The sequence below is a fragment of the Streptomyces sp. DSM 120436 genome (assembly GCF_055778765.1).
Map to the genome: position 1 here is coordinate 280,459 of NZ_JBSKBS010000002.1, position 54,946 is coordinate 335,404.

Here is a 54,946-nt window from a genome sequence, read left to right on the forward strand (position 1 = left end):
CCCACGTGAACGGGGCGCGCGTCGTCGTCTACGTCCGCGCCCGCTGACCGCCCTCGCCCTGCCGGGCCCTCCGGCCCGTCACCGGCTTCTCCACCGCCCTCGGCTTCGGCGTGACCTTCCGGCAGAGGAGTCCCGGCCCCTGCGCCGTCGTCGAACGCGGCGGCAAGGACGGCGCCATGGCCGACAGGCCGGCCGCGTCACGCGCGGGCTCAGCCGAGACCGCGGTGGGCGGCCCACAACGTCGCGGCGCGACCGGCCGCGTCGGAGACCAGAGCCGCCAGGGCCGGCTCGTCGGGGACCGGGAACGAGACGTACGCGCCCCGGCCACCGCCGACCGGCCGGCCGTAGGCCTTCACCGCGAGGTGACCGTCCGGGAGAAGCCGGACGTTGAGCGTGGTCAGCTGGAACTCCTGGCCACGCCGCGTGTCCGTCCAGCGGAGCGCCTGCGGGATCGTGACGTTGACAGCCAGAGCGGTCACTTCGAGGTCGCTGCTCATGGACGGATGCTCTCACGCGAGCCGGACGCGGTGACAGGCCGGGCGAACGGTTCGGTCACGACGCGGTACGCGCCCCGACGACGTCGTCGGGACCGCCCGCGCGCCGAGCCGGTCGCCCCGGATCCGCCGGGCCGTGGCACGTCCGTGACGGCCGGCACCCACCCACGGTGAGCGGGGGCCGGCCGTCACGGAGTCCGGTCCGGGGACCGGCAGCCGCGCCCAGAAGTCCAGAGCGAACCCGATCGTGGCCAGGGTCGGCATCAGCCGTGCCCGGCCCGGCACCGCGGGCTCCGAGGGGGAGCCGTCCTGTTCCGACGTCACCGGCTGGACCATGTCGTCCGTCCCCTTGGTCTGTGGTGGTCACCGCGCCACCGGGAGGGAGCACCGGCAGCGGGCCCCTTGCCCGCCCTGCGGTGTCCTCGCACCGCTGTCCGCACCGGGGACTTCTCGCGGGCATGGGCCGAGGGTCCCTGCCGCCGGACGGACGGTCCCGCGGGTCCGGGCCCGGTCGTCCCTTTGCGCTCCCTTCCGCACCGGGTCGCCCGCGCGGTCACCGGGAAGCCACTGCGGGTCCGGCGTCGGCCGGGTGGGGCCTGTCGGCCCTACCCGGCCGACGCCGGCGGGGAGAGGATGGAGGGATGTTCCGCAACGACGCGTTCCGCGCACTCGGCCGGCAGGAGTGCCTCCGGCTGCTCGCCGGGGTGCCGGTCGGCCGCGTGGTCTACACCCGGCAGGCCCTGCCCGCGGTGCTCCCCGTCAACTTCTCCCTCGACACGGACGCCTCGGTGCTGCTGCGCACCTCACCGGACTCCGAACTGGTGCGGGCCGTCGACGGTGTCGTCGTCGCCTTCGAGGCGGACGAGTTCGACGTGGCGTCCCGGTCCGGCTGGAGCGTGATCGTCACCGGCAGGGCGACCGTGGTGACCGGTCCCTCCGCACAGGAACGGCTCGCGGAGACCGGCCCCGCCTCCTGGATGCCGTTGCGGGAATCGGTGATCGTACGGATCGAGTCCGAGCTGGTCACCGGGCGCGAACTGAGGGGCGTGCACGGCACGAGGTGAGAACCCCGGGCCGTCCGTCGCACGGGCTCCGCCGTCGGGCGGGGCGTGCGGGCGCCGTCGGGGCCGTGGCCGAAGCGGACGAGGACCTGCGCGCGGCCAACCTCAACTGGGAGGACGGCCTCGGCGGCGCCCCAAAGAACGCGGTCGGCGACCCCGACCTCGGCGGCGCGTGGGCCGAGAAGGTCAGGTTCGAGTTCGAGCGGACCTTCCTCTTCCACCTCCCCCGCCTGCGCGAGCACTGCCTCAACCCGGCCTGTGTGTCGGCCTGTCCGTCCGGGGCGATGTACAAGCGGGTCGAGGACGGCATCGTCCTGGTCGACCAGGACAAGTGCCGCGGCTGGCGGATGTGCGTCACGGCGTGTCCGTACAAGAAGGTGTACGTCGACCACGCCACCGGCAAGGCGGAGAAGTGCACCTTCTGCTTCCCCCGCATCGAGGCCGGACAGCCCACCGTCTGCTCCGAGACCTGCGTCGGCCGGCTGCGCTACCTCGGACTGCTGCTGTACGACGCCGACCGGGTCGGCGAGGCCGCGGCGACGCCCGACGGGAAGGAACCACACCGTCGCGGTCCGGGCGGGCTCCGTGGCGGGCGTGGCGATGGTGGCGGGGCTGGGCATGCTGTGCGCCCGCCGGCTGCCGACCCGCCGGATCCGCCTTCCGGCTCACGGTCGACGACCGGCGGCTGTTGCGCGAGCCCGCCCACCGGCCGCCCTGCGACATCAGCCCCGTCGTGAGCTGCGGCAGTGTCATGTCCAGCCCGCAGTCGTCCGGGACACGCACTGGCTGCTGCTCGCCGGCTGGTACGGGGTGATTCTGCTGCTGGTCCTGACCCGTTTCTGGACGTACTGGACCAGTTTGCTCCGAGCGACCGGTGCCGGGACCCCGGTCCTGTGGCGGTGCGGACCTCCCGCGGACCGGGGTGCGCCGGCGGGGGCGCCGTTCCGGACGCCGGCCGGGGGTGTCTGCGGCACCGCGGGGCGCCCCGCCCCGCGGTGGGGGCGGTTCAGGCGGTGAGGTCCACGCCGTACAGGGTGCGGCCGCCGACGAGTTCGCGGCCCGTGACCAGCTCGGGTTCGATGCGGACGAAGACCTCCCGCGGGGCGGGCGCCCAGGAGACCGGGCCGGTGCGGGACAGGCGCCGGTGCTCGGCGGGGTCGGTCACCACCGTGGCCGCGCCCGTGACGACCACGCTCCAGCCGGACTGCCGGGCGGCGTCGACCTGGTCCGCCTCGAAGGCGACGACCGCGCCGTCGACCGCGCGGACCAGGTCCGAGCCCGCGGCGGTGCGCAGCAGGACGGCGCCGTCGGTGTCGAGGCCGAAGTTGACCGGCAGCACGGCGGGCAGGGCCCGGCGTGTGCAGACGATGCGGCCGAGGGACACCTCGGTCAGCAGCCGCAGGCATTCCTGCCGCGGGAGTTCGCGGAAACCGTCGTTGGGGTTCATGGGCCGGCCCGTCCTTCGCCTGGTACAGCGGTACAGCGTCCCTCGATTCTGGGGCGGGCGGGGGTCCGGAGGTGAGGGCCATGGGTCCTGTTCGTGCCGGGAGAACGGCCCGGGTCACCCCCGGCGGACGGCCCGGTGAGCGCCCGAGGGTGGCGCCCCGTACGAGGCGCTGTACGTGACCCGGCCGGTCCCGCGCCGGGCTGGGGGCACGGCGCGGCGGTCGGGCGGGGTGATCGGCACGGCGGCGCGGAACACCGGTCAGGAGCGCTCGGGCGTGCCTGCTGTCGAGGCGCGCCGGGGCGACCGCCGGAGCACGCCCGTCGGGCTCCCACCGGCCTCCTACCGGCCTCCTACCGGCCTCCCGCCGGACTTCCGCCGACGAACAGCGAGGGACACCGGCGCCGGCGGGCCGGGCCGGGCCGGCCCGCGGATCGCTCACCGCCTTCGGCCCGGAGCCGGGCAGGACCGTGCGGCGGGTGCGGACCTCCGCGCCGAGCGGGCGCCGGTGCGTCACGGCACCGGTCGCGGTGGGCCGCCCGGCGTCGGCGTGGGAGGGGCGTCCGGACTCAGCGAGGGCATCTCGCCGTCGTGCGGGCGGTGTTCGGCGTCGGTGAAGGAGTACGGCGGCCAGGGTCCGAGGAAGCGGATGCGGCAGGCGGGCTGAGCGGCCTGTGTCTCGCTCAGTACGGTGCCGACGGCGTCGATGTCCTCGTGCCGGACGAGCAGGGCGGCGGACAGGACGTGTGTCTCGTCGGCCGCCCGGTGGGCGGGGCCGCGGTCCCGGAAGTCCTCCGCGACCGACAGCAGACGGCGCCGGATCCGGGCGTGCAGCGTGTCGGCGAGTTCCCCGGCCGCGTTCCGGGCCTGCTGCTCGCGCTGTTTGGCCAGCAGCCTGAGCATCCCCGGCGAGCGTCCGCCGGATTCCGCCCCACCGGTGCCCGGCCCCGGGTCGCCGGCCGTGGCGGCCTGGCGTTCCAGGGTGATCTCCACGCGCAGTTCGCACCGTCCGGCCAGTTCCTCGAGCCGGCCGGCGAGCCGGGGTTCCTGGTCGGTGATCCAGTCCGTCAGCCGCTGTTCGGCGCCGCGTCCGCCACCGGGACGGTCCCCGAACGGCGGCTCGCCGGCGACCAGGACGTTGAACGTCATCGGCAGGACGCTGCCGGTTCGTTCCCAGACGGTGGTGACCGCGCGGCTCTGCTCCGCCACCCAGCGGCGCACCTGCTCGTCACCGCCCTGGAAGGGCGCCGGCTCGGCGTCGTGCACCAGCGCGGCGACGCCGGTGCCGGCGGCGCCGACCAGTCGCAGGGGGCGGCCGTCGAGACCGGTGACGCCGTCGGCGGCGCCCGGCCGGTCGGGGACCAGCGCGTACACGTACAGGGCGGTCCCGTCGGTCATCCCTGTGCCTCCTCCGCCCAGCGCCGGGGGTTGATCAGTTTGTCCACGACGTCGTCGACCACCTCGTCCAGACCCCGGTGCAGGTCGGCCACCGAGGAGACGATGCCGTGGTCCTCCTTGATCTGCTCCATCGCCTCGTCCAGTTCCAGCAGGGCGTCCGCCAGCCGCTCGGCCTCCTCGGGGCTCAGGTCACCGCCTTCGATGCGGCGCAGGGCCTGCCGGTCCAGCGCCTCCTGGATGACCTCCACCAAGGTGACCACGAGGGAGAGCACCCCGTGCTTCAGGCTTTTCTCGTCGACGGTCAACGGCATGCCGTCTTCCCACCCTTCCTGTGCCGTGCCGAGTTCGTCATCCGGCGGCCGCCATGGGCGAGGCGGCGTTCAGCCGCTGTTCCCAGGCGCCCGGATCGTCCGCCGCGAGCCGCACCTCGCCGTCCGCGACGGTGTCGACCGCCAGGACGCTGCCCTCGCCCGCGGGGCCGTACCCGGGCAGCCGCCGTACCCCGGTGATGTCGGTCGTGGACAGCACCAGCGCCGGCCCGGAGTCCACAGGCGACTTCCAGACCAGCCGGTCGGTGGTCAGCCGTGCCTGCCCACCGCGCCACAACGGGCCCGCCCGGCGCGGTTCCCGGAACCACAGGTGCCCCTGGGCGAGCGGGGGCTCCTCGTCCGGGACGGACCCGGGCGGGAGGGCGGGCGCCAGGCGTCCGGCGCAGGCCCGGGCGAGCAGGTCGCGCAGTTCCTCGGGCTCCCGGGCGGAGAGCAGTTCCCGCCCGCCGTCGGCCGACGTCACCTCCACGCGCAGACGTTCCTCCCCGCCGACGGTCCGCTCCGGCACCAGTCGCACGGCGCGCACCGCGGTCAGCTCCGTCTGCCAGAGGATCTCGCGCGGTTCGTCGCGCAGGACGACGAGACGCTGATCGGTGAGGTGGACGGTGCCGGGCCGCCACCCCTTGTAGACGTCCCCCGTCAGCAGGTGGCCGCCGCTCATCGTGCGGATGACGCCCTCGCCCTCCCGCAGCTCGAGGGCACGGCGCGTGACGGACCGTTCGGCCCAGGCGCGGGTGGCCTCGTCCCAGTGGCGCATCATGCCGTACTCGAGCATCGTCTCCATTCCCGCGACGGCGGCCCGGATCGAGACGCCGATCAACGGGATGTCGGCCACCGCGACGATGAGGTCCAGGTGCAGGACCGCTCCCTTGTTCAGCAGGGCCTCCACCAGGTCGTCCAGGGTCACCCGCGGGTCCCGGGTGGGCCGCATCGGAGGCCGGTCAGCCATCCCGCCGCTCCGGCTCCCGCTCCGCGGAGGAGGGCGGGCCGGCTTCGGCGGCCCCGTCCCCGTCGACGGCGGCAGGACGCTCCGCACCGGCCGTCAGGGCTCCCGGGGCCCGTCCGGTGTCCTCCGCCATCCGGGCCTGGGCGCTGCGCCAGCCGCACCAGGGGCACCACTGGTTCAGCAGCTGTTCGACGGGGGCGCGCTTGCCGCAGGCCGGGCAGGTCTCCTTCTCCTCGCGGGTCTGCCGCCACGCGGCGGTCTCCGTGTCCGTGCCGGAGGGGAACTCCAGTCCGTAACGGGCGGCGGTCTCGAACGAGGCCAGCGCCGCACGCAGCCGGATGCCCAGCAGCTCCACCCCGGCCACCGAGACCATGATGTCGGCGTTGAGCACGAGCCCCTTGTCCAGCAGGGTCTCGATCACGTGCGCCAGGCTGCCCTCGCCGTCCCGGCGGGGCTGCATCGGTGCGACGCTCCCTCCCGGCAGCCCACCGGCGGTCGGGTACGGGGAAGCCCCGGACGGGCGCCCGCCGTCGCTCGGCGTCAACCTCTCGGGATAACTGGTCATTGCAAACGTTTAACCGCACTCCCGCCCTTCACACCCCCGCCGCGGGCACGGCGGGACGGGCGGCCGCTGCACCCTGGTCGGCTGAAACTGCCCGCGGACGCCCGTGCCCCGGCGATCACGGGCGGCTTCAGGGAGCCCGGGGGCAGGAGCCGAAGGCCTGCGCCGTGGAATGTCCACGCCGCTGGACAGACGCGGCAGCGATCGTGGGACCCGTGCTTCAGGACTCGCGTTTTACGCAGGTCAGTGCGCCCTTCCTCGTGGCTTCACGAGTGCGTTCGGCAGCTCGGGCGCGGGGTTTTCCGCCGTGCCGGCCGGCTGCCGGGCAGCCGGTCCCATGGAAGCGCGCGGCTAGCCCGGCCGGCCGACGGAGAGGTAGGCGTCCACGGCGACGACACCGTCGACGCCCTGGCAGAGGCCCACGGTCACCGGAACGAGACGCGGTTCCGGGACGTGTCCCCGAAGGGTGACGACCCCGTCCCGGACCTCGACGGCGACGGCGCCCCCGTCCAGGCCGAGGATGCGCCCCAGGACGTCCTGCTCGACCTCGCCGCGGATCTCGGCGTCCGGGCGGATGAAGGCGTCGAGCAGGTCGCTGCGGGTGACGATGCCGGTGAGGAGACCGTCGTCGCCGACCACCGGCAGCTGCTTGACGTGCCGCCTGCGGAGTTCCCGCGCGGCCCGGGGGATCGTCCAGTCGGCGCGGGCGGTGAAGACGGGGCTGCTCATGAGCTCGCCCGCGGTCCGTGCCCGGGCCTTGCTCCAGGCGTGCTCGTCGGTCCCGTCCTGCCCCTGCGGATCAGGGGTGCCGGTCTCGTGCCGCAGCACGTCGGACGCGGACACGACGCCGGCGAGGACGCCGTCGTCGTCGACGACCGGTGCCGCGACGATGTCGTTCGCGTCCAGCAGGGCGGCTGCCTCCTGGAGGGGTGTGGTGGGGCGGAGGGTGACGACCTCCTCGGTCATCACGTCTCCGACCGTGCGGCGGTGCAGCATGACGTCGGTCTCCTCCGCATCGCGAGGGGGGGCGGCCGCGGTCGGACCGCCCGGGCGGACCACGTGCGGTGCGTCGACCCGTACGCACCGTCTTCCCCACCCATGACAACACCGCCCTGCTCGGGCGGCCAGTGACGTCCGGGCCTGGCAGGGAGGGCCGGCGGTCCCACGGCCAGGAGTACGGCCTCGTGCACGAGAGGCTGCCGGCGCCGGGCGGCCGGTCCCTGCGCTCGCGGACGGGTGATCAACCGTCCCCCGGCCACGCACTCAGCGCCACTGAGCCGCCCGCTTCAGCCGCGGACGGCTGTCCGTATGACGCACGAGCACGCCCGCACCGGCCCGATCCGCTCCGAGTACGCCGTCGGCGGCACGACCGTCCTGGAACTGCGCGGGGACCTCGGCATCGCCGTGACACCGATCGTCACGGCACGCCTGGACGCCCTCACCGCGTACCCGCGCCCCGAGCTGGTCGTGGACCTGCGTCCTGTGTCCTTCCTGGACCGCGCCGCGCTGGGAGTGCCGTGCAGGGCACGCGCGCGGACCCGTGAGCGGCACGGCAGGCTCCGTCTCGTCTCCGACAGCGGCCGCTTACGCACCCTCGTGCGCCGCACCGGGCCGGCGGACGCCTTCGAGGTCCACGGGTCGCTGACGGACGCCCTGAGGCGCGGACTCCGCGAGGACCGGCCCGCCGTGACCGCTCTCGCCGGCCGCCCGGGCGGACACGTCAGCCGGTCCCGCTGACGGGCGGGCGGGCGGGCGCCGCCCGCCCGCCCTCACCGGGAGGCGACGGGGCCCGGACGGCGGATCGGACGCCCGCGGTCCGGGCCCCGTCGGCCGTCCCACGACCCGCCGGCGGCCTCGGACAGGCCGGCGCCGTGCACACGGATGCGCCCGTGTCCGACGCCGCCGGCGGGAACCGCCCCTCTCGCACGCCACGGACCTGTCCGGGTCCCGGGGCGGCGCGCCGGCCGCTACCGGTCCTGGTCCCGGCCGCCGCGGGCCCCGCCCCGCCCTCGCTTCACTGCGAAGACGGTGACCGGGACGCTTCCGCTCGGGCGACGGCACTCGTGAAACCGGGCGGGGCTCAGGGGCCCGTCATGGGCGTGAATTCGGGCAGGGTGAGGGCCGAATGGGCCGGTCGTCCCTCCCCGGAGGGGACGGCGTCGAGTGTGCGCAGCCTGGCGTTGCGTTCCGCCAGGGCCTGGGGCGTGGTCGGGAAGAGGGTGGCACCGCCCTTGCCGACCAGAGCCTGGTTCGTGGTCACGAAGTCACGGGTGGCGTGTTCGTAGGCAGCGAAACCCGCGGTGTGGTCCCGGTCGGCCAGGGAACCGGCGAGCATGTACGCGCCGACGAGGGCGAGGCTGGTGCCCTGTCCGGTGAGGAACGACGGCGCCCATGCGGCGTCGCCCACCAGCGCGACCCTGCCGTCGGACCAGCGGGGCATGCGGATCTGGCTGACCGCGTCGAAGAACACGTCGTCCGCGTCACGCAGGGCGGCCAGCATGCCCGGGACCTCCCATCCGGCGTCGGCGAAGGCCGTGGCGACCAGGTCACACTGGGCTTGCGGATCCGAGAACGCGTCGAACGGCAGTTGCGGCCGGGCGAAGTTCAGGAAGGCGTGCACTTCGTCGTCGCCCACGGCGTAGAGGGCCGCGGCCCTGCCCGGAGAGTTCCACATCACGGTCTCGTGGGAGAGCCCCAAGGTGTCGCGCATGGTGAACACGGCGAAGCAGTGGCCGAGGTAGTGGTGGAACTGCTCTTCGGGGCCGAACACCATGTGCCGGGTACGCGAGTGCATGCCGTCCGCGCCGAAGACCAGGTCGAAGGTACGCCGGCCGCCCCCGCGGAAGGTGACGTCCACTCCGTGACCGGACCGGTCGAGGGTGTCGATGGAATCGTTGAACACGAACTCCACGTCGTCACGGACCGCCGTGTGGAGGGCGTCGGTGAGGTCCCCGCGCCGTACCTCCAGGTCCCGCCCCTTCACACCGCCAGTGACGCTGTGCGGGTGGAGCGAGACCACCTCCCTGCCGTCCCCTTCGAGGAAGGTGAGCCGGCGCAGGTCGATGTGCGCCTCCCGCAGCCGCGGCAGGATCCCCATCCTCCGGACGACTTCCAGCGCGGTGCCGCGCACGTCGACGGGGTAGCCGCCGCTGCGCGGCGCGCCCGCCTTCTCCACCACCGTGACCGCGTATCCGTAGCGGTTCAGCCAGAACGCGAGGACGGGACCGGCGATACCGGCCCCGGATATCAGGACCTCGGGCCTCGGCGTGGTACGAGCACCCGTCAGCTGGTCGGTGAAGGTCATTCCTTGACTCCTTTGCTCATGGTCCGGACGACAAGCAGGGAGAGCACCGCGACGACGCCGGCGACGAGGAAGCCGGTGCTGAAGGCCGATTCGGCCGGGACCTCGGACCCGGAGGGGGTTCCCGAGGTGAGGAGCGTGCCGCCGAGCATCCCGCCCACGGCGGAGCCCAGCACGCGCGTCACCAGGACCAGACTGGTGGCGATGCCGGTGTCGCCCTCATCGACGGAGGAGGCGATGCTGGTCACCATGGCCGTGACGCACAGGCCGTTGGCGAGCGCGATCAGCGCCTTGCCGACGGCGACGTGCCAGACCTCGGAGTGTGCGGCCGCCAGCGCGAGCAGGGCGGCGGCCATGAGGACGGCCGCGGTGGCGACCACGGCACGGGAGCCGAAGCGCCGCTCCCCGATTCCGCCGAGCGGCCCGGCCAGCGTCGCGGCGACGGCGCCGGGCAGGAGGACGAAGCCGATCTCGGTGGCGCCGAGCCCGAAACCGTATCCGTCGCCCGACACGTCGAGCAGCTGCGGGACGAGATAGACCCCCGTCGCGGTGCCGAGGCACATCACGAACGTCACCGCACACGACTTCCAGATCACCGGCCGTGCCAGCATGCGCAGATCGACCATCGGCGCGGCCGAGCGGCGTTCAACGGCTGTCCATCCGGCCACGAAGGCGGCCAGCACCGCGATCAGGGCGACGAACACGAGTGGTTGCGAGCCTGCCTCGGGCGCCAGCGCGAACACGAGCAGGAGGGTGACCAGGATCCCGCTCAGAAGAAGCAGGCCGGGCCAGTCGAGCCCGGCGTCGTCCGGCCGGCCCGGCGGATCGGACGGCATCAGCCTGTTCACCAGCAGGGTGAATCCGATGACCGCGAAGGTCGGCACCGCGAACATCCAGTGCCGGGAGAACGCTTCCGCCACGGGCCCGGCCGCCAGCAGGCCCACCATCGAGCCGCCCACGAACATTCCGCTGACCAGTCCGATGGCGGCCTTCGACACTCCGGAGGGGAGGTGTTTGCGCACCACGATGAACGACAGGGGCAGTGCGCCCACCATCGCCCCCTGAAGAACCTGGCCGAGCAGCAGCACCGGCAGGCTGGGCGCCAGGGCGGACACCAGACCGCCGACCGACACCACGGCCATCAGCCGGATCAGGACGCGCTTCCCGCCGTAGCGGTCGCCGAGTTTGCCCGCGAACGGTGTGATGAGCGTGCCGGTGACGGCGAGCACGATGGTGAGGAGCGCCCCTTCGGACGGGCTCATGTCCAGCTCGCGTTGCAGGAGCGGGAGCGTCGGCGCCACGACCGACTCCAGGGCGCCGGTGGAGACCGCCAGCATGCCCAGGGCCGCGACGGCCGCCTTCCCCATGCGGGGCGGAGAGACCAGGGTTGTGGTCATGAGGGTCCTTTCCGTTGGTGCCGGGCGAGTAGGAGGGGTCCGGCCGCCCGGCCGTCGACGGCTCCGGCGGGGAACCGCTCTTCGGGAGGCATGGCCGGTCGGTCTGCCGCCGCGCGGTCGGCGGAGTGGGCGGACGCGTGGCCGAGGCCGCTCACGGCGAGCGCGACGAGCGCTGCCGCCACCGCGAGTCCTTCGTGCACCCGGCACAGCGCGGCGCCGGTGAGCGCTCCGGTGATGACGAGCGCGACGGCCGCCGTCCGCCGCCGGGCCCCTTGAGGGCGGTCCGCTCCCAGCCGGGAGTCCGCCGCGAGCCCGGTCGGGGTGGAGGTGACCACCACGGTGGTGACGTCCCTGACTGCCAGGTGACGGGCCGTCGCCGCCTGCACCCCGTGGCCAGGGCGCGTGGCGACGCCATCAGGGCGCGGGCGCCGGGGGTGGCCGCCCCGACGGCGGCGGGTCCGAGCACCGTGGCGGCCAGGACGAGAGCGGCACCGCCCCGGTGCGGGCCCTACGACCTGCGCCGCAGCGCTGCCCGCGCGGGCAGCGTCACCGCGAGCAGGGCCAGGCCTACGCCGACGGCCGCGAAGGAGCCGTACAGCAGCGGGGGCGCATAGGGCGCCTCGCCGGTCATGCCTCGCATCATCGGGATCAGCGTGGCCGCGGCGATCGCGGACCCGATGACCACGCCCGCCGTGGAGACCAGCAGGCTCTCCCAGCCGAGCATCGTCAGGACCTGGCGCCGGGTCGAGCCGACCAGGCGCAGGGCGCCCAGTTCGCGACGGCGGTCCAGGACCGTCATCACCAGGGTGTTGACGGCGGCGACGGCGGCGAAGCCGCCGAGGACCGCGGCCATGGTGTTGTTCATCCAGGCGCCCAGCTTCGCGTCCAGGCTCTTCTCGGTCGCGTAGCCGGAGGCGTCGGTGACCTCGCCCCATGCAGTGAGTGACTTCTCCGATCCGCCGCGTACCAGCAGCGTGCTGTCGAAGCCCGAGGTGACGTGGCCGGCGAGGGACTCCCGGTCCATGGTCACCGTGGCCAGGCCGAGGCCACGGCCGTAGACCGCGACGACCTCGGGGCGGGCCTCGGTGCCGTCCGGGAGGTAGAGGGGCAGCCGGTCGCCGACGCCGACGTCCGCCGAGTTCGCCAGGGTCTTGTCGATGGCGATACGACTCCCGCCGAGCCCGCTGAGGCTGCCTTCGCGTACGTCCAGGTCCTGCACCTTCGCGAGTTCGGCACCCGAGCCGCTGACGCCCTGCGTCACCGCGCCCCGGAGCGACTTGAACTCGCCGGAGCCGATCGGCACCAGCACCTGGGTGTTCAGCAGGCCGACGGCCGCCTCCACGCCCGGCGCTCGGGCGGCCCGCGCCGCCGCGTCCACGGGGAGCCCGGCCGGGTCCGTGACCACGTGATCTGCGGTGATAGCCGCGCGCACCTGCTTGTCGGCGGCCCGGGTCTCGCTCGTATGCATGAAGACGAGGGTCGAGGCGAAGGCCATGGCGAGCACCACCGGGGTGATCGCGGAGGCGAGGCGTCGGGCGTTGGCACGGGAGTTGGCGACCGCGAGCTGGGCGGTCGGGCCCGCGCCGCGCAGCGGGAGGCCGAAGAGCCCCGCGCACAGCCGCGCCACCAGCGGGCCGAGCAGCGCGACGGCGAGCATGAAGAGCAGGACGACGCCCAGAGCGGCCCCGGCCGCGTCGTCCCCCGAGGAGTCTGGCGGAGACGCCGGTGAGGACTCCACCGCCGACGAGGGCGCCGATGCCCAGCATCGTCCGGATCAGGCCGGGCCGCAGCCGCTCCACCGACGCCTCGGCGAGCGCCTGCCCCGGCTTGATCCTGGCGGGCCGCCGACCGGCCACCCACCCGGCGCCGAGCGCGGTGAGCAGTCCGATGCCGACGGCGGCGAGGAGAGGCAGCGCGGACACGTGCAGGTCCACGGCCTGCGGGACGGCGCCGCGGTCCTGCAACTGTCCGAACCACCAGTGCGCGAGCCCGATGCCGGGCAGGCAGCCGAGGATGCCGGCGAGCGGAGCGATGAGCAGTGACTCGGAGGCGACCGCCCGCCGGACCTGCCGCGGGGTCGCGCCGACGGCACGCAGCAGCGCGAACTCGCGGGCTCGCTGAGACACGGACAGGGCCACGGTCCCTGCCGCGGTGAAGACCGCGACGACGGCGGCGGTGCCGCCGAAGGAACCGCCGATTCCGAACAGTGTGTCCTTGGCGTGGCGCAGGCCGGGGTCCTCGACGGCGCCGCGGTCGTCGCCGACGTGCACCTGGGCGCCGGAACCGGCGAGAGCCTTCCTCACCGAGTCGGCGAGCGCGTCGGCATCGGTGCCGTCCTGCGCCAGCACGGCGATGGCGTCGGCCTTGCCGGGGTGTCCGGCCAGCACGGGCGCCTGGGAGTCGGCGAACCAGGCCAGGGGTCCGGCGCTGCGGGCGGTGTCCGCCGTTCCGGCCCGGGCGACGCCGGCGATGCGGAAGGTCTGCTGGCCTGCGGCGGTCTGCAGTACGACGGTGTCGCCGACCGCGGCCTGCGCGGCGCGGGCCGTACCCGCGTCGAGCACGACCTCCCCTCCGCGGGGCGCGGAGCCCGCGGTCAGCGCCGTACCGGTGAAGGTGTGGGACCCCCATCCGTGCGCGGTGAGCAGGTCACCAGGGAGGCGCAGTCCGCCTTCGTGCGCCACGCGCACCGGGAAGGTGAAGTCCGGGACGGCGGTGGCCGCGCCCGGTGCCTTCGCCGCCTTGGCCGCCAGCCCTGCGTCGAGCCGGGCGGTGTCCGGCAGCGGGGTGGCCTCCCTCTCCTGGTCCTCGCCGCTGCCCGTGACGACGTACTCGTACTGGTCCGCCGCCGCGACAACCGGCGCCTTCGCATACCGCTCCGCCGGCACTGACGCGCGCAGGCCGGTCTCCAGCAGAATTCCGCAGGCCGCGACGATCAGCGCGGACATCAAGAGTGCGAGGAAGGTCCCCGCGAAGGACGCGGGCTTGAAGCGGACGGCCTCACGGGCGAGTCCATTGGGGCGCCTCATGCCGCGACACCTGCCATCGCGCCCGTGCGGGAGGTGAGCACGGCCATCCGTGCCGCGATCTGTTCCGCCGTGCCCCGTTCGAGGTGGTCGGCGAAGGCGCCGTCGGCGAGGAACAGCACGCGGTCCGCCCAGGCTGCCGCGACCGGATCGTGGGTGACCATGACGGCGGTGGCGCCGAGGGTGTCCACCGCGTTCCGCAGCAGGCCGAGGACCTCGGCGGCGGTGCCGGTGTCGAGGGCGCCGGTCGGCTCGTCGGCGAAGATCACGTCCGGGCTGGTGACCAGGGCGCGGGCGACGGCCACGCGCTGCTGCTGGCCGCCGGAGAGCTCGCCGGGCCGGCGCCGGGCCTGGTCGGTGAGTCCGACCTGCGCGAGGACCTCGGCCGCCCGGCGGCGGTCCTGGCGCCGTCCGGCCAGGCGCATGGGCAGCAGGACGTTCTGTTCCACGGTCAGCGAGGGCAGCAGGTTGAACGCCTGGAAGACGAAGCCGAGGCGGCTGCGGCGCAGCTCGGTGAGCTCGTCCTCGCTCATGCCGGTGATCTCCGTACCGCCCAGGGCCACCCGCCCCGACGTGGGCCTGTCGAGCCCGGCGGCACACTGCAGGAAGGTGGATTTGCCGGACCCGGACGGACCCATGACCGCGGTGAACGTTCCCCGGGCGAGGGCCAGGTCGACCCCCGCGAGGGCGTGCACCGTCCCCGCGCCACGGCCGTACTGCCGCTGGACACCGCGCAGTTCGAGAGCGAGACCTGATGTGGTGGTGGCCGGTGCCTCCGGTCGGTCTTCCGCCTTCTGCCGCTTGGCGCTGCGTAGCCTCATGTTCCGCCCTTTCGCGATCTCTTCGTACCGACGGACCGGAGAGTGCAGGGACGGCTGCGCGTCGGGCGTCATACCCGGGAGCCAAACCGGAGGTGCTACCCCGGTAGGGGGTGGAGGGGCAGGACCGCCGGCCTACTCGCCCGGGGTGACCAGGCCGGATTCGTAGGCGAAGACGACCGCCTGGGCGCGGTCGCGCAGGTCGAGTTTGGTGAGGACGCGGCTGACGTGTGTCTTCACGGTCTGTTCCGCCAGGACCAGTGTCTGCGCGATCTCGGTGTTGGACTGGCCGCGGGCGACGAGAGTGAGGACCTCCGTCTCGCGTTCCGTCAACGCCTTCAGCCGCAGCGCGGGCTTGCCCCGGGCGGCGGGGCGCTGACGGGCGAAGTCGGCGATGAGGCGGCGCGTGACGGAGGGGGCGAGCAGTGCGTCGCCCGAGGCCACGACACGGACCGCGGCGATCAGGTCGGCCGGCGGGGCGTCCTTCAGCAGGAAGCCACTCGCGCCCGCCCGCAACGCCTCGTAGACGTAATCGTCGACGTCGAAGGTGGTGAGCATCAGCACGCGTGGCCGGTGGGTCACGCCCGGCGGTGGCGTAAGGAGGCGGCGGGCGGCTTCGAGGCCGTCCATCTCGGGCATGCGGACGTCCATCAGCACGACGTCGGGACGGGTGCGCCGGCTCAGCTCGACACCCTGCACGCCGTCGGGGGCCTCGCCCACCACGTCGATGTCGCTCTGCGCGGCCAGCAGCGCGGCGAAGCCGGCCCGCACCATGGCCTGGTCGTCGACGATGATGACGCGCGTCGTCACGTGGCATTCCTTTCCGTCAGGGGGAGTTGGGCGGCGACCCGAAACCCGCCGCCCGGCAGCGGCCCCACGTCAAGGGTGCCGCCGATGATCCGAACCCGCTCACGCATCCCGACCAGACCGTGCCCGGTCCCGCCCTCCTCCAGCGGCCCGGCAGGCGCCTGGGGCGGCGGACCGTTGACGACGAGCACGGTGAGCCGGTCCCCGTCCTGTGACACCGACACCTGGGTAGGGGCGCCGGGTGCGTGCCGCACGACGTTCGCGAGTGCCTCCTGGACGATGCGGTACGCGGACAACCCCACCGTCTCGGGCACCTCGGCGTCGCAGCCGGTGAACGTCACCGGCGTGCCCGCTCTTGCCGTCGCCTCCACGAGCTGTCCGATCCGGGTCAGGTCCGGCTGGGGCGCGAGTTCGCCGTGCGTCTCCTCGTTCCGCAGCACACCGAGGAGCCGGCGCATCTCACTCAGCGACTCACGCGCCGTCGCCGCGATCGACGTCAGTTCGTCCCGCGCGTCCGGCGGCAGCCGCTCAAGACGGTACGCCGCGGTGTCCGCCTGCACCGTGATCACGGACATGTGGTGCGCCACCACGTCATGCAACTCACGCGCGATGCGGGCGCGTTCCTCCAGCAGCGTCCGACGCTCACGCTCCGCCTCACTGATCGTCTCCTGCTCGGCCAGCCGGCGCTGCACCTCGTGACGCTCCCGGAGCGCACCGCCGAGCAAAAGCGTGACGCCACCGAGCATGGTGAGCAGAACAGTCATCGCGTCCGCGCCGTGCGGCGCGGCGAATCCCAGCCCGACGTTCACGCCCGCCGTCGCCAGCCACACCAGCAGCAGCGTTCGGCGCGGTTCACGCAGGCCCAGGGCGAGGCAGAGGCCGACGTACCCGACGATCCCCATGGGCGGGAACGGCCACAAGAGCCGCTCTTCGAAGTCCACGCCGCGCAGAACCAGCGCCCCCGCCACATCCGCCGCGAAGACCACGAACCAGGCTCGCAGCGGCCGGACGACGGCAAGCAACAGCGGCGCCGCCTGCGCAACGGCCAGCGCGCTCGCCACGGCACCGTTCAGGCCGTAATCGGCGGTGAGGACCACGATGGTCGTGGGCAGCAGGGCGACACACAGCACGAACGCCACACCCCACGGCAACAGCCGCACCCACCGGCGCGACGCCCCCGCGAGCAGCGCACGTGGACGTTCCTTCACTGAGGTCATGAGCCCCACTTTCTTGTGCGACGAGAGGGCGTCAGGAGACGCGCGGCCATCAGGCGGACCCAGCGCAACCGTAGTCACTTGTCACCAGTCGCGTCGGCGCCCGGATGTCGGCGCGGAGCGGTCCGCCCACTTCGTGCATGTGGCGCCGGGCCTGGCGGCAGGAGCGGGACCGTCGAACGGGCGGTGTGACTGCGGTGGTTGAGGTTACCGACGGGCTGCTGACAGGCGGCCGTCGAAGGTGATGCCGAAAGCGTTCGGGGCGGTCTTCCGGCGCATGGTCCAGTGGGCCCGCACCTCGCCGGTGATCGGGCCCTTCGCGGTCAGCGAGACGACCATGACGTAGGCTGTGGCGGCTCCGGTGAACAGGCCGGCCGACAGGCCCGACGGGAGCCGCCCGGCGTACGGCCAGGCGAGGTCGGCGGCCGGCAGGGAACAGCCGGCGCTCGCGGTCGCGCTGGCCAGGCCGCACAGCAGGGCCGGGCGTCCGCCGACGGCGTCGGAGGCGTTGCCCGCGAGCAGCAGGGCTGCCGATGACCGCGAAGGCGTACACCGCGTACACGACGGTGAACGTCAGCTCGGAGAAGCCGAACTCCTGCTGGTGGAAGGGGTACGGCGGGGTCGGGAGCGTGGTGCCGGTCATGCACACCGCGAACACGGCGCCGCCGAGCGGGCACACGCGTCATCCGAGCCGGTCGCCGGTCGTGCCCCGACGCTGGTCGCGGAGCGGCCGGGCGCCCGCCTCGGTACGTCACCGGCGTGACCTCTCGCACACAATTGTGCACGTCATGCATTTTTGCATACGATGCACATCATGACGGGGAAGGACACCGCGGGCGGCGGTCTGCGGGAGCGCAAGAAGCGCGCCACACGCGCCGCGCTCGCGGAGGCGGCGGTGCGGCTGGCCGCCGAGAAGGGTGCGGACCAGGTGACGGTCGAGGCGATCAGCGCCGCGGCCGGCGTGTCCGTCCGGACCTTCTTCAACTACTTCGACTCGCGCGACGACGCCTTCGTCGTCGTGGACGCGGAGGCCGGCGAGCGCGTGCGGCGGTCGTTCCTCGCCGCGCCACCCGGACTCCCGCCGCTGGAGGCCCTGCGCGAGGCGCTCGCCGCGGAGCTGAGGGAGGCGGAGCGGCAGCACGAGCTGTGGAGTCTGCACCTCCGGGTGCTGCGTTCCGCCCCGCACCTCCTCGTGAGGAACCTCGGCGCGCAGACGGCCGACGAGTCGGGGCTGGCCGAGGCGATCGCCTGGCGGATCCGCGCCGGGGACGACCCGGACGCCGCCGCCGTCCCGCCCGAGGACGACGCGGACCGTGCCGCCCCCGGGCTGTACCCGCGGCTGCTCGCCGCCGTCGCCGGGACGGCGGTGCGGGTGAGCGTGCAGCACTGGTGCGAACGGCCGGACGAGCTGTCGTTCGCCGACGTGTTCCGCGAGGCGTTCGACCTCCTCGCCGCCGGACTGCCGGCCCCGGCCCGGTAGGCGCCGGCCTCTTCAGGGCGCCGGGTCCCGCGACACACCGGCCCCTGCCCCCCACGCACTTCCGCCCCTTCGAGGGCGTGATCCCGCCTTTTCCCACCGACCCGTGAGAGAGACCACTGTGACCGCAACCCAGGCGCCGGACGAGGCGTCACCCACCGCCATGACCAACCGCCAGATACTCCAGGCCATGTCCGGGCTGATGGCCGGCATGTTCGTGGCGATCCTGGCGGGCACCGTCGTGGCCAACGCGCTGCCGACGATCATCGCCGATCTGGGGGCGAGCCAGTCCTCCTACACCTGGGTCGTCACCTCGGAGCTGCTGGCCATGACGGCGACCGTGCCGCTCTGGGGCAAGCTGTCCGACCTGTTCGACAAGAAGCTGCTGCTCCAGCTGTCGCTGGCCATGTTCGTCGTGGGCTCGCTGCTGGCGGGCTTCTCCAACGGTGTCGAGCTGCTCATCTTCAGCCGTGTGGTGCAGGGCATCGGCGCGGGCGGCCTGACCGCGCTCGCCCAGGTCGTCATGGCGGCCATCATCCCGCCCCGCCGGCTCGGCAAGTACGCCGGCATCTTCGGCGCCGTCTTCGCCGTGGGCACCGTCGCCGGACCGCTGATCGGCGGCCTGCTGGTGGACACCTCCTGGCTGGGCTGGCGCTGGTGCTTCTTCATCGGCGTGCCGTTCGCGCTGCTCGCCATCGCGCTGCTGCAGCGCACCCTGCGCCTGCCGCGGACCCGGCGCGAGGCGAAGATCGACTTCCTGGGCGCCTTCCTCATCGTCGCGGGCGTCTGCGCCCTGCTGATCTGGGTGAGCATGGCGGGCAACGAGTTCGACTGGGCCTCCTGGCAGACCGCCGCGCTCACCGGCGCCGGTGTCCTGCTGCTGGCCGCGGCGGTGTTCGTCGAGGCGCGGACGCCCGAGCCGGTCATCCCGCTGGACATCTTCCGCAACCGCACCGTCACCCTCACCACGGTCGCGAGCCTGCTGGTCGGCGTCGCCATGTTCGGCGGCACGGTGTTCCTCTCGCAGTACTTCCAGGTGTCCCTCGGCAAGTCGCCCACCGTGGCCGGTCTGATGAGCCTGCCGATGATCCTCGGTCTGCTGGTCTCGTCGACCGTCGCCGGTCAGGTCATCAGCAAGACCGGCGTGTGGAAGCGTTACCTGGTGGCGGGCGCGGTCTTCATGACCCTCGGCCTCGGCCTGCTGGCCACCATCGACGCGGACACCTCCTTCACCCTGCTCAGCGTCTACATGGCGGTGCTCGGCGTCGGCGTCGGCATGCTGATGCAGAACCTGGTGCTGGCCGCCCAGAACGACGTGCCGGCCAGCGAACTGGGCGCCGCGACCTCCGTGCTGTCCTTCTTCCGCAGCATGGGCGGCACCATCGGCACCAGCGTCCTGGGGGCCGTCCTCGCCAACCGGGTCGCGTCCGAGATGACCAAGGGCCTGGACGCCGCGGGCATCCCCTCGGGCGGCGACGGCGGCGGGGAGGGCAGCGTCCCCGACATGTCCACCCTGCCCGAGCCGCTGCGGCAGATCGTCGAGCACGCCTACGGCGTCGCCACCGCCGACCTGTTCCTCATCGCCACGCCGTGCGCGCTGCTGGCGCTGCTCACCGTGGTCTTCATCAAGGAGAAGCCGCTGAAGACGACCAGCGGCATGGAGCGCCTCGCCGAGGAGGCCGGCACCGCGGCGGGCACGGACAAGACCGTCGTCGGGAGCTGATCACCTCCCTCAGCGCACACGACGAGCGCCCCGCGGCCTGCAGGCCGCGGGGCGCTCGTCGTCGCAGCCGCGGAGGGAGGCGGCCGCCCCCGGGAAAAGGGCGGCCCTCGTCCGGTCAGTTCCCGGCGTCGGCGAAGGGGCCGCCGGCCGCGAAGGCGTGGGCGGCGAAGTGTTCGCCGATGCGGCGGTGCGCGTCCGCGCCGGGGTGCAGCCCGTCGGGCAGCGGAAGTTCGGCGTGGTCCTCCTCGCCGTACAGGGCGCGCCCGTCGAGGTGGTGGAGGTGCGGGTCGTCCTTCGCGCGCGCCGCCACCACGCGCTCCAGTTCCTCGCGGACGGCGTTCAGCGTCAGCTTGCCCGCGGCCCGCTCCTGCGGGTCGCCGGAGGCCGTGAACGACAGCTTGCCCTCGGCGAGCCGGCCGAAGTCGAAGGCCGTGGGGCCGGGGGTGTCCTCGTGCATGGGGCACAGGATCGGTGAGACGACCAGCAACGGGGTGTCGGGGTGGCCGTCGCGGATGGTGTCCAGGAAGCCGTGCACGGCGGGGCCGAGCGCCCGCAGCCTCATCAGGTCGGCGTTGACCAGGTTGATGCCGATCTTGAGGCTGATCAGGTCGGCCGGCATGTCCCGTATGGTCCGGGCGACGAACGGGTCCAGCAGGGCGCTGCCGCCGAAGCCGAGGTTCACCAGCTCCACCCCGCCCGCGGCGGCGGCGAGCGCGGGCCAGGTGGTGGTGGGGCTCGCGGCGTCGGAGCCGTGGCTGATGGAGCTGCCGTGGTGCACCCAGGTGCGGCGTCCCGATGCGGGCGCGGGCTCCACCGGGGCGTCGGTGCGCAGTGCGACGAGCGCGGTGATCTCGTTGTACGGCAGCCAGATCTCCACGGTCTTGTCGGTGGCGGGCAGTCCGTCGAAGCGGACGGCGCCCGCCGGCCCGGGGCTCATCTCCGCGTTGCCGGTGGACATGTCGATGGTGACCGTGTTGCCGCCGGTCGCGGACGCCTGCCCGGCCGGCCGGCCGTCGACGAGCAGGTCGTACAGGCCGGCGGGGCGGGGCGGGGCGCCCGCATGGACACGCTTGGTGGGGACGGTCTCCAGCTCGACGACGGTGGCCCGGGTGCGGAAGGCCAGGCGGACGCCGGAGGGCTGGGACTCGGCCATGGCGAGCTGCCCGTCCGCGCACTGGGCCCGCGCCCAGGCGGGCAGGCGGTGCGGCAGCAGTCCGTCGGGGGTCTCCTCGAGGTCGAGGGCGCCGCGTACGAGGTCGGCGGTGACGGGGGTGATGAGCGTGGCGAGGGGTGCGGAGGGCATGTCTCGATCCGTTTCGGGGGTGGGCGGACGTGAGGGGGCGCACCGGCGGGTCAGGGCGTGGGCGGCCAGCCGCGCAGGAGGGCGTCCAGCGCGTCGAGGACGCGGGACCAGGTCTCCTCCGTGTCGGGGGCACTGTGGCTGAAGCCGCCGCCCGTCTCGATGCTGACGTAGCCGTGGAAGACGCTGCCGAGCAGGCGGACGGCGTGGGTCTGGTCCGGTTCGTGCAGGTCGTAGCCGCGCAGCAGGGCGCGGGTCATCCTGGCGTGCCGCGCTCCGGCGCTGGCCGCGGCGGTCTGCGGGTCGAGCCGGAACTGCGCCGCCGCGTACCGGCCCGGGTGCTCGCGCGCGTAGTCGCGGTAGACGTTCGCCAGGGCGACGAGGGCGTCCTTGCCGGCCCGTCCGGCGAGGGCGTCGGCGGCGCGGTCGGCGAGTTCCTCCAGGGCGAGGAGGGCGATGCGGGTCCTGAGGTCGTGCGAGTTCTTCACGTGGGAGTAGAGGCTCGCCGGCTTGACGTCGAAACGCCGGGCGAGCTCCGAGACGGTCACCCGGTCGAAGCCCACCTCGTCGGCGAGTTCCGCGCCCGCTCTGGTCAGGCGTTCGGTGGTGAGTCCTGCGCGCGGCGCCATAGCCATCCTTCCGTTCAGCTACAGCAAGTATGACCGCACCTAAAGACCTTAGGCAAAAGTCATGCCCATGAAGGTGCTCACACGGGACTCGGGAGTCTCCTGCGGCCCTCGCGTCTCGGCGTTCGGCGTTTCGGCCACCCGGCGCCGCTCACGAGGGCCCGCCGCCCAAGGCCCGTACCCCGGCCGCCGCGTCCCGCACGGGAAGGACGTCGTCCGAAACACGTGTGTTCGATACCGGCGCCCGTCTCGTTGAGTCCGGTGTCGTCGCCCTCACTCCTCGGACCAGCAGGGAGAAGTGCCGTGACCCGACCGACCGTCCAGGCCGTCCCGCCCCCTCCGCCCGCCGAGATCACCTTCTCCGGCCACACCTCCGTGAACCCGCTCGGCCAGGCCGGCTTCCGCGCCCTGTGCTCCCGGCTCCCGTCCGTGCTGCGGCGGATCTGCGTCATGGCGTGGCGGATCGACCGCCGGGCCGTGCTGCTGCTCCTGGCCTGCCAACTGGTGACCGGGGTGTCGGCGGCGGCCCTGCTGACCGCGACGGCCCGGGCCATGGGCCCGCTGCTCGGCTCCGGAACGGCCGGCGACCGGCTGCGCGAGGCGCTGCCCGCGCTGGTCGTCGTCGCGGCCGCGAGCGCCGTCGCCCGCGCGTCGGTCGCGCTGGCCGCCTACGCCGAGCGGCGCGTCACCCCGCGGCTGACCACGGAGACCGACTGCGCGCTGGTCGAGGCGGTGTGCCGGGTGGAGGCCGAGGCGTACGCCGTGGACGGTTTCGCCGACCGTCAGGAGGCCGCCGAGACGGGGGTGATGCGCACGCACGTCATGGTGATGGACGCGCAGCGCTTCACGGCCGCGCTCATCAGGATGGTCACCGCCTGCGGCGTCCTGTCCGTCCTCAACCCGCTGATGCTGCCCCTGCTCCTGCTGGCCGTCGCCCCGGCCGCCGCGGGCGCCGTCCTCACCGCGCGCGTCGACTACGAGATCCACTACGCGAACGTCGCCGACCGCGCCGTGCGGGGCATGACCCGCTGGTGGGCGACCACGCCGAAGTACGCCGACGAGGTCCGCGCCAACGGCATGACGGACTACCTCCGGTACTGGTACCGCGCCCTGTCCGAGCGCGTGGACCGGCGTTCCCTGTCGGCGGCCCCGCGGACCCTGCGGATCGCCCTGCTGTCGTCCCTCGCCGGCGGCGCGTTCCTGGTGCTTACCTGGGGGGCGCTCGCCTGGCTCGCGGCCACCGGGCGCGTCGCCCCGGCCGTCGCAGCCACGGCCGTGATCGCCGTGCAGGCCACCCTGGCCGCGCTGTCCCAGGTCGTCATGAACGGCGCGGCGGTGTTCCACACCAGCCTGTACCTCAGCGACGTGCAGGCGTTCCTCGACGACGCCGCCGCGCGCGCTCCCCGGCGGGGGCGGGAGGAGGTCGCGTCCCCGGTGGAGGAGATCCGCCTGGAGGAGGTCACCTACCGCTACCCGGGCAAGGAGCGGCCGGCCGTGGACGGCGTGTCGCTGACCCTGCGGCGCGGTGAGATCCTCGCCGTGGTCGGCGTGAACGGGTCCGGCAAGAGCACGCTGACCCGGCTGGTCACCGGCATCTACCTCGCGGACAAGGGCCGGGTCACCTGGGACGGCGTCGACCTCGCCGACGCCGATCCGGCCTCGGTGTGGCGGTGCACGGGTCTGGTGCCGCAGATCTTCGCCCAGTGGCCGCTGCGGGTACGGGAGAACGTGACGCTCGGGCAGCCGCGCGGCGCGGGCGACGACGAGGTGTGGGAGGCGGTCGACGCGGTCGGGATGCGGGACGCCGTGGAGGGCCTGCCCGCCGGGCTCGACACCCTCCTGGCCCGGGAGATCTTCGGCGGCGCCGAGCTGTCCGGCGGTCAGTGGCAGCGGCTGGCCTGCTCCCGGGCGCTGTACCGGCGGCCGCCGCTGCTGATCCTCGACGAGCCGACGTCGCAGATGGACCCGCGCGGGGAGCACGGCGTCTTCGAGCGGATCAAGGCGATCGCGGGCGACCGCATCACCATCGTGGTCACCCACCGGCTGGAGAACACGAAGATCGCCGATCACATCGTCGTCCTGGAGCAGGGCCGCATCACCGAGCACGGCACGTACGACGACCTGGTGCACGCGGGCGGCACCTTCGCCGACCTGCTGCGGCTGTCGCAGGACCGCTGAGCGGCACCGGGTGCGGGAGGGGCCGGGTGCGGACCCCTCCCGGATCAGGTGTCGCCGGCCTGCGTCGCGGGTGCGTCCTCGCGCAGCACCGGTGCGCTGCGCACGAGGCGCAGCGTCGTGGTCAGCAGGACGCCCCCGACCACGTTGCCGAGGACCGCCCAGCCCAGCCATCCCAGCCAGTCGGCGTACCCGTAGGGCGTGCTGCCGGCGTGCAGGCCGGCGAACGCGATCAGGGAGTCCAGGACCGAGTGCCACAGCCCGAGTCCGGCCAGGACGAACGCGGCGGACACCGATGCGGCGATCTTCCCGGTCATGGACTCGGTGCCCTGGTGCATCCGGGTCATGAGGGTGATGACGCCGCCGCCCAGCACGGTGAGGCAGAAGGTGCCCAGGGTGTATCCGCCGTCGACGAACCGCGCGCCCGCGTCGGCCGCCGTGCGGTGCAGCTCGGGGAAGGCCCGCATCACGATCCACATGAACACCCACCCGCCGGCCAGGTTCATCACCAGGACCGTCGCCCACAGCCGCAGCAGGTCGAGCCAGGTGGCCGCGCCGGCGACCACGGTGCTCACCGGCACCAGGAAGCCCTCGGTGAACAGTTCGCTGTGGCCGAGCAGCAGGGCGATCAGCCCCACGGAGAAGGCCAGTCCGGCCAGCAGGTCGCTGCCGGTCTCGTGCTTGACGAACAGCAGCGTCATGACGCCCACGCTCACGTCGATGCCGCCCAGCAGCGAGGTGGCGATCAAGGACGGCCAGGTGCGGTGCAGACGCGGCCGGCCTTCGGCGACGATCCGCTCCGCCGCCTCGGCGACGCGCCGCTCCCCCGGCCCCTTCATGATCTGGTCGTCAGGCTCCATGGCGGTTCTCCGCTCCCGGCTCGCCCCGCGGCGGCCGGGGGCACGGCGCCGGGCGGGCCGGAGTCAGTCGGCGAGCAGGGCGGCCGGCGTGTCGGGCAGGAGCCGGGCGAGCTCCAGGTCCGGCCGCACCCTCGTGGCGAGGATCAGCAGTCGCAGCGGCTGCGGCGCCAGGTTGGTCACCGTGGTCTTGCGGGACGGGCCCTCCGGGGACGGCTGTGCGAACAGCAGGTGGAGGCCGGCGACGTCCATGAAGCGGGCGTGCTCCAGGTCCCAGACCAGTTCGGTCACGCTCGGCGGCAGCCCGGCGGCCTCGGCCCGGAGCAGGGGCAGGGTGTCGTGGTCGATCTCGCCGTGCACGGCGATCCGTGCCGCGGCGCCGTCGATCCGTGTGGTGAAGTGCATGGTGAGCGGCCCCCCTTCGGGAGGGTCGGGAGCCCAAAGGCGATGCGCACCCGGAAAAGGGGCGGTCGACGATGGCGGGGTCCGGCTGCCCTGGAGGGGGGCGACGCCCGGAACCCACGAGCCGACACCGTGACGCCGACCAGTCTCTCGTTCTCCCATCATGGCACGGCGAGTTGACGACGCCATACGATGCCAGCATGATCCACCGTCCGGATGATCTTCGACGACGTACTGGGGGGTGCCGCGTATGACGCGGCGACGTGCGATTCTGAGCGGTTCGACGTTCGAGGAGCGGATCGGTTACGCCCGTGCCGTGGTCGACGGCGACCGGGTGCACGTGTCCGGCACCACCGGCTTCGACTACGCCACCATGACGATCTCCGACGACGTGGTGGAGCAGGCCGAGCAGTGCCTGCGCACCATCGGCGCCGCGCTGGCGGAGGCGGGGTGCACCTTCGCCGACGTGGTGCGGGTGCGCTACCTGCTGCCCGACCGGGCGGACTTCGAGCCCTGCTGGCCGGTGCTGCGCCGGTGTTTCGGGGAGGTGCGGCCGGCCGCGACGATGATGGTCTGCGGTCTCGCCGATCCCCGGATGAGGATCGAGATCGAGGTGGACGCCCGGCGGCCCGCCGCCCCCGTCAGCTCTCCGACGGGGTGAGCAGCACGAAGTCGGCCTTGAAGGGGTCGAGGCACAGGGCCATCCGGCCGACGCCCTCCGCGTCCACCGGGCCCATCCGCACGCTGCCGCCGTTCTCCTCCACCTGGGCGACGGCCGCGTCGCAGTCGGCGACCGCGAACACGGGGTGCCAGTAGGGCCGCCCGCCGGCCAGGGACAGGGCGTCCTCGCCGACCTCCATGAGGCCGCCGTGCATCCGCTCGTCGGGCAGTCCGGCCGGGGTGATCATCGTGTACGTGCCCTCGTCGCCCGGCATCGGCATGTCGGTGAAGCGCCAGCCGAGGACGTCGCCGTAGAACCGCCGGGCCCCGGCCGCGTCGCTCGTGTACAGCTCGGTCCAGCACAGGGAACCGGGCGCGTCGACCAGGTCGACGCCCTTGCTCTCGCCGGGCTGCCAGACCGCGAACTGGCCGCCCAGCGGGTCGCTGTACTGGGCCATCCGGCCCCACTCGTCGATGTCGAGCGGCGCCACGCGCACGGTGCCGCCGCCGTTCTCGACGGCCCGGGTGGTGGCGTCCGCGTCGGCGACCGTGTAGTAGATCATCCAGGCCGGCCGGGCGCCCTCCTCGGTGAGTTCGCCGAGGCCGGCGACCATCTTGCCGTCCTTGCGGAACATACCGCCGCCGACGTCCTCCCCCATCGGCTCGAAGTCCCAGCCGAGGACCGCGCCGTAGAACGAGGCGGCGGCCGGGACGTCGGGGACGCCGAGGTCGAGCATGCAGGGTGAGCCGGGGGCGAAGTCAGTGGTGATCACCGCGAGGTCCTTTCGGAGCTTGCCTAGGGACTCAGCGTGCCACCGGACGCCGGTGCCCGCCCTCCGGCTTCGCCGTCCGGGCGTCCCGGACGGCGAAGCACGCCGTGATCGGGTGTTCCCACGCCTCCTGCTCCGCCGCACCCGTGGTGAACGGCAGGACCGGCCACGAGGGGTGGGCTGCGTCGCGGTAGGTCCCGTGGGTGACGGGGCGGCCCACCGGCGGGTGGAAGGCGTCCGGCGGCAGCAGCGCGTCGGCCGGCGGTTCGTTGTCGGACAGCCCCGCGACCGGCTTGTGGTCCGGCGGGAACGCCGCCGCGGCCGACTCGCCCGGCGCGGTGACCTCCGGTCGCCCGGCCGACCGGCAGCCCGCGGTGCGGCAGACCCCGCAGGGGTGCGGCCGGGTCCCCGTGGGGCCCGGCCGCACCCGTGTCCACCGGTACCGCGTCAGCTCAGCGGCTCGATGCGGATGTTCCGGTACCGGACCGCGTTGCCGTGGTCCTGGAGACGGATCGCCGCGGCCGCCGGTCCCTCGGGCGCGCCGCCGCCCGTGGGGCCGTCGACCACCACGTCGTCGTGGACCTTCCTGCCGTTCCACACCACCGTGATCCGCGCGTCGGACGTCTTGACGCCCTCGGCGTCGTACCGCGCGGCGCGGAAGACGATGTCGTACGACTGCCAGGTCTCCGGCGGCCCGGCGGCGTTCACGTCGGGCGCCTTCTTCCGGTAGATCGCGCCCGCCTCGTCGGCGGCGGGCGTGGTGTCGCCGTAGGAGTCCAGGATCTGGATCTCGTAGCGGTCCTGGAGGTAGACGCCGCTGTTGGCGCGGTCCTGGCCGGTGACGTCCGGGGGCAGCTTCGGCAGCCAGTACTCCAGGTGCAGCCGGAAGTCGTCGTAGCCGTCCTTCGTGCGGATGTCGCCGCAGCAGACCTCCGCCGCCCCGTCCTCGGCCGGCCACTGCACCGGGCGTCCGTCGGTGTGCTGCCACCGCTCCAGGCCCCGGCCGTCGAACAGGGTGACCGGGGCGCCGTGCCGGTCGACGGTGACGAGGTCGAGGTTGACGTGCCCGGTGTCGCCCTCGTCGACCCGGTAGGCGACGGTGTTGTGCCCGGCGCGCAGGCGTACCGTCTCCCGCTGTGTCGACCAGGTGTCCCAGTCGCCGGTGCTGCGCAGCCGCGTCTGCCCGACCTTGTGCCCGTTGACGTACAGGGAGACGGACTTGGTGCCCTGGAAGGGGTTCGGGCCGTTGGAGTAGCGCAGGCCCACGTCGTAGGAGCCGCTCCTGCCCACCGTGACGTCGAAGGTGGTGGCGGCGCCCTGGGTGCCGTACCGGTCGACGAAGCCGCTGCCGGAGTAGCCGCGGTGGTCGGTGTTGACGCCGGCGGCGCCGGTGAGGGTCGCCTCCTCCGCCTCGTACACCGGGCCGGGCGCGGGCTCGGCGCCGGGCAGGGCGTTGAGGGTGTACCAGGCCTCGGTGCTCCACAGGGTCTCGCCGGACGCGGAGCTGAACGGGCGCGGGGAGCGCAGGTGCACCACGCGGCCGGGCTTCAGGCCGTCGATCGTCAGGGTGACCTTCCTGCGGTCGGCGGACAGGCGCGCGGAGGTCACCTCCAGGGTCTCCTCGGCGATCTTGGGGCCGCCGTAGTCACGGGTCGGGGTGTAGCGCCACTGCTCGGCCCGGTAGTGGCTCACCAGGTCCTCGGCGGTCTCCTGCGACAGCGGCTGGGTGTACTCCAGCTCGAAGCCGCCCTTGCGCACCCGCATGGCCTGGATGTCGAAGGTGTTGCCGCCGTTGGGTGTCAGCTTCTGCAGCCCGAACTTGAGCTTGCCCTCCTGGCCCCAGTTGCCGTCGGCGCCCAGGCCGCCCACGTAGATCGCGCCGTCGGGGCCCATGCTGATGCGGTTCACGCCCGCCTCGAGGCCCTGGGTGAAGCGGAACACGGCACCCTGGTACTGGCCCTCGACCTTCTCCAGGTAGGCCCGCTGGAGACCGCCGTAGGTGACGTCACCGAACAGCATCTGCCCCTTGAAGCGTCCCTTGGTCAGGTACAGCGGCGTGCTGGGCGAGTTGGCGATCTCGTTCTGCGGCAGCCACAGCACCGGCTGCGTCACCGGCTCCTCGTCGAAGGGGCCGGCGGGATTGGTGTAGTGGTTGAAGAAGCGGCCCTGCCGGACGTGGACCAGCTTGGACGCGGGCAGCCAGCCGCCCTGGTTGTCGGTGACGAACATGCCGCCGCCGGGACCCCAGCCGATGCCGTTGGGCGTGCGCAGTCCTCCGGCCAGATAACTGACCTTCCCCGTCTTCTTGTTCACCTTGACGGTGACGCCCCTGCCGGGTGCGGGCTGCGGGTCGGTGGTGGCGCCGCCGTAGTCGATGGCGACGGACAGGTTCAGGTAGAAGTGGCCCTTGTCGTAGAGGAGGCCGAAGGCGAACTCGTGGAAGTTGCCGCCGTAGGGCCAGGTGGCGACGGTCCGGGACCGGTCGAGGGAGCCGTCGCCGTCGCTGTCGCGCAGTTCGGTCAGCTCGTGCTTCTGCGAGACGTAGACGGCACCGTCGACGACCTTCAGGCCCATCGGCTCCTTCAGCCCGCCGGCGATCCTCGTGGCCTTCACCTTGTCCGGGCCGGTGCTGCCGGTGACGTGGTCGAGGACGTAGACCTCACCGGCCGTGTTGTCGGTGCCGCCCCAGGTGCTCACGAGCAGCCGGCCGTCGGGCAGCCAGTCCATGCCGGTGACCTGCGGTTCGAAGCCTTCGGGGCGCAGGTCGGTGAGCGTGTGGTCGGGGCGTACGGCGTTCAGCGGCAGGCCGTCGCCGGGCGAGTCGGTGACGCCCTCGCACTCCTTGCGGCCCGGCGCGGTCACCCGGACCACACCGGCGTCGGTGCTCAGCGCCTCGTTCGGCACGGTGGCGAAGCCGTCGGCGCCCGGCGGCCGCCAGGCCAGGGTGAGCCGCTGGTCGCCGCCGCGCTCGAAGTGGTCGATGCGCAACGCGTGCATGCCCTCGGTGAGTTCGACGGTGCCGTCCTTGGGTTCGGCGCCGTGCAGCCCGTCGTGGTCGACCACCACCTGGTCGCCGATCAGCAGGCGTGAGCCGTCGTCGCTGATCAGCCGGAAGGTGTACGAACCGGCGGTCGGCACATGGATGTTGCCGGTGACCTGGCTGACGAAGTCGTCGGCGAACCCGCCGAAGTCGTCGGTCGAGCTGAAGTCGACGACCGGCTCCAGCCGGTCGACGTTGGGGGTCTGGCCGGGCTTGAGGGTGCAGATCGTCTCGAGCGGGACCTGCACGTCGAACACGCGGAGCGTGACGCCCGGTTCCTGGGGCGGCACATCGGCCCGCGGGGCGGCGTCCGGCCGGGCCGCGGCCGGCGGCGCCCCCCACACGCCGCCGGCCAGGAAGGCGCCGACGAGCAGGCCGGTGAGAGATCTTCGGACATGCCGGTACAGCCGTGCGTGCATGCTTCTGCCTCCTGCTGGGTCGACCGGAGGGCCGGATCAACTCCGGTGTGGGACACGCGCATTACGAGTACGCCAACGGTTGCGCCGACACGCTAGGAGACTTCTGCTCAACTCGTCCATACTTTGTCATCGACGAGTTCAAAGTGCGTCGCACGGCCGACGAAGAGGCGGGCCCCGGACCGCCGGGACCCGCCTGTCGTGGACAGCCGGACGACTCAGGGCTTACGGGCCAGGCCGCCGTGTTCGGCGATGATCTCCGGGGCCGGCTCCTGAACCTCGGGACGCCACTGCTGCACCGACACGACGCCGGGCTCGACCAGCTCGAGCCCGTCGAAGAAGGAGGTGATCTCCTCCACGGTCCGCAGGTTGTACGGCACCGCGCCGCTGGCGTTGTAGGCCTCCTGGGCTCGCTCGAAGCCCGGGTCGACGCCGCGCGAGCCGTCGTTGACCGACAGGTAGCTGCCGGACGGCAGGGCGGCCATCAGCCGGTCGACGACGGAGCGCGCCTCGTCGTAGTCGGCGATGTGGCCGAGGATGTTGCTGAGGATCAGCGCGGTGGGACGCGTGAGGTCCAGGGTGCGGCCCGCGGCCTCCAGGATGCGCTCGGGCTCCAGGACGTTCGCGTCGACGTACGCCGTCGCGCCCTCGGGGGTGGAGTAGAGCAGCGCGCGGGCGTGGGCGAGGACCATCGGGTCGTTGTCGACGTAGACGATCCGGGACTCGGGCGCGATCCGCTGGGCGACCTGATGGGTGTTGTCGGCCGTCGGGAGGCCGGTGCCGATGTCCAGGAACTGGCGTATGCCCTGCTCGGCGGCCAGGTACGTGATGGTGCGGCGCAGGAAGGCGCGGCTGCCGCGGGCGATGGCGACGATACCGGGGAAGACGGCGGTGTAGGCGTCGCCGGCCTCCTCGTCGACGGGGTAGTTGTCCTTCCCTCCCAGCCAGTAGTTCCAGATGCGGGCCGAGTGCGGCACCGAGGTGTCGATCTTCTGCTGAGTCGATCCGGGTGCCGTCGCGGGGTCGGTCATGGCTACCGTCCGTGGTGTTCCGAGAGCTGTTGTCGCCGCTCAATCTACGGTCCCACAGCTCTTCTGCGCAGGCTTGCCCGAAGGCGCGCCGGACGTGCGGACGGGGCCGTCGTCACGCGGGACGGCGGCCCCGTCGGGCATATGCCGAAGGAAATACTGGGTGGAGGTCAGGCGAGTTCGACCAGGAGGTCGCCGCCCTCCACCTGCTGGATGCGGTTGATCGCCAGCCGGGAGACCGTGCCGGACTTCGGGGCCGTGATGGCCGCCTCCATCTTCATCGCCTCGATGGTGGCCACCGTGGCACCCGCCTCCACCTGGTCGCCCTCGGCGACCGCGAGGGTCACCACGCCGGCGAAGGGCGCCGCCACATGGCCCGGGTCGGCGCGGTCGGCCTTCTCCGTGACCGGCACGTCGGAGGCCGCCGCGCGGTCACGGACCTGGATCGGCCGCAGCTGGCCGTTGAGCGTGGCCATCACCGTGCGCATGCCGCGCTCGTCGGCGTCACCGACCGCCTGGAGCTCGATCAGCAGCCGGACGCCGGGGTCGAGGTCGACGCTGTACTCCTTCCCGGGACGCAGTCCGTAGAAGAAGTCCTTGCTGTCCAGGACGCTGGTGTCGCCGAACGACTGGCGGTGCGTCTCGAACTCGCGGGTCGGTCCGGGGAACAGCAGCCGGTTGAGGGTCGGGCGCCGGTCCTTGGCCAGGCCCTCGCGGTCCTCGGCGGACAGCTCCGGGGCCGGCCTGGGCTCCGCCCGGCCGCGCAGCGCCTTGCTGCGGAACGGCTCGGGCCAGCCGCCGGGCGGGGTGCCCAGCTCGCCGCGCAGGAAGCCGACGACCGAGTCGGGGATGTCGAAGCGGTCCGGCTGCTCCTCGAACTCGCGCGGGTCGACGCCCGCGCCGACCAGGTGCAGGGCCAGGTCGCCGACCACCTTGGACGACGGGGTGACCTTCACCAGCCGGCCCAGCATCCGGTCGGCGGCCGCGTACATCGCCTCGATGTCCTCGAAGCGGTCGCCGAGGCCCAGCGCGATCGCCTGGGTGCGCAGGTTGGAGAGCTGGCCGCCGGGGATCTCGTGGTGGTAGACGCGGCCGGTCGGGGAGGCCAGGCCCGCCTCGAACGGCGCGTAGACCTTGCGGACGCTCTCCCAGTACGGCTCCAGGTCGCCGACCGCCTGGAGGTCCAGGCCGGTGGGCCGCTCGGAGTGGTCGGTGGCCGCGACGAGCGCCGACAGCGAGGGCTGCGAGGTGGTGCCGGCCATCGAGGCCACCGCCCCGTCCACGGCGTCCGCGCCCGCCTGGATCGCGGCGAGGTAGGTGGCGAGCTGCCCGCCCGCGGTGTCGTGGGTGTGCAGGTGCACCGGCAGGTCGAACTCCCGGCGCAGCGCCGACACCAGCGTCGCCGCCGCGGGCGCCCGCAGCAGGCCCGCCATGTCCTTCACGGCCAGGACGTGCGCGCCCGCCTCGACGATCTGCTCGGCCAGCCGCAGGTAGTAGTCCAGCGTGTAGAGCCGCTCCGACGGGTCGGACAGGTCGGAGGTGTAGCACAGGGCCACCTCCGCCACGGACGTGCCGGTCGCGCGGACGGCGTCGATCGCGGGCCGCATCTGGGAGACGTCGTTCAGCGCGTCGAAGATGCGGAAGACGTCGATGCCGGTCGCCGCCGCCTCCTGCACGAAGGCGTCGGTCACCTCCGTCGGGTACGGCGTGTAGCCCACGGTGTTGCGGCCGCGCAGCAGCATCTGGAGGCAGATGTTGGGCACGGCCTCGCGCAGGGCGGCCAGCCGCTCCCACGGGTCCTCGGCGAGGAAGCGCAGGGCGACGTCGTAGGTGGCGCCGCCCCAGCACTCCAGGGACAGCAGCCCGGGCAGGGTGTGCGCGACCACCGGGGCGACGGCGAGCAGGTCCTTGGTGCGGACCCGGGTGGCGAGCAGCGACTGGTGGGCGTCGCGGAAGGTGGTGTCGGTGACGCCGAGGGCCGGCGACTCGCGCAGCCGGCGGGCGAAGCCCTCCGGGCCCAGCTCGGCGAGGCGCTGCCTGGAACCGGCCGGCGGCTCCCCCGCGGGCGCCTCGGGCAGCTTGGTCAGCGGGTCGATCAGCTCGGGGCGCTCGCCGTGCGGCTTGTTGACGGTGACGTCGGCGAGGTAGGTGAGCAGCTTGGTGCCGCGGTCGGCGGAGTGACGGGCGGTGAGCAGCTGCGGGCGCTGCTCGATGAACGAGGTGGTGACCCGCCCGGCCTGGAAGTCGGGGTCGTCCAGAACGGCCTGCAGGAAGGGGATGTTGGTGGCCACGCCGCGGATGCGGAATTCGGCCACGGCGCGCCGGGCCCGGCCCACCGCGGCGCCGAAGTCGCGGCCCCGGCAGGTCAGTTTGACCAGCATGGAGTCGAAGTGGGCGCTGATCTCCGTGCCGGCGTGGGTGGTTCCGCCGTCGAGGCGGATGCCGGAGCCGCCGGGCGAGCGGTAGGCGCTGATGCGGCCGGTGTCCGGGCGGAAGCCGTTGGCCGGGTCCTCGGTGGTGATGCGGCACTGCAGGGCCGCGCCGCGCAGGGTGACGGACTCCTGCGACAGTCCGAGGTCGGCGAGCGACTCGCCGGCGGCGATGCGCAACTGGGCCTGTACCAGGTCGACGTCGGTGACCTCCTCGGTGACCGTGTGCTCGACCTGGATGCGCGGGTTCATCTCGATGAAGACGTGGTTGCCGTCGCGGTCGAGGAGGAACTCCACGGTGCCGGCGTTGCGGTAGCCGATCCGCCGGGCGAACCGCACGGCGTCGGCGCAGATCCGGTCGCGCAGCCCGGGGTCCAGGTTGGGCGCGGGGGCGAGCTCGATCACCTTCTGGTGGCGGCGCTGCACGGAGCAGTCGCGCTCGAAGAGGTGGATGACGTTCCCCTGGCCGTCGGCGAGGATCTGCACCTCGATGTGGCGGGGCTCGACGACGGCCTTCTCCAGGAACACCGTGGGGTCGCCGAACGCGGAGGCGGCCTCGCGGGACGCGGCCTCAACGGCCTCGCGCAGCTGGGCGGGGTCCTCCACGCGGCGCATGCCGCGCCCGCCGCCGCCCGCGACCGCCTTGACGAAGACGGGGAAGCCGATCTCGTCGGCGGCGCGCACGAGTTCGTCGATGTCGGTGGAGGGCGCGGAGGAGCCGAGGACGGGCACGCCCGCCTCCCGGGCCGCGGCCACCGCGCGTGCCTTGTTCCCGGTCAGTTCCAGGATGCGGGCGTCAGGGCCGACGAAGGTGATGCCCGCTTCCTCGCAGGCCTTCGCGAGTTCGGGGTTCTCCGACAGGAAGCCGTAGCCCGGGTAGACGGCGTCGGCGCCCGCCCGGCGGGCCGCGCGGACGATCTCCTCGACGGAGAGGTACGCCCGGACCGGATGGCCCGGTTGGCCGATCTCGTAGGCCTCGTCGGCCTTCAGCCGGTGCAGCGAGTTGCGGTCCTCGTGCGGGAAGACGGCGACGGTGCGCGCCCCCAGTTCGTAGCCCGCGCGGAACGCCCGGATCGCGATCTCGCCGCGGTTGGCGACGAGCACCTTGCGGAACATGGTCGATCCCTTCAGCCTGCCGGTGACGATCACCATCGTGTCCGCGGCGGGTCCGGTACGCCATGTGAGCCGGGCCACTCGCACGGGCGCGCCCCGGACCGCGGACCGGCATACCGGGACGAACGGGGGCCGCGGGCGGAGCGTTTCCCCCGCGGCCCTCCGCGCCCGATCGGTGCGGGTGTGCGTGCCGCCTGCTGCTCGGTGGCCTCGAGCAGTCCGTCGGGCGTGCCGGTGCCCGGGGCGCCGATCGCGTCGGCGGTGGCACGGCGGTCCGTGACGGCGGGCGGCTCGGTGCGGCGGATCCCCACGACGTCCGCCCGGGCCGGAGCCGGCCGGTCCGCGGAACCCGGGCCGAGCGGGGTGCTCGAGCGCGCCGGCCGGCGCGTGGGCGGGACGCGTGACCGTCCCGTCACCCGGTCCTCACGGGACGGTCGTTCCGGACGGTCATCCCTCCCCCGCGGGCCCGAAGGGGCGGAAATGGACGAGCCGTCAGGCCTGACCGGTCTCGAAGCGGGAGACGCGGCCGTCGTCGTCGACGGTGAAGGACCAGGTGGTGCGCGTCTCGCCGTAGGTGTCGTCGCGGCGGTGGGCGACGAGGCGGCGGCCGCCGTCGGACGCGTTCCCGGCCTCCGTGCGGCCGCGGGGGAGAAGATCTCCCGGCCGGTCCGGTCGGCGGGGTCCCGCTCGGTGCCGTGGTCCGCCACGGTGGCGCCGGGGGGCCGTGAACACCTCCCGGTCGTGGCCGTCGGCGGCGGGGACGAAGACGCGTACGGCCGGGTCACCGAGGCGGGTGATCCGCATGGGCATGCCTGTCAGGTTCGTACCGGTGCGGCGCCCCGCCACCCGCGTCACCCGAACGGCGCCGGTGGCGGGCCGGGGCCGGGGCGGCGGTGCGACGGTGGTCGGGGGCCGGACCACCGTTCACGGGGAGACGACGTGACCTGTTACGACCGACGCGATCTGGGACTGCTGCTGCTCCGGCTGGGAACCGGCGGGGTGCTCGCGGCGCACGGCGCGCAGAAGCTCTTCGGCTGGTTCGGCGGCGGCGGCATCGAGGGCACCGGCCAGTTCATGGAGTCCATCGGGTACGCGCCCGGCAAGGTCAGCGCCACCGCGGCCGGCGTCGCGGAGACCGGCGGCGGTCTGCTGCTGGCACTCGGCCTCGCCACCCCGGCGGCGGGTGCGGCCGCCGCCGGGGCGATGGCGGGTGCGGCGGCGGTGCACGCGCCCAACGGCTTCTTCAACCAGGAGGGCGGTTTCGAGTACGCCGCGTCCCTGGGCCTGACGGCGGCGGGTCTCGCCGTCACGGGGCCGGGGCGGCTCTCCCTCGACCGTGTGCTGGGGCATTCGGTGAACCGGAGCTGGATGGTGCCGGCGGCCTTCGCGGTGACGGCGGCGGCCACGGCGATGACCGTGGGGGCGCGCAGCCGGCGGCTGCGGAAGGCGCGGGAGGGCCAGCAGGGCACGCTGTTCGAGTGACGGGCGGTGCGGCGGGCGCCGCGGCGGGCGTTGTCGGTGGGCTGTGCGAGGCTGTGCGGCCATGAGCGAGCAGTCGTCTTCTCCGCCGTCTCCGGCCGCGGATCTGTGGGGGTCCGTCGAGGGGCTGTGCGGCTGGCTGGACGCCAGCCGTCCCGACGAGGGTCCCGACCGGGTCCTGCTGCGGATCCTGAAGCTGTCCGAGGAAGTGGGTGAGGTGGCCCAGGCCGTGGTCGGGGCGACGGGGCAGAATCCGCGGAAGGGGGTCACTCATACGTGGGACGACGTGAGCGCGGAGTTGTGCGACGTCGCCGTCACCGCTCTGGTGGCGCTGCGGACCCTCACGCCGCAGGCGCCAGAGGTTTTCGCGCATCACCTGAAGCGGATCACCGAGCGGTCGCTCGGCGGGAGGGGTGACGCCTGACGGGCGGGGGTGGGGGCGGGGGCCGCGCGGGGCGGTGGGGGCCGTGCGGGGCTCGTCGCGCGGTTCCCCGCGCCCCCGAGGGGCGCCCTCTCGGCGGGCGCCGTCCGACGGGAGGCGGGTTTCGGCCCGGCCGGCGCGTCCCTTCAGGGCGGAGGCCCGCCGCGCCGAGTCCGGCCGGCCGGTCCCGCTGCGTCTCGGTTCCGTGCGCCCACACCGTACGTCCCACCGCGGGTCAGCCCCGGCGGCGGGCGTCCTCCAGGAAGTGCAGCACAGCCGCCACCCGGCGGTCGGTGCGGTCGGCGGGCGGCAGGTCGAGCTTGGCGAAGATGTTGCGGATGTGCTTGTGCACGGCCCCGTCGCTCACGACGAGCCGTTCCGCGACGGCCGCGTTGCCCAGCCCCTCCGCCATCAGCGCGAGCACGTCCCGCTCACGGGGGCTCAGCCGCTCCAGCTTGGTGTCGTGCCTGCCGCGGGCGAGCAGCTGGGCGACGACCTCCGGGTCGATGGCCGTGCCGCCGTCCGCCACCCGGTGCAGCGCCTCCAGGAACTCCTCGACCCGCCCCACCCGCTCCTTCAGCAGATAGCCGAGCCGGGCGCTGCCCTGCGCGAGCAGGTCGGTGGCGAAGGCCTGTTCGACGTAGGCGGACAGCACGAGCACCGCGAGGCCGGGCAGACGCCGCCGTGCCTCGACGGCCGCGGTGATCCCCTCGTCGGTGTGGGTGGGCGGCATGCGTACGTCGACGATGGCGACGTCCGGCCGTTCCGCGTCGACGGCGGCGAGGAAGGCGCCGGGCTCCTCCGCCGTCGCCACCACGTCCAGGGTCTCGGCGCGCAGCAGCAGCGCCAGCCCTTCGCGCAGCAGGGCGTCGTCCTCGGCGATCACGATCCGCATGGCAGGGTCACCTTCAGGGTGGTGGGGCCGCCGGACGGGCTGGCCAGTTCCAGTGTTCCGTCGTGGGCCTCGACGCGGCGGCGGATGCCGGTGAGTCCGGTCCCGCCGTGCTCGTCGGCGCCGCCGTGGCCGTCGTCGCGGACCTCCACGTGCAGCAGTCCGCCCGCCGCGCGCACGGTGACCCACGCCCCGTCGGCGCCGCTGTGCCGGGCGATGTTGGTGAGGGCCTCGGCGACCGCGAAGTACGCCGTCGCCTCGACCGCCGCCGGGCACCGCGTGGGCACGTCGGCGTCGACCCGGCACGGCACCGGGCAGCCGGCCGCGAGCGCGGTGAGCGCGTCGGGCAGGCTGCGGTCGGCGAGGACCGGCGGGAGGATGCTGCGGACGACCGCCCGCAGTTCGGTGAGCGCCTGTTCGGCGGCGTCCTGGGCGCGGTCCAGGACGGCCGCGGCCTCCTCCGGATTCCGGGCGAGGGCGCGCCGGGCGGCGCCGAGCAGCACGGTGACGGCGACGACGCGGTTCTGCGTCCCGTCGTGCAACGCCCTTTCCACGCGCCGGAGTTCGGTGACGTGGGCGTCCAGGGCGGCGGCGCGGGTGGCGGTCAGCTCGGCGACCCGCAGGACGAGGTCGGTGCCCGGGTCGGGGCTGAGCAGCCGGCGTCCGGGCCAGGCCTGGAGCCGGGCGAGAGCGGGGGCGCACACCAGGACGACGCCGCCCAGGGCCACACCGATCCCGCTGACGGCCAGGGCGCCGGGCCAGTCCCGGACGGTCCACCAGCCCACGGCGGAGGCGGACTCGCTCTCCGGCAGGAAGCTCCAGTACAGCGGGAAGGCGACGTCGTGGGCCGCGCTCAGCGGCAGCGTCGCCCCGACCAGCCCGAGGAACAAGCCGGGGGCCGCGTGCGTGACCACCCAGCGCACCTCACGGCGGACGGCGCGGTCGGCGAGCATCGCGCGCAGCCCGTCGGGCAGCGGCGCCGGGCCGACGATCTCCGGGCCCCAGCGGGAGAGCCTGCTGCGTTCCCGGTCGGCGACCGCGCGCACCGCGTGCAGGGCGGACGGCAGCAGCCGCAGTCCGATCCCGACGAGGCAGGTCACCGCGGTCAGGGCCAGCCAGAGCGTGGCGAGCAGGGCGAGCAGGGCGGTGCCCAGTCCCCCGACCAGGTGCTCCAGCGCGTCCAGCGCGGTCCGGGCACGGGCGGCCACGGCCCGGCGCCGCCCCGGCCGCACGTCCGCCGGGCGGTCGTGGGTCACCAGCATCCGCACCTCCTGGGCACGGAGGATAGAACGCCCGGGCGCCGGCCCGCCGAGCCGTCCGCCGTACGGGAGCCGGCGGGCGGGGCTCGCGGGCCGGGAGCGGGCGCGGGATCGGGCGGACGCTCGGGATCGGGCGGACGCACGGGATCGGGCGGACGCGCTCACTCCCGGACGCCGATGCCCTCGACGGGGGCGGTGCGCAGGACGCGGCCGACGGGGACCACCGTGGCGAGCAGCGCCAGCACCGCCGTACCGCCCAGGAGTGCCGCCCAGCCGGCGGGCGGCACATGGGGCACGGCGGCCCCGGTGACCGCGCGGACGACGGTGGTGAGGGTGACGGCGGCGATCGCGGCGCCGATGAGCAGCGCCACGCCCAGCAGACCGGCCTGTTCGGCGTGGACCATCCGCTTCACCTGGCCGCGGGTGACGCCGACCAGGCGGAGCAGGGACAGCTCCCGGGTGCGGGCCAGGGCGGCCATGACGAGGGTGTTGGCGGCGGCGAGGACCGCGTAGCCGGCCAGGACGGCGACGAGCATCCTGTTGAGCCAGCCGCTGACCGCGACGTCCTGCGCGAGGTCGCCGGTCAGCCGCTCGGTGTCCACCACCTGGCCGCCCGGGTAGCGGCGGGCCAGGCTTGCCAGGGCGCGCCCGGCGTCCGTGCCCGGGGCGGTGCGGACGAGCACGCGGTCGTCAAGTCCGGTGACGGTGTGCCCGGCGAGGGTCCGCCGGTGCAGGGTGACGTCGCCGAAGCCCCAGCCGCGCTCGTACAGGGCGACGACGCGCAGGGTGACGGGCGTGCCGTCGCCGAGCCACAGCCGGGCCCTGTCCCCCAGCCGCCAGCCCGCCGCGTCGGCGCGGGCCGTGGAGACGGCCACGGTGTCCTCGCGCAGGGCGTCGAGGCTGCCGGAGCGCACCCGCAGGTCCAGGGTGCGCTCCACGCCGCGCGGATCGATGCCCTGGGCGGGCACGGTCTGCGGTTCGAGCCGGTCGGGCACCACGACGGAGGTGCGGCGCACGCCGGTCGCGGCGACCACCCCGGGGACGCGACGGGCCTCGGCCCCGGCGGACGCGGGCAGTCCGGCACCGGCGGTCAGCGCGTGCTGGGCGAGGACCCCGTCGCGGCTCTGCACCACGGTCTGCCGTTCCAGGTTGTCCTGGAGGAACCAGACGGTGCCGCCGAGACCGACGGACAGCACGAGCGCGGTCAGCACGGCGACCATGCCGCGGGCGTTGGCGCGCAGGTTGGCGGCGGCGAGGTGGCCGCTGGTCCCCCACACGGCGCGCAGCACGGGGCCGAGCAGCCGGGCGGCGGCCTGGTTGATCCAGGGCGCGAGCAGCGCGACGCCCAGGACGGACAGGTAGAGCATGCCCATGGCGGCTCCGAGCGCGGCCTGCCCGCCGGCGGCGCCGGTGAGCCCGGTCAGGGAGACCGCGCCGGCGAGGCAGGCCAGTCCGGAGATGAGGCGCACCCTGCCGCCGGCGCCGGGTTCCACGGCCGCCTCCCCGAGCGCCTCGGTGGGCCGGATGCGGGTGACGCGCAGCGCGGCGGTCCAGGCGGAGAGCAGCGCCACGACGGCGACCGTCACGACGGCGGCCGCGGCGGACAGGGCGCCGCCCCGGACGGCGAAGTCCTCCGGGAGGAAGCCGCGGGAGACGAGCGCGTCGCGGACCAGGCGGGTGGCGAACAGTCCGGCGGGGACGCCCACGACACCGGCGAGCGGGACGAGCAGCCCGACCTCCGCGAGGAGCATCGACCGCACCTGGCCGGGGGTGGCGGCGACGGCCCGCAGCAGGGCCAGGTCGCGGCGCCGGTGCCGTACGGACAGCCCGACGGTGCCGGCGACCACGAAGCCGACGATGGCCGCCGCGTACCCGGCGAAGGCGGCCCCGGCGCCGAGCGCGAGGGAGCGGGCGGCGCCGGCGTCGGGCTCGGCGGCGAGTCCGCGGTCGTCGCCGGTGTACGCGGTGACGCCCGCGCCGTCCGCGATCCGGCGCACCTCGGCGAGGACGGCGTCCCGGTCGGCGTCCGGTGCGGTGAGCACGCCGACGGCGTCGTAGCGGCCGGGGCGCGGGTCGAGTGCGGCGGCGTGCGCGTCGGTGAAGAACAGCGCCGTCCGCCCGTTCGCCGTGCCGTCCGCGTCGACCACGCCGCTCACCCGGTACGTCCGGCTCACGCCGCCGGTGACCACCTCGGTGGTGGCTCCCGGTCCGAGGCCCGCGCCGTCGGCGAGCCGGGCGTCGACGGCGATCTCCCGGCCGGAGCGCGGCGGCTCCCCGGACACCAGCCGGTACGGGGCGAGGGCGGTGCTCGACCAGCCGTGGCCGGTGGCCGGCCGCCCGGGAGCCGCCGTGAGGGCGACGACGAGCCGCCGGTCGCCCACCGCGCGGTCGACGCCGGGCACGGCGGCCAGTTCCCCGGCCAGGCCCTCGGGGACGCTGCCCCGCTCGGGCAGGATCACGGTGGTGCGCTCGGTCTCGCCGAGCACCGTCGGCCCGTCGACGGTCAGGTCCCGGTCGGCGACCACGGCGACGGCCGCGCCGTAGCGCCGCGGGTCGCCCTCGTGGCGCCGTCCGGACTCCACGAGCAGGACGCACGTCATGAGGACGGCGATGCCCGCGGCGAGCGCCACGAACGTGGCGAGGAAGCCGCCCGTGCGGTACCGCAGCGTCTGCGCTGCCAGCCGGAGCACGCGTCAGCCCTCCCGGCTCGCCGCGGGGTGCCGGTGGCCCGGCAGCGCGAGCTGTTCGGCGATCCGCTCGGCGCCGGGGCGTTCCATGTCCCGGACGATCCGCCCGTCGGCCAGGATCAGCACGCGGTCGGCGTAGGAGGCGGCCACGGGATCGTGGGTGACCATGACGACGGTCCGGCCGTCCTGGTCGACCGCCGACCGCAGCAGGTCGAGGACGGCGGCCGCGGAGCGGGTGTCGAGGGCGCCGGTGGGCTCGTCGCAGAAGATCACCTCGGGACGGGTGACCAGCGCCCTGGCGATCGCGACGCGCTGCTGCTGACCGCCGGAGAGCCGGGCGGGCCGGTGCCGCAGCCGCTCCTCCAGGCCGACCCGCCGGACGACCTCGTCGACCCACGCGGGGTCGGGCCGCAGGCCCGCCAGCCGGGACGGCAGCAGGATGTTCTGCTCCACGTCCAGCGCGCCCACCAGGTTGAACGCCTGGAAGACGAAGCCGACCCGGGCGCGCCGCAGTTCGGTGAGCTTCTTCTCCGACAGGCCCGCCAGGTCGGTGGCGCCGATCCGCACCCGCCCGGAGTCCGGGCGGTCGAGGCCGGCCGCGCAGTGCAGCAGCGTGCTCTTGCCGGATCCGGAAGGTCCCATCACGGCGGTCGCGGTGCCGCGCGGGAACGCGGCGCTCACGTCGTCGAGCGCCACGACGGGCTGGTCGCCGCCGTACGTCTTGCGTACGCGCTCGAGACCGACGGCGATGCCGTCCGGGGTCAGGGACATGGTCGGGGGCCTTCCGGGTGCGGTTCTCGGGATCTCCCCGAGGCTAGGGCGGCGGCGGGCCGCCGCCCATGCAGCCAGCGACCGTCCTGCGGTGGTGCAGGCGCTACCCGAGGCGCGGGTCCGGCCGGACCGTCGGCCGCCGGTGATCGAGTGGTGACCGGTGGAGGGCGCGCGTACGGTCGAACGGTGGACTCCCGGAAGGGCGGCCCGACATGACCAGCAGTCCGCGACCGGCCTCCACGCAGGAGGCCGCACGGGGCGGCCGCGGCGGGGGCAACGCGATGGCCCTGTTCGTCATCGCCTCATGTCAGCTGATGGTGGTGCTGGACATCACCATCGTGAACATCGCGCTGCCGCACATCCAGCGCTCCCTGGACTTCTCGACCACCAGCCTGTCGTGGGTGGTCAACGCCTACACCCTCACGTTCGGCGGGCTGTTGCTGCTGGGCGGCCGGGCCGGTGACATCCTCGGCAGACGGCGGGTGTTCGTCTTCGGCGTGCTGCTGTTCGTGCTGGCGTCCCTGCTGGGCGGGCTGGCGCAGAACTCCGGTCAGCTGCTGGCGGCCCGTGCGCTGCAGGGCGTGGGCGGCGCGATCGCCTCCCCGACGTCCCTGGCGCTGATCAGCACGACCTTCCGCGAGGGGCCGGAACGCAACCGCGCGTTCGGCGTGTTCGCGGCGGTGTCGGCGGGCGGCGGCGCGATCGGGCTGCTGGCCGGCGGCGTCCTCGTGGAGTGGCTGAACTGGCGGTGGGTGCTGTTCGTCAACGTCCCGATCGGTCTGCTCATCGCCCTCGCCACCCCGCGCTGGATCAGGGAGTCCGAACGCCACCCGGGCCGCTTCGACGTCACCGGCGCGCTGGCCTCCACGGCCGGCATGGTGCTGCTGGTCTACGGCTTCATCCGGGCGGCGCAGGACGGCTGGCGGGATCCGCTGACCCTGGCGTCGTTCGCGGCGGCGGTCGTCGTCCTGGTGGCGTTCGTGCTGCTCGAGAGGCGGTCGCCGCAGCCGATCACACCGCTGCGCATGTTCGCGGACCGCAACAGGGCGGGCACGTACGGGATCATGCTGTTCCTGGCCGCGGCGCTGTTCGGCATGTTCTTCTTCCTCACCCTGTTCGTGCAGAACGTGCTGGGCTTCGGTCCGCTGAAGGCGGGGCTCGCCTTCCTGCCGGTGAGCGCGGTCATCGCGGTCGGCGCCGGGCTGGCGTCGCGGTTCCTGCCGGTGTACGGACCGAAACCGTTCATGGTGGCGGGCGGTCTCTTCGCGGCGACGGGCCTGGGGTGGCTGACCCTGACCGACGTGCACTCCACCTACGCGGGCAGCGTGCTCGGTCCGATGCTGGTGTTCAGCTTCGGCATGGGCATGGAGTTCGTGTCGCTGACCCTGATGGCGCTGTCCGGCGTGCCCGTGCGGGAGACCGGCGCCGCCTCCGGACTGCTCAACGCCACGCAGCAGGTCGGCGGTTCGCTGGGCCTGTCCATCCTGGTGACGGTGTACGGCACGGCCAGCAGGAACGAGGCGGAGAAGCAGGTCCCGCGCTTCCTGGAACAGGCGACCCCGGCCGAACGGCTGGAGTTCCGGCGCACGGGCGAACTGCCGGGGCTGTTCGGCGCCGAAGTCCTCACCTCGGGTGTGTCCGCCGCCTTCGTCACGGCGGCCGTCTTCGCCGGGCTCGCCGCCCTGGTCGCGGTGGTGGCGATCCAGGTCCGCCCCTCGGACCTGGAACGTCTCCGGGGCGGCGGCCCGGGCGTCCCGCCGGGGTGAGGACGCCGGTTCAGCGGCCCTTGCGGGGCAGACGCAGGTCGGCGACGACCGGCCGGTGGTCCGACGCGTCGGTGGCGTGCGTGCGCGCGCCGGTCACGGTGACCCCGCGCGAGACGGTGATCAGGTCGATCCGCTTCTCCGGTGCGGTCGCCGGGTAGGTGGCGCCGGCGTCGGGTGCGGCGTCGCGCAGGGTGTGCCACAGCGGCGCCAGCTCGGGTGCGGACGGCTCGGCGTTGAAGTCGCCGACCAGGATCCCCGGTCCCCGGTCGTCCGCCAGGACCTCCAGCATGTCGGTCACCTGGGCGGCGCGGATCGACGGGTCGGCGCGGTAGTCCAGGTGCGTGCTGTAGACGTGCGTGCGTACGCCCTCGACCCGGATCACGATCTCGGCGAAGCCGGGCGCCGGGGCGGGCACGGGGTCGGGGGTCTGGGTGGACAGGCGGGTGATCTCGTGGTTCTCGGCGTGCAGCACCGGGTGGCGGCTGAGCACGGCCACGCCGTACCGGCGGCGCTCGCCGCCCTCGACGGCCGGGTCGAGGTCGTAGATCGGCGCGAAGAACACCCGCATGCGGAGCTTCCTGGCCAGCGCGCGGGCCTCGTCGGTGAAGGCACTGCGGTCGCCCCAGTGGACGTCGACCTCCTGCAGCCCGATCACGTCGGCCTTCAGCTCGCGCAGGGCGTCGGCGGTCCGGTCGAGGTCGAAGACCTGGTCCTCCCCCGCCCCCGCGTGGATGTTGTACGTGGCCACCCGGAGCGGCACGGCGGGGGCGCGGGAGGCGGACGGGGGAGCGTCCCCGTCCGCCGCGGCCGGCGTCGCGGTGAGCGACAGGACGGCGGCGAGGAGCACGGCGGCGACACGGGCGGTGCGGGCGGGACGTCCGATTCCTGACGGCATGCCTTCTCCTGTGTGCGGATGCGGTGTTGACGAACGGTCGGTGCGTCACCGCAGGGAAGCACAGGCGGGACCGGCGGCCCAGCGCCTTGGCCTTTCCTTTCCCCGCCGTTCCTCTCCCGCCGGTCCCTTCCCGGCCGCGTCGGCCCCTGACACCGCGTCGGTCGCGGTGACCGTGCGGACCGGTACGAGCACGGTGTCGGTGGTGTGCTCCAGGTCATCTCGAGGGCTTCACGCCGCAGACGGTGAGGTCCGGGACGTCGCCGTGGCCGCTGGGGCGGCCCGGCCGCCGGGGTGTCCGGACGGGGCAGCGGCCCGGTCCGGTGAGGGGCCACCGGACCGGGCCGCGCCGTGCTTCGTCCGGACTCAGCCGAAGTCCACGTCGCTGCACATCAGGTAGGCCTGGTCGAGGTGCGAGGCCTGCCAGATGGTGAAGACGACGTGGTGTCCGGAGTAACCGGAGGTCTGCACCGGGAAGGTGATGTTGTTCGCCGGGGCGAAGCGGCCGGTCTGGGTGATGAAGTCCAGGTCGTCCCAGCCGAGCTTCTCGGTCTTCGGATCGAAGCCCTGCTTGCTCACGTAGACCTTGAAGTAGTCCGCGCCGTGCGACGCCTGGTCGTACAGGTGGATGGTGAAGTTGTCACCGACGGGCGTCGTCTTCCACGGACCCGGGTTGTTCAGGCTCTCGAAGTTCGCGTGGTTGTTGCTGCAGAGCTTGCCGTTGGGGATCCGCGCCTCGAACTGGCCGCCGAGGCCGTCCTGGAGCATGCTCATCCAGTTCGCCCAGGGGAGGGTGTGTCATGGGCGGACCGGCCGCCGCCCAGTGCGCCCGGTGAAACGAGGTGCCCCGCCTCCGCCGCTCCGGTACCGTGCGACGCATGTCGAGTCCCGAGTCGGACAGGGTGGGGGCTTTCGGTCGCGCCGTCAGCCCCCTGCACCACTGAGCCGCCCACCTGCCGCACCATCCGGCCGGGGCGGCGTGCCCTGGTGCCTCGAGGGCCGGCCGCGCTGACGAGATGACGTTCTCCCGTCCTTCTCCTCGGCCCGGAGCCACTCGATGCCTCTCTCCTTGTACCTGCTCGCCCTGGCCGTCTTCGCCATGGGCACCTCGGAATTCATGCTCGCCGGTCTGCTGCCGGACATCGCCGGCGACCTGGGCGTCACCGTCGGCACGGCGGGCGCCCTCACCTCGGCCTACGCCGTCGGCATGGCGGTCGGCGCCCCGCTCACGGCGGCGCTGGCCCGCAACCGTCCCGGACGGTCGAGCCTGCTCGGCTTCGTCCTCGTGTTCCTGGCGTGCCACGCCGTGGGGGCCGCCACCTCGCACTTCCCCGTCCTGTTCGCCACCCGGGTGGTCGCCGCGCTCGCCAACGCCGGGTTCCTCGCCGTCGCCCTGACGACCGCCGCCGCGCTGGTGCCCGCCGACCGGAAGGGCCGCGCGCTCGCCGTCCTGCTGTCGGGTACGACGGTGGCCATGGTCGCCGGGGTCCCCGGCGGGTCGCTGCTCGGCGCCCTGTTCGGCTGGCGGGCCACCTTCTGGGCCGTCGCCGTGCTCTGCCTGCCCGCGGCCCTCGGTGTCCTCACCGGCGTCCCGGCACACCGAGGGCACGGCGCCCCGGCCGACGGCGGGCCGTCCCTCCGCCGGGAGCTCGCCCAGCTCCACCGGCCCCGCCTGCTGCTGGTCGTCCTGCTCGCCGCCCTGGTGAACGCCGGCACCTTCGCCTGCCTCACCTTCCTCGCCCCGGTCGTCACCGACACCGCCGGGCTCGGCGAGCTGTGGATCTCCGTCACCCTGGTGCTCTTCGGCGCCGGCTCCTTCGCCGGTGTGACCGTCGCCGGGCGGCTGTCCGACCGGCGGCCGGGCGTCGTCCTCTTCGTCGGCGGGCCCCTGCTGCTCGTCGGCTGGTCCGCCCTCGCCGTGCTCGCCGACCTGCCGGTCGCGCTGCTCGCCCTCGTGTGCGTCCAGGGCGCGCTGTCCTTCGCCGTCGGCAGCACCCTGATCACCCGCGTCCTGTACGAAGCGGCCGGCGCCCCCACCATGGCCGGGTCCTACGCGACCGCCGCGCTCAACATCGGCGCCGCCGCCGGACCGCTCCTCGCCGCCGTCTCCCTCCACACCGGGGCCGGCGCGAGCGGGCCGCTCCGGACCGGCGCGCTCCTCGTGGCCGCCGCGCTGCTCGTCGCGCTCCCCCTGCGCACCGTCGTCGTCCCCCGCCGCCGCACGGAAGCCGCACGGTGACCCCGCGACACGCCGGGACGCCGCTGCCCGCCCCCCTGTCGGGCGGGGCGGGCAGCGGGGCCGTGACCGAGGTCAGACCTTCTCGGTGACGCGGTCCTCCGTCACCGCCGGGGCGGTGGACGTCGGCGCCGGGTCGCCAGGAGCCACGTTCAGCTCCGTGAGCATCGCCTTGGTGAAGCCGAACCAGTACGTCGCCGCGAACCCGGCCACGTACCCGACGAGCAGGCCGGCCGCGTAGACGGTGATCGTCCGGGCGAGGCCGTGGTCGCCGTCGAGGAGGGGGAACAGGGCCCAGCCGGAGGGGCCGATCGCGGTGGCGCCCACGTCCGTGCCGAGCTGGTTGAAGAGGCCGACGAAGGCGCCGCCGAACGCGCCGCCCGCGCAGGCGGTGACGAAGGGGCGGCCGAGGGGCAGGGAGACGCCGTAGATCAGCGGCTCGCCGACGCCGAGGAAGCCCGGCCACAGCGCGGACTTGATCGTCGTGCGGATCGAGGTGTTGCGGGGCAGCCGGCAGTAGATCGCGACGGCCGCGCCGACCTGGCCCGCGCCCGCCATGGCGAGGATCGGCAGCAGGACGGTGAAGCCCGCTCCCTCGATCAGCGTGGTGTGGATGGGGATGAGCGCCTGGTGCAGGCCCAGCATGACCAGCGGGAGGAAGAGACCGCCGAGGAGGAGGCCGGCGCCCGCGCCGCCCTGGGCGAGCAGCCAGTCGGCGGCGTCACCGGTCCAGGACGACACCTCACCGGCGAGGAACATCAGGCCGAACAGGGTCGCAAGGCCGGGGACCAGCACGGTGACGGTGGGCGTGACCAGCACGTCGACGGACTCGGGGACCCAGCGCCGGCACCGCTTCTCGACGTACGCGCCGAGGCAGGCCGCGGCGAGCGCGCCGAGCACACCGCCCTGGCCGGGCGAGAGCTGTTGGCCGAACGCCTCGACGTCGGCCACCTCGGCGTAGACGATGATCGACGCGACGGCGCCGCCGAGGATGGGGGTGCCGCCGAACTCCTTGGCCGTGTGGTAGCCGACGAAGACGGCGATCAGCGCCATGAAGCCGGAGGCGATGGCGGCCAGGGCCGGGGTGACGGCGGGCAGCCAGGCGAGGTTGACGAGCAGGCCGTTGAGGCCGGCGATGATGCCGCAGCCGATGAGCGCGGGGATGAGCGGCACGAAGATGTTCGCGATGCGCCGCAGGAACAGCTTGAACGGGGTGGCGTTCCTCGCCTTCCGCTCCGCCCTGAGCGCCGCGCCCTGGGCCGCCAGCTCCTCGGCGGTGACGGGGTCGGACCCGCCCGCGGGGGCGACGGGCTCCTCCGGGGCCTCGGCGCGCTGCGCCTCGACCAGGGCCTCGAACTCGGGGGTGACGCGAGCCACGGTGCCGGGGCCCAGCACGATCTGGTAGGTGTCGTCCTCGACGACCCCCATGACCGCGGGCAGCGCCTTGAGCGCCTCCTCCTGGACGAGGGACCGGTCGCGCAGCCCGAGCCGGAGCCGGGTCATGCAGTGGGCCACCGATGCCACGTTCGCCGCGCCTCCGACCAGGGGGAGGAGGGCGGCAGCGGTGGCGCGATGCTTGTTCTCTTCGCTCATGGTGCGGTCATGCCTTGCTGTGAGGTGGGGCGGGCCGCGTCAGGCGGCTGCGGCTTCCGGTGCCTTGCGCAGGCGCCCGTGGGCGTCCTGCGGCAGGCGGGCTGCGGTCGGGGCGTCCACGGACGCCAGGAGGGTGAGGACGGAGTCCCCGACCCCGCCGTCGTGGTCGGCGAGGTCGGTCTCGACGGACTCGTCGCGGGCGCCGGCGGCGAGGACGCCGAGCCGTCCTGCCGGGCCGGCGCCGACGTGGACGAGCCGGCCGCCGCGGGCCATGCGCCCGGTGACGCCGTCGACCGCGGCGGCGATCCGCGGCAGCCGGGCGGCGACGACCGTGGTGACGGTGAGGCCCTCCGCGTTCATGAGGCGGGCGAGGCCGAGGGCGGGCCGGCGGTCGATGTCCGCCGGCTCCGGGCGGTACGCCTCCGCGGTCACGGTGGCCGGTCGTTCACGCGACCGGCCGCTCCCCACGGCGTCTGCGGCGGGCACGAGAGTCACGCTCCTCCGGGTCGAAATTTACTTTCGGTCGATCGCTTGATCCTGAAAGATATTTTCAGGCCTCGCGTGCGTCAAGGGCCGCCGGACACGCCTCGTTCCGAAGCACCCGCGGGAGCGTGTAGAAGGGACCCGTGAACAGCGCCGAACACACCGCGGCAGAGCGTCCCGAGCGTGCCCGCCCCACGCCGCACAGCCTGACGGGCGTCGGCCTCGCCGTCCTCGACGGATCCGGCCGCGTCCTGCTCGGCCTGGGCCACGACGGCCGGTGGGAACTGCCGGGCGGCAAGGTGGACCCGGGTGAGGACTTCGAGACGGCGGCCGCGCGGGAGCTGGCGGAGGAGACCGGGCTGTCCGTGCCGGTCACGGCCGTACGGGTGCTGGCGGTCGTGGTGGACGGCCTGCGCGGACTCACCCGGGTCACCGCCGCCGCGGTCGCCGAGGGGGCGGCGGGCACGCCCACGGTGACGGAACCGGACAAGATCGTGCGCTGGGAGTGGTTCGCGCGCGACGCGGTGCCGTCCGCTCTGTTCGGTCCGTCGGCCTCGGTGCTGGACTGCGTGTGGCCCGAGGCGCATCCCCGCGGGGCGGCGGAGACGTGTCGCTACCCGGTCCGCCCGGCCGGCGGAGGGCACGCGGCTCGGAGCAGGTGAGGACAACGCGGTTTCCGCCACGCCGGGTTGGAACGACGAACCGGCGGGGCGCCCCTGCACTACGATGCGGACGTTACCGCCCCGGCCTCGTATGACTCCGTCGACTCGCCTCTCGGGCAAGGTGGTTGAGCCGATCCCGGCCGCAGGCACCTGTCCTTTCCCCGTACTCAGGAAAGAAGCGGATGCGGATCAAAGACGTGAGCGTCGCGCTCGCCGGTTCCACCCTGGTCGTCACGCTGGCGGCGTCCCCCGCCCTCGCCGGCACCGCCGCTCCCCCGCTGCCGGCTCCGGACGTCGCCGCCGTCGCACCCGAGCGGTTCACCGAGGACATCGCGCCGCAGATCGCCCGCGACTGATCCACGGGACCGCTTCCGCGGGTCCCGGCCGGGCGCCGTCCGGCCGGGACCCGCGGCGGCCGGTGGCCACTGTGGCGGTGGCCGTCGTGGTCAGTGGCCGTCGTGGTCGTGTCGCAGACGGTCCCGGGCCTCGGTGGCGATCACGGCGGCCTGGATGCGGCGCTCCACGCCGAGCTTGGCGAGCAGCCGGGAGATGTGGTTCTTCACCGTCTTCTCCGCGAGGTAGAGCCGCTGGCCGATCTGGCGGTTGGTGAGCCCCTCGCCGATCAGTTCGAGGATCTCCCGCTCCCGCTCGGTGAGTCCGGGCAGGACGTCCGGCTCCTCCTGCTCCTTCTGCGGCCCGCCGCGCAGCCGCGCCATCAGCTTGGTGGTGGCGCTCGGGTCGAGCAGCGACTGGCCGCGCGCCACGGTGCGGACGGCCTCGACGAGGTCGGAGCCGCGGATCTGCTTGAGGACGTAGCCGGACGCGCCGGCCATGATCGAGTCCAGCAGGGCCTCCTCGTCGTCGAACGAGGTCAGCATCAGGCACACCAGGTCGGGCATCCGCGAGCGCAGTTCCCGGCACACGGTCACGCCGTCGCCGTCGGGCAGCCGGACGTCGAGGACCGCGACGCGCGGGCGCAGGGCGGGGACGCGCACCAGGGCCTGCTCGACGGTGGCGGCCTCGCCGACCACCGTGATGTCCGGCTCGTCGTCCAGCAGGTCGTGCACTCCGCGCCGGACCACCTCGTGGTCGTCCAGGAGGAAGACCCTGATCGGGTCGTCGGGGCCGGGCTGCTCGCCGTCCGCCATCGAAAGGCTCCTTGCTCTGCGCGTGGCGTGTTCCGCGAGAATCTTCGCCGGTCCGGAACCGGGTGACCAGGGCCGTTCGGCCCTGATCCGCGTCTTCCGCGGTGATCTCCACCCGCTCGGACGCGCGGCGGCCGCCCCCGGGCATCACCGCGGCGCGTGGCGCGCGGCACGACCGCTCCCCGGGTGCGGCCCGGCCCGCCCTGCCCACTCGGACCGGCGGGGAGGCGCCCGCCCGATCCCGTCAGCCCGCTCCGGCATTCCACCGCGACTGCACGAGCACGCTCGGGCGCGCGGTCTCCCGTCACAGGGCTCGGGCGGCCGTCGCCCGCCGCGCCGTGCGGCGGGCGACGGCCGTGCCACCGTTTCGCCGTGCCGCAACTGGGACGTGGCACAACGGCGACACAGCGGACGGGTGACGCGCGGACCCCGGCCGGGGGCCGCGGCGGAACGTCGGAGCACCCCTGTGTGAACTTCTCGTAAGGGCTGTCAAGTGCCACCGGCACCAGACGTGTTACCGCCCCGGGGCTGATACGATCAACGGACTTTCAGCAGGCTGGCGACGCGTCATGAACGCGTACGGGGGACAGTCTCTAAGGCCCCATCGCTGAGGAGTTGAGGCTTTGTCCCGCCGTGGGTCCGCGCCGCTCGACGGCCCGGACCGGTTTTCCGCGTGCGCGGGCACTCCCTTCTCCCGACGCGATGCGACTTGAAGAGAGTCTCATGACGTCATTGATCAAGGATCCACTGCTGTGGATCCTGCTGGTGGTGCTCGCCGCTGCGGTTCTCGCAGTGCTGCGGGCCCGGAGAACCAATCTGGCGCTCCGAAGAACAAGGAAGGATCTGGAGGCGGGCCTGGGCCAGGCCCAGGGACGGATCGAGCAACTGGAAGCCCACATCGACACGCTGGGCACCCGGCACCGGGCAGAGCTGGCCGATGTGCGGGCGGACGCCGAGTCGGCGACCAAGGCCGTGCTCAAGTCGGCCATGGGCACCCTCCAGTCGCTCGCCGAGGAGCAGCAACTGCTCCTGGACGGACTGCTGAAGAAATACGGCAACGACAGCGAGGTGCTGGCCGACCTGATGTCGGTCGACCACACCGGCAGCCAGTTCAGCCGCCGGGCCAAGGGCATCTCGGTGCTGTGCGGCGGCTGGCTGGGCCGCCGTGAGGGGGCGGCGACCGTCTACGACGTCGCCCGCAGCGCCCAGGGCCGCATCAAGGACTTCAACCGGGTGAGCATCCACACCCAGGACAGTGTCGCCGTGACCGGCAAGGCGGTCGAGCCGGTGGCCGTGGTGCTGGCGGAACTGCTGGACAACGCCACCACCTACAGCGCCCCGGGCACGCCGGTGGAGGTCAACATCCAGGCCGTGCCGACGGGCGTGTGCTTCATCGTGGACGACGCCGGTCTGGGCATGGACCAGGAGACCAAGGACCGGGCGGCGGCCCTGCTGTCCGCCGACGGTCCGGTCGACATCACCGGTCTCGGCGACCCGCCCCGGTTCGGTTTCGCGGTGTGCGGCATGCTCGCCAACCGTTACGGCTTCCACGTCTCCGTCGGCTCGGTCTCCCCCTACGGCGGTGTGCGCGCGGTGATCCGTATCCCTGAGAGCCTCCTCTCGGCCGACGTGGTCGCTCCCGCCGAGCCGGAGCAGGAGCCCGCCGAGGACGGGCAGGAGGACGCCCCGCAGCGCCTGGCGCCGGTGCCCGTGGGCCCGTCGCGCGTGGTGGGCACGACGTCCGGCGGGCTGCCCAAGCGGCGGCGCCGTCAGGGCCCCATCGCGGTGGTGCCGTCCCCGCCGGGCCCGGACGCCCTCGACAAGGAGACCTCCGAGTCGTCCGGCGAGGTCACCGCGTCGCGCCTGGGGGCATTCGCACGCGGCACCCAGCTCGGACGGACCACGAACACCACGGAAGGACCTGACCACCAGTGAAGACCGACCTGTCGTGGGTGCTGAACGACGTGCTCGAGGTGCGCGGCGCCCGCCACGCCATCCTCGTCTCGGGTGACGGCCTGCTGCTCCAGCGTTCGGACGACATCTCGCGCGACGACGCGGAGACCAACGCCGCCGCGATGAGCTCCATGCAGTCGCTGAGCCGGGCGGTCGCCGGCTTCGTCGGCGCGGGACACGGCATCTGGAAGCAGACGCTGCTGGAGTACGACGGCGGCTGGATCTTCCTCATCGCGGCCGGGCAGGGCTCCTACCTGGCGGTCTCCGCGGCGGTGGACGTCGACATGGAGGCCATGTCGTTCCGCATGCAGAAGACGGTGACGGCGCTGAACAAGGCCATGAGCGTGGCTCCGCGCTCCGACAACGGTGTCGGCTGATGACGGCGCCCGGCGAGGAAGCACCCGTCACCAGTGACTTCGTCCGCTCCTACGTCATCACCGGCGGCCGGAGCCTGCCGTCCTCGGACGAACTGGCGCTGCACACCCTGGTCACGCTGGCCCCCGGGCGGACGCTGCCGCTCGGGGCCGGCCCCGAGGTGAGGGCCATCTGGGAGCTGTGCTCGGGTGGTTACCTGTCGGTCGCCGAGGTGGCAGGCCACCTCGGTCTGCCCGTCGGGGTGGCCCGGCTGCTGCTCACCGATTTATCGGAACAGGGGCATCTGCTCCGCCGGGCCGAGCCGCCCCGGGCCCAGAACGTTGACAGAGCGACCCTCGAGAAGGTTCTGAATGGACTCCAATCCCTCATCGGCTGAGACGGCCCAGAAGTCCATCTACGTCTCCAGCGCGGTGACCAACGCCGCAAAGATCCTCGTCGTCGGGCACTTCGCCGTGGGCAAGACGACCTTCATCGGCTCGCTCTCGGAGATCACGCCGCTGCGCACCGAGGAGAGGATGACCCAGGCGTCGGCGCACGTCGACGACCTCAGGGGAGTCACCGGGAAGACCACCACCACGGTCGCCCTGGACTTCGGCCGCCTCACCCTCAGCGACGACCTGGTGCTGTACCTCTTCGGCACACCGGGCCAGCAGCGGTTCATGCAGCTGTGGGAGGACATGGCGCGCGGAGCGCTGGGGGCGCTGCTGCTGGTCGACCCGACGCGCCTGGAGGAGACCTTCCCGGTCATCGACCTCGTCGAGGGGTACGGCCTGGAGTACGCCATCGCCGTCAACTGCTTCGACTCCGCACCGGTGTACGCGGAGGCGGAGGTGCGCGAGGCGCTCGACCTGCTGCCGGACACCCCGGTCGTCCACTGCGACGCCCGCGACCAGAGCTCGTCCGCGAAGGCGCTGATCGCGCTGGTGCGGCACCTGCTCGACCGCACGGCCTGACCTCCTCGCGTCCGCCGGGGGCCGGGGGCCGCGGCCCCCGGCCCCCCGGATCCCGGCCTCCGTGGGACCGGTCCCCCGGTCCCACGGTTCACGGTTCACGGTTCACGGTTCACGGTTCACTAAGGAAGACTTCATGGAACCCCACTCCCCGTCCGCGTCGGGTGCGGGCAGATGCCCCATGCACGACGCCGGTTTCGCCACCGATCCGCACCAGGTCTACGACCGGCTGCGGGAACACGCCCCGGCCGGTCCGGTCGAGCTCGCCCCCGGTGTGGACGCCACGCTGGTCGTCGGGCACGAGATGGCGCTGCGGGTGCTGCAGAACACGGAGCTGTTCGCGCGTGACGCCCGCCGCTGGAAGGACCTGAACGAGGGCCGTATCGCCCTGGACAGCCCGGTGCTGCCGATGATGGCGTACCGGCCGAGCTGTCTGTTCACCGACGGCGCGGTGCATCTGAGGCTGCGCAAGGCCGTGGTGGACAGCCTGGCGCGGCTCAACACCGCGCGGATCCGGCGTGACGTCGAGCCGATCGCCGACTACCTGATCGACCGGTTCAGCGAGCTGGGCC

The 54,946-nt window shown here is 73.7% G+C and carries 50 protein-coding genes and 4 pseudogenes (2 of these 54 running past the window's edge); 19 read left to right on the forward strand and 35 right to left on the reverse strand.

All coding sequences use genetic code 11. From position 1 onward, the window contains the following. On the forward strand, positions 1-47 hold the final stretch of the coding sequence (locus ACWH4W_RS23110; RefSeq protein ID WP_473077772.1) for a hypothetical protein. The gene continues 736 nt to the left of window position 1, outside the view; 47 of the gene's 783 nt are visible here — the last part of the coding sequence; its start codon lies beyond the left edge, outside the window; it ends in the stop codon at positions 45-47. 162 nt (positions 48-209) lie between these two features. Here the strand turns inward: ACWH4W_RS23110 and ACWH4W_RS23115 are convergent, their stop codons facing one another. Next, a complete protein-coding gene (locus ACWH4W_RS23115) occupies positions 210-497 on the reverse strand; it encodes a hypothetical protein (protein ID WP_473077773.1) in 288 nt (95 codons plus the stop codon). A 638-nt stretch (positions 498-1,135) separates the two neighbouring features. On the opposite strand from ACWH4W_RS23115, the gene ACWH4W_RS23120 reads away from it, so the two are divergent. Both ACWH4W_RS23120 and ACWH4W_RS23125 read left to right on the forward strand, forming a co-directional pair. Then, the gene (locus ACWH4W_RS23120) at positions 1,136-1,558 is read left to right on the forward strand and encodes a pyridoxamine 5'-phosphate oxidase family protein (RefSeq protein ID WP_473077774.1); all 423 of its coding nucleotides are present in this window, start codon (positions 1,136-1,138) and stop codon (positions 1,556-1,558) included. A 104-nt stretch (positions 1,559-1,662) separates the two neighbouring features. Next, positions 1,663-2,112 (forward strand): annotated as a pseudogene (locus ACWH4W_RS23125) (4Fe-4S dicluster domain-containing protein); the annotation flags it as partial. 449 nt (positions 2,113-2,561) lie between these two features. On the opposite strand, the gene ACWH4W_RS23130 reads toward ACWH4W_RS23125, so the two are convergent. From ACWH4W_RS23130 to ACWH4W_RS23155, 6 genes are all read right to left on the reverse strand, one after another. Then, positions 2,562-3,002 carry a pyridoxamine 5'-phosphate oxidase family protein gene (locus ACWH4W_RS23130; protein WP_473077775.1) on the reverse strand — a complete coding sequence of 147 codons (441 nt, stop codon included), beginning with the start codon at positions 3,000-3,002 and terminating at the stop codon, positions 2,562-2,564. 510 nt (positions 3,003-3,512) lie between these two features. Next, positions 3,513-4,397, reverse strand: coding sequence for a GvpL/GvpF family gas vesicle protein (locus ACWH4W_RS23135; protein WP_473077776.1), 885 nt, complete (start codon positions 4,395-4,397; stop codon positions 3,513-3,515). Then, positions 4,394-4,708 (reverse strand): gas vesicle protein K, encoded by a 315-nt coding sequence (locus ACWH4W_RS23140; RefSeq protein WP_473077777.1) that lies wholly within the window; start codon positions 4,706-4,708, stop codon positions 4,394-4,396. The genes ACWH4W_RS23135 and ACWH4W_RS23140 overlap by 4 nt, the downstream gene beginning before the upstream one ends. Before the next feature lie 37 nt (positions 4,709-4,745). Beyond that, on the reverse strand, positions 4,746-5,675 hold the full coding sequence (locus tag ACWH4W_RS23145) for a gas vesicle protein (RefSeq protein WP_473077778.1): 930 nt from the start codon (positions 5,673-5,675) through the stop codon (positions 4,746-4,748). Beyond that, complete coding sequence (locus ACWH4W_RS23150) at positions 5,668-6,132, reverse strand: gas vesicle protein (protein WP_473077779.1); 465 nt, start codon at positions 6,130-6,132, stop codon at positions 5,668-5,670. Before ACWH4W_RS23150 ends, ACWH4W_RS23145 begins: the two co-directional genes overlap by 8 nt. 453 nt (positions 6,133-6,585) lie before the next feature. Continuing rightward, the gene (locus ACWH4W_RS23155) at positions 6,586-7,230 is read right to left on the reverse strand and encodes a CBS domain-containing protein (RefSeq protein WP_473077780.1); all 645 of its coding nucleotides are present in this window, start codon (positions 7,228-7,230) and stop codon (positions 6,586-6,588) included. A 312-nt stretch (positions 7,231-7,542) separates the two neighbouring features. On the opposite strand from ACWH4W_RS23155, the gene ACWH4W_RS23160 reads away from it, so the two are divergent. Beyond that, complete coding sequence (locus ACWH4W_RS23160) at positions 7,543-7,971, forward strand: STAS domain-containing protein (RefSeq protein ID WP_473077781.1); 429 nt, start codon at positions 7,543-7,545, stop codon at positions 7,969-7,971. Between the two features lie 343 nt (positions 7,972-8,314). Here ACWH4W_RS23160 and ACWH4W_RS23165 read toward each other — a convergent pair whose 3' ends face one another. From ACWH4W_RS23165 to ACWH4W_RS23205, 9 genes and pseudogenes are all read right to left on the reverse strand, one after another. Next, the gene (locus tag ACWH4W_RS23165) at positions 8,315-9,538 is read right to left on the reverse strand and encodes an FAD-dependent monooxygenase (RefSeq protein WP_473077782.1); all 1,224 of its coding nucleotides are present in this window, start codon (positions 9,536-9,538) and stop codon (positions 8,315-8,317) included. Continuing rightward, complete coding sequence (locus ACWH4W_RS23170; protein WP_473077783.1) at positions 9,535-10,932, reverse strand: MFS transporter; 1,398 nt, start codon at positions 10,930-10,932, stop codon at positions 9,535-9,537. The genes ACWH4W_RS23165 and ACWH4W_RS23170 overlap by 4 nt, the downstream gene beginning before the upstream one ends. Continuing rightward, positions 10,929-11,318, reverse strand: coding sequence for a DUF1275 family protein (locus ACWH4W_RS23175; RefSeq protein WP_473077784.1), 390 nt, complete (start codon positions 11,316-11,318; stop codon positions 10,929-10,931). The genes ACWH4W_RS23170 and ACWH4W_RS23175 overlap by 4 nt, the downstream gene beginning before the upstream one ends. Before the next feature lie 122 nt (positions 11,319-11,440). Beyond that, positions 11,441-13,958: pseudogene (locus ACWH4W_RS23180) on the reverse strand (ABC transporter permease). Further along, positions 13,955-14,776 carry an ABC transporter ATP-binding protein gene (locus tag ACWH4W_RS23185; RefSeq protein WP_473077785.1) on the reverse strand — a complete coding sequence of 274 codons (822 nt, stop codon included), beginning with the start codon at positions 14,774-14,776 and terminating at the stop codon, positions 13,955-13,957. Before ACWH4W_RS23185 ends, ACWH4W_RS23180 begins: the two are co-directional and overlap by 4 nt. Positions 14,777-14,908: 132 nt before the next feature. Continuing rightward, complete coding sequence (locus ACWH4W_RS23190) at positions 14,909-15,583, reverse strand: response regulator (RefSeq protein ID WP_473077786.1); 675 nt, start codon at positions 15,581-15,583, stop codon at positions 14,909-14,911. Next, complete coding sequence (locus ACWH4W_RS23195) at positions 15,580-16,797, reverse strand: sensor histidine kinase (RefSeq protein ID WP_473079238.1); 1,218 nt, start codon at positions 16,795-16,797, stop codon at positions 15,580-15,582. Before ACWH4W_RS23195 ends, ACWH4W_RS23190 begins: the two co-directional genes overlap by 4 nt. 204 nt (positions 16,798-17,001) lie before the next feature. After that, the gene (locus ACWH4W_RS23200; RefSeq protein WP_473079303.1) at positions 17,002-17,133 is read right to left on the reverse strand and encodes a hypothetical protein; all 132 of its coding nucleotides are present in this window, start codon (positions 17,131-17,133) and stop codon (positions 17,002-17,004) included. After that, positions 17,131-17,437 (reverse strand): annotated as a pseudogene (locus ACWH4W_RS23205) (MFS transporter); the annotation flags it as partial. The pseudogene ACWH4W_RS23205 and the gene ACWH4W_RS23200, both read right to left, overlap by 3 nt. Before the next feature lie 162 nt (positions 17,438-17,599). On the opposite strand from ACWH4W_RS23205, the gene ACWH4W_RS23210 reads away from it, so the two are divergent. Further along, a complete protein-coding gene (locus ACWH4W_RS23210; protein WP_473077787.1) occupies positions 17,600-18,274 on the forward strand; it encodes a TetR/AcrR family transcriptional regulator in 675 nt (224 codons plus the stop codon). A gap of 160 nt (positions 18,275-18,434) precedes the next feature. Next, positions 18,435-19,994, forward strand: a complete 1,560-nt coding sequence (locus ACWH4W_RS23215) for an MDR family MFS transporter (RefSeq protein WP_473079239.1) — start codon at positions 18,435-18,437, stop codon at positions 19,992-19,994. 115 nt (positions 19,995-20,109) lie between these two features. Here ACWH4W_RS23215 and ACWH4W_RS23220 read toward each other — a convergent pair whose 3' ends face one another. Further along, complete coding sequence (locus tag ACWH4W_RS23220; protein WP_473077788.1) at positions 20,110-21,297, reverse strand: GDSL-type esterase/lipase family protein; 1,188 nt, start codon at positions 21,295-21,297, stop codon at positions 20,110-20,112. A gap of 50 nt (positions 21,298-21,347) precedes the next feature. Beyond that, positions 21,348-21,923 (reverse strand): TetR/AcrR family transcriptional regulator, encoded by a 576-nt coding sequence (locus tag ACWH4W_RS23225; protein ID WP_473077789.1) that lies wholly within the window; start codon positions 21,921-21,923, stop codon positions 21,348-21,350. Between the two features lie 300 nt (positions 21,924-22,223). Between ACWH4W_RS23225 and ACWH4W_RS23230 the strand changes: the two genes are divergently transcribed. After that, on the forward strand, positions 22,224-24,098 hold the full coding sequence (locus tag ACWH4W_RS23230; RefSeq protein ID WP_473077790.1) for an ABC transporter ATP-binding protein: 1,875 nt from the start codon (positions 22,224-22,226) through the stop codon (positions 24,096-24,098). 44 nt (positions 24,099-24,142) lie between these two features. On the opposite strand, the gene ACWH4W_RS23235 is transcribed toward ACWH4W_RS23230, so the two are convergent. Continuing rightward, positions 24,143-24,955 carry a formate/nitrite transporter family protein gene (locus ACWH4W_RS23235; protein WP_473077791.1) on the reverse strand — a complete coding sequence of 271 codons (813 nt, stop codon included), beginning with the start codon at positions 24,953-24,955 and terminating at the stop codon, positions 24,143-24,145. A 63-nt stretch (positions 24,956-25,018) separates the two neighbouring features. Next, complete coding sequence (locus ACWH4W_RS23240) at positions 25,019-25,357, reverse strand: STAS domain-containing protein (protein ID WP_473077792.1); 339 nt, start codon at positions 25,355-25,357, stop codon at positions 25,019-25,021. A gap of 247 nt (positions 25,358-25,604) precedes the next feature. On the opposite strand from ACWH4W_RS23240, the gene ACWH4W_RS23245 reads away from it, so the two are divergent. Then, the gene (locus ACWH4W_RS23245) at positions 25,605-26,015 is read left to right on the forward strand and encodes a RidA family protein (protein ID WP_473077793.1); all 411 of its coding nucleotides are present in this window, start codon (positions 25,605-25,607) and stop codon (positions 26,013-26,015) included. Here the strand turns inward: ACWH4W_RS23245 and ACWH4W_RS23250 are convergent. From ACWH4W_RS23250 to ACWH4W_RS23275, 6 genes and pseudogenes are all read right to left on the reverse strand, one after another. Next, a complete protein-coding gene (locus ACWH4W_RS23250) occupies positions 25,996-26,787 on the reverse strand; it encodes a VOC family protein (protein WP_473077794.1) in 792 nt (263 codons plus the stop codon). The genes ACWH4W_RS23245 and ACWH4W_RS23250 overlap by 20 nt on opposite strands. 31 nt (positions 26,788-26,818) lie before the next feature. Beyond that, on the reverse strand, positions 26,819-27,211 hold the full coding sequence (locus ACWH4W_RS23255; RefSeq protein ID WP_473077795.1) for a hypothetical protein: 393 nt from the start codon (positions 27,209-27,211) through the stop codon (positions 26,819-26,821). Between the two features lie 20 nt (positions 27,212-27,231). Continuing rightward, positions 27,232-30,243, reverse strand: coding sequence for a 3-keto-alpha-glucoside-1,2-lyase-like domain-containing protein (locus tag ACWH4W_RS23260; protein ID WP_473077796.1), 3,012 nt, complete (start codon positions 30,241-30,243; stop codon positions 27,232-27,234). A 215-nt stretch (positions 30,244-30,458) separates the two neighbouring features. Further along, complete coding sequence (locus ACWH4W_RS23265) at positions 30,459-31,271, reverse strand: SAM-dependent methyltransferase (protein ID WP_473077797.1); 813 nt, start codon at positions 31,269-31,271, stop codon at positions 30,459-30,461. A gap of 167 nt (positions 31,272-31,438) precedes the next feature. Continuing rightward, positions 31,439-34,813 carry a pyruvate carboxylase gene (locus ACWH4W_RS23270; protein WP_473079240.1) on the reverse strand — a complete coding sequence of 1,125 codons (3,375 nt, stop codon included), beginning with the start codon at positions 34,811-34,813 and terminating at the stop codon, positions 31,439-31,441. A 489-nt stretch (positions 34,814-35,302) separates the two neighbouring features. Next, positions 35,303-35,620: pseudogene (locus ACWH4W_RS23275) on the reverse strand (nuclear transport factor 2 family protein). Between the two features lie 129 nt (positions 35,621-35,749). Between ACWH4W_RS23275 and ACWH4W_RS23280 the strand changes: the two are divergent. Together ACWH4W_RS23280 and ACWH4W_RS23285 are read left to right on the forward strand one after the other, a co-directional pair. Further along, the gene (locus ACWH4W_RS23280) at positions 35,750-36,292 is read left to right on the forward strand and encodes a DoxX family protein (protein WP_473077798.1); all 543 of its coding nucleotides are present in this window, start codon (positions 35,750-35,752) and stop codon (positions 36,290-36,292) included. Positions 36,293-36,353: 61 nt separating this feature from the next. Continuing rightward, complete coding sequence (locus tag ACWH4W_RS23285) at positions 36,354-36,713, forward strand: MazG-like family protein (RefSeq protein WP_473077799.1); 360 nt, start codon at positions 36,354-36,356, stop codon at positions 36,711-36,713. A 232-nt stretch (positions 36,714-36,945) separates the two neighbouring features. Here ACWH4W_RS23285 and ACWH4W_RS23290 read toward each other — a convergent pair whose 3' ends face one another. The 4 genes from ACWH4W_RS23290 to ACWH4W_RS23305 all read right to left on the reverse strand — a co-directional run bounded on the left by ACWH4W_RS23290 (position 36,946) and on the right by ACWH4W_RS23305 (position 42,319). Beyond that, complete coding sequence (locus ACWH4W_RS23290) at positions 36,946-37,605, reverse strand: response regulator (protein WP_473077800.1); 660 nt, start codon at positions 37,603-37,605, stop codon at positions 36,946-36,948. Beyond that, a complete protein-coding gene (locus ACWH4W_RS23295; protein ID WP_473077801.1) occupies positions 37,593-38,864 on the reverse strand; it encodes a sensor histidine kinase in 1,272 nt (423 codons plus the stop codon). The genes ACWH4W_RS23290 and ACWH4W_RS23295 overlap by 13 nt, the downstream gene beginning before the upstream one ends. A gap of 158 nt (positions 38,865-39,022) precedes the next feature. After that, complete coding sequence (locus ACWH4W_RS23300; RefSeq protein WP_473077802.1) at positions 39,023-41,551, reverse strand: FtsX-like permease family protein; 2,529 nt, start codon at positions 41,549-41,551, stop codon at positions 39,023-39,025. Positions 41,552-41,554: 3 nt separating this feature from the next. After that, on the reverse strand, positions 41,555-42,319 hold the full coding sequence (locus tag ACWH4W_RS23305; RefSeq protein ID WP_473077803.1) for an ABC transporter ATP-binding protein: 765 nt from the start codon (positions 42,317-42,319) through the stop codon (positions 41,555-41,557). A gap of 281 nt (positions 42,320-42,600) precedes the next feature. On the opposite strand from ACWH4W_RS23305, the gene ACWH4W_RS23310 reads away from it, so the two are divergent. Continuing rightward, positions 42,601-44,085 carry an MFS transporter gene (locus tag ACWH4W_RS23310; RefSeq protein ID WP_473079241.1) on the forward strand — a complete coding sequence of 495 codons (1,485 nt, stop codon included), beginning with the start codon at positions 42,601-42,603 and terminating at the stop codon, positions 44,083-44,085. Positions 44,086-44,095: 10 nt separating this feature from the next. Here ACWH4W_RS23310 and ACWH4W_RS23315 read toward each other — a convergent pair whose 3' ends face one another. Together ACWH4W_RS23315 and ACWH4W_RS23320 are read right to left on the reverse strand one after the other, a co-directional pair. After that, entirely contained in the window at positions 44,096-44,980 is an 885-nt protein-coding gene (locus tag ACWH4W_RS23315) for an endonuclease/exonuclease/phosphatase family protein (RefSeq protein WP_473077804.1), read from the reverse strand. Between the two features lie 363 nt (positions 44,981-45,343). Then, positions 45,344-45,751 (reverse strand): lytic polysaccharide monooxygenase, encoded by a 408-nt coding sequence (locus tag ACWH4W_RS23320; RefSeq protein ID WP_473077805.1) that lies wholly within the window; start codon positions 45,749-45,751, stop codon positions 45,344-45,346. Positions 45,752-46,034: 283 nt separating this feature from the next. Between ACWH4W_RS23320 and ACWH4W_RS23325 the strand changes: the two genes are divergently transcribed. Beyond that, the gene (locus tag ACWH4W_RS23325) at positions 46,035-47,216 is read left to right on the forward strand and encodes a Cmx/CmrA family chloramphenicol efflux MFS transporter (RefSeq protein ID WP_473077806.1); all 1,182 of its coding nucleotides are present in this window, start codon (positions 46,035-46,037) and stop codon (positions 47,214-47,216) included. 72 nt (positions 47,217-47,288) lie between these two features. Here ACWH4W_RS23325 and ACWH4W_RS23330 read toward each other — a convergent pair whose 3' ends face one another. Then, on the reverse strand, positions 47,289-48,806 hold the full coding sequence (locus ACWH4W_RS23330) for a PTS transporter subunit EIIC (protein WP_473077807.1): 1,518 nt from the start codon (positions 48,804-48,806) through the stop codon (positions 47,289-47,291). A 39-nt stretch (positions 48,807-48,845) separates the two neighbouring features. Then, positions 48,846-49,292, reverse strand: coding sequence for a hypothetical protein (locus tag ACWH4W_RS23335; protein ID WP_473077808.1), 447 nt, complete (start codon positions 49,290-49,292; stop codon positions 48,846-48,848). A 140-nt stretch (positions 49,293-49,432) separates the two neighbouring features. On the opposite strand from ACWH4W_RS23335, the gene ACWH4W_RS23340 reads away from it, so the two are divergent. Continuing rightward, complete coding sequence (locus ACWH4W_RS23340) at positions 49,433-49,951, forward strand: nucleotide triphosphate diphosphatase NUDT15 (protein WP_473077809.1); 519 nt, start codon at positions 49,433-49,435, stop codon at positions 49,949-49,951. Positions 49,952-50,133: 182 nt separating this feature from the next. After that, complete coding sequence (locus tag ACWH4W_RS23345) at positions 50,134-50,307, forward strand: hypothetical protein (RefSeq protein ID WP_473077810.1); 174 nt, start codon at positions 50,134-50,136, stop codon at positions 50,305-50,307. Between the two features lie 90 nt (positions 50,308-50,397). On the opposite strand, the gene ACWH4W_RS23350 is transcribed toward ACWH4W_RS23345, so the two are convergent. After that, the gene (locus ACWH4W_RS23350; protein ID WP_473077811.1) at positions 50,398-51,099 is read right to left on the reverse strand and encodes a response regulator; all 702 of its coding nucleotides are present in this window, start codon (positions 51,097-51,099) and stop codon (positions 50,398-50,400) included. Between the two features lie 720 nt (positions 51,100-51,819). Between ACWH4W_RS23350 and ACWH4W_RS23355 the strand changes: the two genes are divergently transcribed. From ACWH4W_RS23355 to ACWH4W_RS23375, 5 genes are all read left to right on the forward strand, one after another. After that, positions 51,820-53,031, forward strand: coding sequence for an ATP-binding protein (locus tag ACWH4W_RS23355; RefSeq protein WP_473077812.1), 1,212 nt, complete (start codon positions 51,820-51,822; stop codon positions 53,029-53,031). Then, positions 53,028-53,426 carry a roadblock/LC7 domain-containing protein gene (locus ACWH4W_RS23360; protein ID WP_019525692.1) on the forward strand — a complete coding sequence of 133 codons (399 nt, stop codon included), beginning with the start codon at positions 53,028-53,030 and terminating at the stop codon, positions 53,424-53,426. The genes ACWH4W_RS23355 and ACWH4W_RS23360 overlap by 4 nt, the downstream gene beginning before the upstream one ends. Then, positions 53,426-53,800, forward strand: a complete 375-nt coding sequence (locus ACWH4W_RS23365) for a DUF742 domain-containing protein (RefSeq protein ID WP_473077813.1) — start codon at positions 53,426-53,428, stop codon at positions 53,798-53,800. Before ACWH4W_RS23360 ends, ACWH4W_RS23365 begins: the two co-directional genes overlap by 1 nt. Further along, positions 53,775-54,377: a GTP-binding protein gene (locus tag ACWH4W_RS23370; RefSeq protein ID WP_473077814.1), complete on the forward strand. Its 603-nt coding sequence runs from the start codon at positions 53,775-53,777 to the stop codon at positions 54,375-54,377. The genes ACWH4W_RS23365 and ACWH4W_RS23370 overlap by 26 nt, the downstream gene beginning before the upstream one ends. Positions 54,378-54,510: 133 nt before the next feature. Continuing rightward, positions 54,511-54,946 carry the beginning of a cytochrome P450 family protein gene (locus tag ACWH4W_RS23375; RefSeq protein WP_473077815.1) on the forward strand. 914 nt of this gene lie beyond the right edge of the window, so only the first 436 of its 1,350 coding nucleotides appear in the window; its start codon is at positions 54,511-54,513; its stop codon lies beyond the right edge, outside the window.

Excerpts from the sequence above, each read along its gene's own strand:
- ACWH4W_RS23370 (WP_473077814.1), top strand. The coding sequence starts at position 53,775 with ATGGACTCCAATCCCTCATCGGCTGAGACGGCCCAGAAGTCCATCTAC.
- ACWH4W_RS23295 (WP_473077801.1), bottom strand. The coding sequence starts at position 38,864 with ATGCTGGTGACCCACGACCGCCCGGCGGACGTGCGGCCGGGGCGGCGC.
- ACWH4W_RS23290 (WP_473077800.1), bottom strand. The coding sequence starts at position 37,605 with ATGCGGATCGTGATCGCCGAGGACGACGCCCTGCTGCGCGAAGGGCTG.
- ACWH4W_RS23215 (WP_473079239.1), top strand. The coding sequence starts at position 18,435 with ATGACCAACCGCCAGATACTCCAGGCCATGTCCGGGCTGATGGCCGGC.
- ACWH4W_RS23345 (WP_473077810.1), top strand. The coding sequence starts at position 50,134 with ATGCGGATCAAAGACGTGAGCGTCGCGCTCGCCGGTTCCACCCTGGTC.
- ACWH4W_RS23200 (WP_473079303.1), bottom strand. The coding sequence starts at position 17,133 with ATGGTCGTCTCGCTGACCGCGAAGGGCCCGATCACCGGCGAGGTGCGG.
- ACWH4W_RS23235 (WP_473077791.1), bottom strand. The coding sequence starts at position 24,955 with ATGGAGCCTGACGACCAGATCATGAAGGGGCCGGGGGAGCGGCGCGTC.
- ACWH4W_RS23265 (WP_473077797.1), bottom strand. The coding sequence starts at position 31,271 with ATGACCGACCCCGCGACGGCACCCGGATCGACTCAGCAGAAGATCGAC.
- ACWH4W_RS23285 (WP_473077799.1), top strand. The coding sequence starts at position 36,354 with ATGAGCGAGCAGTCGTCTTCTCCGCCGTCTCCGGCCGCGGATCTGTGG.
- ACWH4W_RS23140 (WP_473077777.1), bottom strand. The coding sequence starts at position 4,708 with ATGCCGTTGACCGTCGACGAGAAAAGCCTGAAGCACGGGGTGCTCTCC.
- ACWH4W_RS23155 (WP_473077780.1), bottom strand. The coding sequence starts at position 7,230 with ATGCTGCACCGCCGCACGGTCGGAGACGTGATGACCGAGGAGGTCGTC.
- ACWH4W_RS23185 (WP_473077785.1), bottom strand. The coding sequence starts at position 14,776 with ATGAGGCTACGCAGCGCCAAGCGGCAGAAGGCGGAAGACCGACCGGAG.
- ACWH4W_RS23350 (WP_473077811.1), bottom strand. The coding sequence starts at position 51,099 with ATGGCGGACGGCGAGCAGCCCGGCCCCGACGACCCGATCAGGGTCTTC.
- ACWH4W_RS23145 (WP_473077778.1), bottom strand. The coding sequence starts at position 5,675 with ATGGCTGACCGGCCTCCGATGCGGCCCACCCGGGACCCGCGGGTGACC.
- ACWH4W_RS23225 (WP_473077789.1), bottom strand. The coding sequence starts at position 21,923 with ATGGCGCCGCGCGCAGGACTCACCACCGAACGCCTGACCAGAGCGGGC.
- ACWH4W_RS23320 (WP_473077805.1), bottom strand. The coding sequence starts at position 45,751 with ATGAGCATGCTCCAGGACGGCCTCGGCGGCCAGTTCGAGGCGCGGATC.
- ACWH4W_RS23150 (WP_473077779.1), bottom strand. The coding sequence starts at position 6,132 with ATGCAGCCCCGCCGGGACGGCGAGGGCAGCCTGGCGCACGTGATCGAG.
- ACWH4W_RS23115 (WP_473077773.1), bottom strand. The coding sequence starts at position 497 with ATGAGCAGCGACCTCGAAGTGACCGCTCTGGCTGTCAACGTCACGATC.
- ACWH4W_RS23315 (WP_473077804.1), bottom strand. The coding sequence starts at position 44,980 with ATGCCGTCAGGAATCGGACGTCCCGCCCGCACCGCCCGTGTCGCCGCC.
- ACWH4W_RS23195 (WP_473079238.1), bottom strand. The coding sequence starts at position 16,797 with ATGACCTCAGTGAAGGAACGTCCACGTGCGCTGCTCGCGGGGGCGTCG.
- ACWH4W_RS23355 (WP_473077812.1), top strand. The coding sequence starts at position 51,820 with ATGACGTCATTGATCAAGGATCCACTGCTGTGGATCCTGCTGGTGGTG.
- ACWH4W_RS23330 (WP_473077807.1), bottom strand. The coding sequence starts at position 48,806 with ATGAGCGAAGAGAACAAGCATCGCGCCACCGCTGCCGCCCTCCTCCCC.
- ACWH4W_RS23210 (WP_473077787.1), top strand. The coding sequence starts at position 17,600 with ATGCACATCATGACGGGGAAGGACACCGCGGGCGGCGGTCTGCGGGAG.
- ACWH4W_RS23220 (WP_473077788.1), bottom strand. The coding sequence starts at position 21,297 with ATGCCCTCCGCACCCCTCGCCACGCTCATCACCCCCGTCACCGCCGAC.
- ACWH4W_RS23245 (WP_473077793.1), top strand. The coding sequence starts at position 25,605 with ATGACGCGGCGACGTGCGATTCTGAGCGGTTCGACGTTCGAGGAGCGG.
- ACWH4W_RS23260 (WP_473077796.1), bottom strand. The coding sequence starts at position 30,243 with ATGCACGCACGGCTGTACCGGCATGTCCGAAGATCTCTCACCGGCCTG.
- ACWH4W_RS23325 (WP_473077806.1), top strand. The coding sequence starts at position 46,035 with ATGCCTCTCTCCTTGTACCTGCTCGCCCTGGCCGTCTTCGCCATGGGC.
- ACWH4W_RS23165 (WP_473077782.1), bottom strand. The coding sequence starts at position 9,538 with ATGACCTTCACCGACCAGCTGACGGGTGCTCGTACCACGCCGAGGCCC.
- ACWH4W_RS23135 (WP_473077776.1), bottom strand. The coding sequence starts at position 4,397 with ATGACCGACGGGACCGCCCTGTACGTGTACGCGCTGGTCCCCGACCGG.
- ACWH4W_RS23365 (WP_473077813.1), top strand. The coding sequence starts at position 53,426 with ATGACGGCGCCCGGCGAGGAAGCACCCGTCACCAGTGACTTCGTCCGC.
- ACWH4W_RS23305 (WP_473077803.1), bottom strand. The coding sequence starts at position 42,319 with ATGTCCCTGACCCCGGACGGCATCGCCGTCGGTCTCGAGCGCGTACGC.
- ACWH4W_RS23240 (WP_473077792.1), bottom strand. The coding sequence starts at position 25,357 with ATGCACTTCACCACACGGATCGACGGCGCCGCGGCACGGATCGCCGTG.
- ACWH4W_RS23270 (WP_473079240.1), bottom strand. The coding sequence starts at position 34,813 with ATGTTCCGCAAGGTGCTCGTCGCCAACCGCGGCGAGATCGCGATCCGG.
- ACWH4W_RS23160 (WP_473077781.1), top strand. The coding sequence starts at position 7,543 with ATGACGCACGAGCACGCCCGCACCGGCCCGATCCGCTCCGAGTACGCC.
- ACWH4W_RS23120 (WP_473077774.1), top strand. The coding sequence starts at position 1,136 with ATGTTCCGCAACGACGCGTTCCGCGCACTCGGCCGGCAGGAGTGCCTC.
- ACWH4W_RS23170 (WP_473077783.1), bottom strand. The coding sequence starts at position 10,932 with ATGACCACAACCCTGGTCTCTCCGCCCCGCATGGGGAAGGCGGCCGTC.
- ACWH4W_RS23130 (WP_473077775.1), bottom strand. The coding sequence starts at position 3,002 with ATGAACCCCAACGACGGTTTCCGCGAACTCCCGCGGCAGGAATGCCTG.
- ACWH4W_RS23310 (WP_473079241.1), top strand. The coding sequence starts at position 42,601 with ATGGCCCTGTTCGTCATCGCCTCATGTCAGCTGATGGTGGTGCTGGAC.